Below are 55,755 nucleotides of genomic sequence, written 5' to 3'. Positions count from 1 at the left end.
GACTTGCTGCGTGCGGCTATCGACGCGGTTGTTGCGCTGCAGGATCTTGCCCGACAGCGAAAAGTCCGGGGCGACCACGCGGCCGTCCTTCTTCACGGTGGCCTGATTGACCATCTTCGAGCCCTTCAACGCGCGCGATTTTGCGGTCATTGCGTCTTCGGGACCGTTCAGGCCGACTGCCGTCGTGATGACGAAGCGGCCAGAGTTGAGCAGGCTCACGCGAATCTTCTTGGTCAACTGGTCGGTGTCGATGCGTTGCGCCGTGTCGTTGGTGAGATTGGACATCGCGATCACGAAACGTCCGCCCTGGGCAGCCTTCGGGTGCACCATCAATGGCGAGTTCAGCATGTCGTTGACCATCTTGTTGGCCGCCGATTCGAAGTCCTTGTAGTCCAGCCCCATCACCGCGACGTTATCGGTCTTCTGGTTGACGTATTGGGTCGTGGGTGCGCAGCCCGCCAGCGTTGCCGCCAGCAAGGCGGCCGTAAGAGAAAGCTTTACGCTCATGGTGTTCCTAGTAGATCGTTATTTGGAGGCCAGAATGTCGACGCGAGGCGGAATAGCGGCATTCAGGGCTCGCACATACACGACTACCGGTCTTTTTTCCTGGGGTAGATCGACCACGATGTCTTCATGGCCGGGGACGCCCAGCGTCAGCTGGTTCGACTGGGGATAAGGCACGTTCATCAGCTGGAAGTTGTGCGGCAGCGTCGACCACGAACGCAGGTCGGCTTGCGTCGAAATAGCCTGCGCTATCCCGGCCAACGTCCCCAGTAGCGGGCTGGAGTCGTTCAGCTGCTTCTGCAGCACGGTCTTGGCCGTGGCGCGCGCGATTTCCTTGATCAGGATGGCGTTGAAACGGGTCTTGAATTCGCCGCGGATGATGGTGTCCATGTCCGCCAGGACTTGCGTTTGTTGACGTCCAGCGCTCAGGTAAGGGTAGGCGGGCGTGCCTTCGCGCATGACCGGAAGGGCAATGCCGGTGTACTTGATGTTGCCGCTCACCAGGAACAGGGGCAGGTCGATCCGCAATTGCTCCTTGTGCGCAGCCGTGCCGTTCTCGAAGACGATCCAGACCGCGGGCTTGAGCTTGCCGCCCTTGGACTGGGCTGCCGCAGCGTCGATCTTGACCTGCGTATTCTTGGTCAGCGCATACGCGCGCTCCAGGCTGGTGCGTGCCTTATCTGCATCGGCCTGCCCTTCGCCGTTGATCAGAAAGTACAGGCCATGCAGGTAGAGTGCGGCCGGGTTGACGTAACCGGCGTAAGGCGTCCACTGGGACAAGTCGACGCCGGCCTTGAGCAGGGTCTCGTCCGTGCTGGACAGGCTGCGGTTGACCAGGTCGGAGTTTTCGCCCTCTTTCAGCTCATCGCGCTGCTTGCTGATTTCGGCCTCGAAATGTTCAGCTGCGCGACGCTGGCGGTCATCGCTGCGGTTCCATTCGACACGCGCGTTGGCATGGTCGCCCAACTGCCAGAAATTCAAAGCCTTGTAGGTATTGAGCATGACCGTGTCGTACACGGCCGGAGCGTAGGGCAGTACGTTGTCATTGGCCACGAGCGACAGGGCGTGATTGCCGACACTGGCCGCCACATTGCGCGTGTCGTCGTCCTTCATCAGCTCTTCGGCGCCGTCCAGCATTTGCGTGGACCGCTCGGGCAGGCCGCTTTGCCGCAAGAGGGTTCCGGCTTCCAGGGCCCAAGGCAGATCCGTCGGAGCGGCGCCTTCGGGACCTGCCGCCAGCACCGCGTTACTGGTGGCCGCAGGCAGATTGCCGCCAGCCAGATCTCGTGAAAAGTCCTTTCGTGCTTGAGGGTTGGCGCAACCCGCCAACACCACGGCCAAGCCTGCAACAGCAGCCCACTTCATTGCTTCTCCACAAGTGTGATTAAATATTATTAATTGTGAAATTGTTATTCATTTATTCACATTTAATCACAATGTAAACATATTAGCAATTTTGTGACTATTTTTGTTTTATTTTGTCTTATTTTTGGGCGTCATTATCAATAGTCGTCGTAGTTCCAACGCCGACGGCGGTTTAGCCGGTAGTGCGATCGATGAAGGCAAGCAAGGAGAGTCCGCTCCCAGGCGATCAAGGCGATGCGGGAGCGGATTATCTAGAGATTCGGAAGGCCGCGGTTTCCGGGAGACCGAAGGACGCGGTGCCTTATGTATTTGCCGTCAGGCAGTCCGGCCTCAATCCGTTTTCCAACCCCACTTCTTGAAGATCGCCCGGCCTTCGGGCGCGGTCAGGAAGTCGACAAAGGCCTGCGCCTGGGCATTGCCCTTGCCTTTTTTGGTGACGACGGCGCCCGCGTCGCGATAGATGCGGTATGGCTCTTCCACCTCGACCACGCCGGCCAGTTCCGGGTTCGACACTTGCCAGATGTTCCAGATCAGCCAGGCGTCTATGGTCTTGTCCTCGGTCCATTGGGTACGCGCCTGGGCGCTGTTGCCGGCTTCGGGCAGCACCAGGTTGGCGCGGAAGGCACGCACGGTCTCGATGTCGCCCAACCGGCCCGCCACGTCTTCCCATAGTCCGGTCTGTCCCGCACCGGACACAGCCATGACCTTGACGCCCGGTTTGAGCAGATCCTTGAAGCCCTTGATGGCCTTGGGATTGCCCGGGCGCACCAGGATGGCCGAGGGCCTCAGGTACAGCGTGCGGGCCTCGCGCAATTCGAACACGCCCGGCAGCGCCGTTGCGAAGCCGCTCATCATGTTCTCGGCGCCGCTGTAGATCACGTCGGCGTCCTGCTTGGCCTTGTCGGCCCAGGCGGGCGTCGGGCCCGCGGTGACGGCAACGTCGATGCCGTGCAGCTTGCCGAACGCCGCAGCCGCTTCCTTCATCGCTGGTGCGGGCCCGCCCGGTCCGTACACGTTCAGGCCGGGAGCGGCCCAGGCACTGCCGGCCGCGGTGCAAGCCAGGGCAATGCCGCAGGCAAGGGATCTGATCGACTTCATATCAATACTTCCGTTCTGCGCCGTGAGGCCGGTTGCGATAACCGGCGTGATCGGCTGGTTGATCCATAGCGCGCCGCGAGGTTTCCAATGCGGCTCGCCACCCGGTAGACGCGCAACAGAAGGGGAATATTCCGGCGAGGACGTTGCAGAGGGTAGAACTCTGTTTCCAGTCTGTTAAAAAGTCCCGTGCAAAATTGCAGCCTTGCCGCCGCCTCGCGATGGACGACGACACAGTCTTCAGGCATCGAGACAATGCGAGGCGCATCCTCACGAGAAACTTCACATGAAATCTGGAATCACCGCAGGCCGCTTGTTGTGCGTGGCGGGGCTGTTCGCGCTTGCCGCGCCCGCATACGCGATCGATTGCGCGAAAGCCGCAAGCGCCGTGGAAAAGCTGATCTGCTCGGACCGTAAGACCGTGTCGGCGGATGCCGAGCTGAACCGCGCTTACGCCGCCCTACTGAAGCAGGCGCCTGATGGCGATATCCGCGCCATGCTGGCGCACAACCAGAAGCGCTGGATCGCGGCGCGCGACGAGGCGCTCGCGAACCTGATCCAGGATCCGGGCGCGGTTCCAGAGGGCAAGACGGCTGCCGCAGTCGCCCGCGAGCTGATCCGTGACCGCGCGGCCGAACTCCAGGCCACGCGCAAGGGCGCTGCGCTGCCGGACCTCATCAGCCGCGCGGTCAGCCAGCAGCAGTTCCAGGCGCAATTCACCGGCGGCGCTTACGCCGGCTACTCGACTTCATGCGACTTCTTGCCGGGCGAACACGCCTACTATGGCTGCTTCGCGACGCGGCATTACCAGAACAAGGACCGCATCTGCTCCGTCGACGAGTACTGGGCCACGGGCAGCGTCTATACCAAGCGCTATGTCGCCAACGTGGTGGATGGCAAGCCCCAGTTGGCGGCGTCGTGCTCGTTCAGCAGCTCGGACGAGGCATGCTCCGATACCATGGGCGAGACCAAATGGAACATGAAGCCGCAACAGCCGGACTTTTCCTATCCCGCCAAGCCGCTGCCCAAGATCGATGGAGAGATCATGGGCGACGACGATTACGAATGGGCCCGGGCGTGCCTGACCGGCGCGGCCTATCCGCAAGCCAATTAAGCGCGGAGTGCCTCGCAAGGGCGGCAGGCCGGATGCCGGCGAGATTTCATGATGATTTCCGCACTTTGCCGGCAGGAAGGGGTGGTGTTCGCAATACTTGCAGTATTTTGCGGGTAATGTGTCGAATGGTAATGTCTGGGTGAGGGCCGCGGACACCCGCCTGCGGGCCGCAGCCGCGCCTGTTGCAGGAGAGGAAATCCGGTCGTGCGCGCGTCGTTTATCGCGTTTTTCAGGCCGGATCTACCGCAAGATTTTGAAACCGACTGGACGGCGCCGAGTCCAAAACGTCCATTCTGCGAACGTAGAATCCCGCTTTTCATCAGTGCCATCCGGCTGACAGGAACGAATCATGAAGAAAACCATCCTCCTTGCGTCCGTATGCGCCGCGCTGCTGCAAGCTTGCGCTCCGACCTCCTCTCCCCGTGAAGGATCGTCCTCCATGCCCACTACCGCCACTACGCCCGCCAGTCCCGACGTGAATCTGCCCGCCTATTACTGGCGCCTGGCTTCCGCCACCGACGCGGCTGGCAAGCCCATTGCCGCGCTCCAGGCCGGCGTCGAACACCAGTTGCGCCTGTCGTTCTCGCAGGACGCCCTGAACATCCGCGGCGGCTGCAATGCGCAGTTTGGCGGCTACACCTACAAGAACGGCGTGCTGCAGGTGGCCAACCTTGCGTCGACGATGAAGGCCTGCGACCAAAGCCTGATGCGTCTGGACGCCGAAATCGGCCAGCGCATGAAGGGCGAATTGCGCGCCACGTTCAGTGGACACGCCTCCGAACCCGGGCTGGAACTGGTCGCGCAGGACGGCAGCGTCCTGAAGTTTGTCGGTGAACCCACGCCCGAGACCCTGTACGGCAGCGCTGGCGAAATCATGTTCCTGGAAGTGGCCGCGAAGAAGACCGAGTGCAGCCATCCGCTGATTCCCAACTATCAATGCCTGATGGTGCGCGAACGCCGCTACAACGAAGCCGGCGTGCAGCAGCCGACCAAGGACAAGTGGCATCCGCTGTATCAGTCCATCGAAGGCTTCCAGCACCAGGACGGCGTGCGCACCGTGCTGCGCGTGAAGCGCTACGACTGGAAGAACCCGCCGGCGGACGCGCCCAAGCAGGTGTATGTGCTGGACATGGTGGTGGAGCAGGACGCGTCGAAGAAGTAAGACGCCAGCTCCACCTGGATAGCCCGATTGCGCCCGGCCCCTGGAGACAGCGGCCGGGCGCAGTCATTTCACCCGGCGCGGGCACAATATTGTAAATTATAGTTATTCTCATTTATAACCGTGCGTCTTCATGGCCGCCTCCGACCCCTCTCCGCGGCATCCCCTGCACACGCTGTACCAGGAACATCAAGGCTGGCTGCAGGGCTGGCTGCGTAAAAAGTTGGGATGCGCCTGCGACGCCGCCGACCTGGTGCACGACACCTACCTGCGTGTGCTGGCCCGTCGTGAACCTGGCGACATCCGCGAGCCGCGCTCCTATCTGGCGACCATCGCGCACGGCCTCATGGTCAACCACCTGCGGCGCAGGGATCTCGAACGCGCCTATCTGGAAACGCTGGCGCACCTGCCCGAAGCGCAGTCGCCGTCGCCCGAGTCGCGCGCCATGGCGCTTGAAGCCTTGTGCGAGATCGATGCCATGCTGGACGGCTTGCCCGTCGCGGTGCGGCGCGCATTCCTGCTTTGCCAGCTTGAAGGCCTGACACACGCGGACATCGCCAAGACCTTGGGGGTGTCGGTCGGCTCGGTGCGGCTGTACATCGCCCGCGCCCTGCGGCAATGCCTGGAATTCGCGCCATGAGCGCCGGCGAAGCAGGGCGCATCGACCCGCAAGCGCTGGACGGCGCGGTGGAATGGTTTCTGCGGCTGACCTCGGGCGCCGTCAGCCAGGCGGACCGGGAGGCATGGCAGGCCTGGCGCCAGGCCGATCCCGAACACGAGCGCGCCTGGCAGCGCACCGAAGCCTTGACGCGCCGTTTCGAGGCGCTGCCCAAGGGCATGCTGCCGGTGCTGGGGCGGCCGCGCTCATCCGCCCGCCGGGCCGCGCTGGGCAAGCTGCTGGTGCTGATCGGCGCCGGCGGGGCTATCGGTTACGCCCAGGTCGATGAGGCCTGGCGCGGCTGGGTGGCGCAGTACCGCACGCCGGTCGGCGCGCGGCGCGAGGTGCTGTTGGCGGACCATAGCCGCGTAGTGCTCAATGCCGCCACGGCCATGGACGTGCTGTTCGATGCGCAGCAGCGGCTGATTGCCTTGCACGGCGGCGAAATCCTGATCGAAACGTCTCCAGACCCGCAGCAGGTTGCGCGGCCCTTCATCGTGCGTACCCGCGAAGGCAGCATCACCGCGCTGGGCACGCGCTTCGTGGTCAGGCGCGACGACGGCGTATCGGCGGTGCAGGTGTTGGAAGGGGCCGTGCGCGTGGCGTTGCCGGGGGCGCCCGCGGATGCGGCGCGCATCGTGTCGGCGGGCATGGGCTTACGCTTCACCAGCGGGCATATCGACGGCGCCGAAGCGCTGGTTGGCGATCCTTCAGCCTGGCAGCGCGGCATGCTGCAGGTCGACAGCATGCCCTTGAGTGAATTCCTGCGCGAATTGCAACGCTACCGCAAGGGCTGGATCGATTGCGCGCCCGAAGTGGCGCATCTGCCCATTTCCGGCGCTTTCCCGCTGGCCGAACCCGACCGGGTGCTGGCCACGGTGGCGGACACCCTGCAGCTCGGCCTGCGCTATCGCACCCGTTACTGGGTGTCGCTGGTGCCGCGCGGCGAGACTATTTTGTAACGGCGACTAGCACTTTCTGCGTCTTATCTGGCTACGAGGATAAGACCAATATCTGGAGTGCATGTCATGCCCCGTCAGCTTCCCCCGTTGCGCGCAAGCGTTTCCCTTCCTGCACTGCTCGCGGCCGGCGCGTTCGCGCTGCCGTTGGCCGGGGTAATGTCGCCTGCTCATGCGCAGGCGCCTGCCGGGCAGATCAGCGTGGCCATCGAGCCCGGACCGCTCAGCGCGGCGCTTTCGGCCTACGCCGCCCAGGCCGGCGTCCTGCTGTCGTTCGATCCCGCCCTGACGCGCGACCTGCAATCGCCCGGACTGCGCGGCAGCTATGGCTTCGAGGACGGGCTGCGCCAGTTGCTGGCCGGCAGCGGCCTGGAGCCGGCGCGCCGCGCCGACGGCGGCTATACCCTGCGCAAACTGCCGCAGAGCGAGATCACGGCCTTGCCCGCCGTGACCGTCACCGGCGCGGGCGACGAAGGTCCCTCCGAAGGCACGGGCTCCTACACGGTGCCGGCGACCAGCGCCGCCACCCGCATGCCGCTGTCGCTGCGCGAAACCCCGCAATCCATCAGCGTCGTCACGCGCCAGCAGATGGACGACCAGAACCTGAACACGCTGGACGAGGTGCTGCGCCAGACGCCCGGCATCGCCGTCGACCGGCTGGATGAGCGCGTGCAGTTCACTTCGCGCGGCTTCGCGTTGAACACCATGCTCGATGGCGTACCCACGCTGTCGTTCAAAACGCCGTCCGCCGAAGCGGGCATGATCAACACCGCCATCTATGACCGGGTGGAAGTCGTGCGCGGCGCGGCGGGCCTGCTCAACGGCGTGGGCGAGCCTGGCGGTTCGGTGAATCTGGTGCGCAAGCGCCCCACATCGGAATTCGCGGGGCATGTCACCGCCGGCGTCGGCCGCTGGAACAGCTACAACGCGGAAGTGGACCTGGGCGGCCCGCTGAACAGCGCCGGCACGCTGCGCGCCAGGGTAGTTGCCGCCCGCACTGCGGGCGACAGCTTCATCGACTACAAGAAGCGGTCCGACGATGTCTTCTATGGCATTCTGGAAGCCGACATCCTGCCGGGCACCACGGTCAGCCTGGGCTACGAGCACCAGAAGACCGCCATCGACGGCGCCAACTTCGGCCAGGCGCCGCTGTTCTACAGCGACGGCACGCGTACCAATCTTCCCCGATCCTTCAATCCCGTGACGCCCTGGAGTCAATGGGACATGTACACGGACCGGATATTCGCCACGCTGGACCATCGCTTCAGCAGCGGCTGGCACATCAAGATGGATGCCAGCCGCTTGAAGAATGAAAGAAGAGCGGCCTGGGGCTATCTGCTGGCGTACCGGCCCATAGATCCGTCGGGTGCCTCCACCATCGAACTGCGCGACAACCCGGCAGACTCGACCAACAAATCCTTCGACATCTACGCCGAAGGGCCATTCCAGGCGTTTGGCAGGGAACACCGCGCCGTGTTGGGGATGAGCTACAACCGCTACACCAGCGAACTCAATCTGAATTCGGCAAACCCTGCCGGCTGGGACCGCCGCCCCGTGAATTTCTACGAGCTGCGCGACGTCCCCAAGCCGTCCATGCCCTACACCTTCTTCAACACTTTCCTGGATGCGAAGGAAACCGCCATCTATGGTTCGGCGCGGCTGAAGGTTGCGGACCCGGTGTCGGTGATACTCGGCGCCCGGACTACGTGGTACGAAGAAAATTCATCGTCCTACAACGGCCCCGCCAATCTCTGGACCACCAACCCGACCGCCAAGGAAAACGGCGTCTTCACGCCCTATGCCGGCGTGGTCGTGGACGTAAGCAAGGACTTCTCCGCCTACGCCAGCTATACCCGGATCTTCATTCCCACCACATCGCGGGACGCCAGCAATGTGGTGCTGCCGCCGCAGACCGGGCAGAACTATGAAATCGGCCTGAAGGGCGAACACCTGGACGGCAAACTGAACTCCAGCTTCGCGATCTTCCGCACCCAGGAGGAAAACGTCGCGGTCGAGGACCCGTCGAGCCCACCGCTGCCGGACGGGAGCACGCCCTACCGCGCGGTCAAGGGCGCGCGCAGCAAGGGTTTCGAGCTGACCTTGGCCGGCGAAGTGGCGCCCGGCTTGCAGCTGATGGGCGGCTATACCTACTTTGCCAAGCGCGACGCCGAAGGCGGCTTGCTGCTGCCCAGCACGCCCCAGCGGCTGTTCCGCCTTGCTGCCAGCTACCGGCTGCCGGGCGAGTGGAACAAGCTTACGGTCGGCGGCAACGTCAGCTACCAGAGCAGCATCTACTACGACGAGGCCAGCGGCCTGGGACGCGCCACCCAGGGCGGCGTCACCTTGTTTGGCCTGATGGCGCGCTATGACTTCAATAAGCATGTTTCCGCTTCCGTCAACGTGGAAAACCTGACCGACAAGTACTACTACAGTGGCTTGGGGGGCTACAACGGCTACAACTACGGGACGCCCCGCAACGTCTGGATGAAGGTGAGCTACAAGTTCTGAACGGGGCTGCGGGGGCGGTGAGAGTCAGGCGTCGGGGGAGCGTCCCGTGCCAGCAGGGGACGTTTGATGTTTGTCATGTTGCAGCGAACGGCGCGGATGAGACAATCCTGACTGATGGTCTTTCCCACACGCAGCCATGAACACCTACCCCTTGCTGCTCATTCTGCACCGGCTCGCCGCCTTCCTGTTTGTCGGCACCGTCACCTTCGAGGTGCTGTTCCTGGAGCCCGTGCACAAGCGCCTGTCGCCTGACGTGCGCCGTGCGCTGGGCAGCCAGTTGGCGCCGCGCGTGCGTGCCGTGCTGCCTTGGTCGGTGGTGGTGCTGTATCTGGCCGGCCTGGGCCTGGCCTGGCAGTATCGCAGCGCGCTGGCCGATCCGTTCGCCTCGTCCTTCGGCCTCTTGCTGTCGCTGAAGATCGCGCTGGCCTTGAGCGTGCTGGTCCATGTCGCCACCGCCCTGACGCTGGCGCGGCGCCAGCGCCTTACCGGGGCCTTGAGCCGGCGCATGCATGTCAGCGTGTTCTGCCACATGGTGCTGATCGTGGTGCTGGCCAAGGCCATGTTCTATGTGACCTGGTGAGCGCGGTTCGCGCTGGCGACGAGCTGTACGCCCGATAAGGGCAGCCGACGCAGCCTATGCCGGCAATACCAGCGGCTCGCGCGTTCCGTAGCCTTCTTCCCCATACGCCAGCCCGGGCAGCGGCGAACGGCCCTGGCCGCTGGCTGCCCACAGTTCCGCCACCCACTGCATCGCCGTGTCGACGATGACGTCCTGCACGTTGAAGCCAGCTTCGTCCGACGCGAACAGGGGCACCTCGGGTTCGATGCCGTCTTCCGTATGGCGGACGTCGAACAGGTAGCGGTGACCTTCGATGGCCTTGTTGAGCACGAACAGGTCCGGACCTTCCAGACTGGCAACCACGGAAAACGTGCCTTCGCCGTCCTGGTCTGGGAACACCACGAAGTGGATCTCGCGCGCTTTGGGCGGCAGGGCGGCGATCAGCGCCGCCAGCGTGGCGTTGGCCGCGGCGCCGTGGGCGCGCAGGATGCGCAGCAGTTCGATCTGGTATTCGGATTGGGTCATGGAAATTTCCGTTCAGGGCCGGCCGTGCGCCGGCGCGTCCGCCATTGGATCCGCGGCGGCGAGTCCCGTGAATTATCTGCCATTTTCCATGACGGTCACCGCGCCAGCCGCATGCACTCCATGAAGTACGCCGCATGCTCCGATGCCAGCGCGGCATCGCGCCACACCATGCCTGTGATCCCCCGGCTGCGCATCGGCAGCGGCAGTACCTTGATCATGTGCTGCTTCGCGAAATGCCGTGCCAGCCGCTCCGAGATCGGCAGCACCAGGTCCGATCCCTCCAGCAGCGCCACATTGACCAGTACCGACGACGATTCCACCTGATGCCAGGGCGTGGGCTGGCCGGCCAGCGCCAGTTCGTAATCGATGCGGATCCGCATGGGCGTCGAGTCGCCGGGCGCGATCCAGGGATACTCCTGCACATCCTGCCAAGTCACTTTGCGCCTTTTCGCCAGCGGGTGCGCTGTACCCACGGCCAGGCAGATGGGCTCGCCGTACAGCTCTTCGTAGTGCAGGTTGCGCGGCAGCGAGTGCTGCTCCAGACGCCCCACCAGTACATCGAAGGTGCCTTCCTGCATCAAGGGCAGCAGGTAGTCCAGCGTGTTCTCTGTCAGGCGCAGCAGCACACGGGGATAGCGTTCGCGGAAGCGCTGGATGCTGGGCGGCAGCAGCACCGGCGCGATGTTGGGCGTGACGCCGACCGCCAGCGTGCCGGTGGCGCCGCGGGCCAATTGCGCCATGGTGTCCTGGGCGCGTCCCAGCTTGCCCAGGATCTCGCGCGCGTGAGTGCGCAATTCCAGGCCGTAGTGCGTGGGCTCGATGCCGCGTGCGTGACGGTCGAACAGCGTCAGGCCGATGTCTTCTTCCAGGTCCTTGAGCCACTTCGACAACGCGGGCTGCGTGATGTTGAGTTCCGCGGCGACCTGGCTCAGGTTGCGGGTTTCGCACAGGCGCACCAGGATGGCCAGGTGGCGCAGGCGGATGCGGTGGGTCCAGTCCATGCGTGCGTCCTTTAGACATAAATTCACGGTTATGGCTCGGTAATATTAATTCATTATCAATTTATGCCTCCCCTGCACATAATGGCCTGACAACAGAGCCAAGCCGGCGCAAAGCCGGCGGCGAGGAGACACGATGCAGCCGAATTTCCTGCTATTCATCACGGATCAGCAGCGCGCGGACCATCTGGGCAGCTATGGCAATGCCATGCTGCGCACGCCGGAACTGGACGCGCTGGCGGGGCAGGGCTGGTCAGCGGACCGCTTCTATGTGGCGTCGCCCATCTGCATGCCCAACCGCGCCACCCTGATGACCGGCCGCATGCCCTCGGTGCATGGCGTGCGCCACAACGGCATTCCGCTGTCGCAGCGCGCCACCACCTTCGTTGACCGCCTGCGCGGCGCGGGCTATGCCACCGCGCTGATCGGCAAGTCGCATTTGCAGAACATGACCGGCAAGCCCGCCATCTGGCCGCCGGCGGGTGATGGCGCTCGCGGCGAGGCCTGGACCGCCGAGCCCGGCAACTACGACCAGGAATGGGGGCCGCTATGGCGCACGGATCCCAGGCATGACCTTGACATGCCGTTCTATGGCTTCGAGCGCGTGGCGCTGGCGGTGGACCACGGTGACCAGGTTTGGGGCCACTACGAGCGCTGGCTGGCGCGGGAACACCCCGAAGCGCGGTGTCTGTGGGGCCCTGAACACGCCTTGCCCGCACCTGGCTTTGTGCTGACGCAACATCACCAGGCCTGGCGCACCCGCGTGCCTGAGGAATGCTCCACCACCGCGTACGTCGGCGACCAGACCATCGCGCAGCTGCGCGAGCATGCCGCCAGCGGCAAGCCTTTCTTCATTCAGTGCTCATTTCCCGACCCGCACCATCCCTACACGCCTCACGGCAAATACTGGGACATGTACCAGCCTGACGACGTGATCCTGCCGGAATCTTTCCATGCCAGCGCCGCGCCGGGCCATCATCCGCCGCCGCACGTGGCCTGGATGCACCAGCAGCGCGACCAGGGCAAGGCCGTCAAGCACACGCCTGCGATCTTTGCCTGCACCGAGCGCGAGGCGCGCGAGGCGATTGCGCTGAACTACGGTTCCATCAGCCATATCGACGCCACGATAGGCCGCGTTATGCAGGCGCTGCACGAGAACGGGCTGGACGACAACACCGTCGTCATCTTCACCAGCGACCATGGCGATTACTTCGGCGACCACCAATTGCTGCTCAAGGGGCCGATCCACTATCAGAGCCTGATACGCACGCCGTTCATCTGGCGCGATCCGCAGGCAGCTCCGGTCTCGCCGCGCAGCCAGGCGCTGTGCTCCACGGCCGACATCGCTGCCACCGTGCTGGCGCGCGCCGGCCTGCCGGCCTACAACGGCATGCAGGGCGCGTCCCTGCTGCCCCTCATGTCTGGCGAGGCCGACACCGTGCGCGATGCGGTGCTGATCGAGGAAGAGGGCCAGCGCACCATGTTCGGCTTTCCCGGCCGCACCCGCATGCGTACCTTGCAGACCGCGCGCCACCGTCTCAGCGTCTATGCCGATGCGGCCTGGGGCGAACTCTATGACCTGAGCGAAGATCCCCACGAGCTGCGCAATCTGTGGGACGACCCCGCCGCCAATGCGCTGCGCGCCGAATTGCTGATGGAGCTGTCGCGCAGCATGATCCGCCACGCCGAGACCAGTCCGCATCCCAGCGCCATTGCCTGATGCCCCGCAACGGTGCCGGCCTCGGGGTCGGCGCCACCCAGGAGAAAGCATGATCAAGTCCTTGCTGTTCTGTACGGCGCTGCTCGCGGCCGGAACCTCGGTTGCCATGGCGTCCGATTACCCCGCGCGTCCCGTCCGACTCATCGTCAACTTCCCGGCCGCCGGTCCGCTGGACCTCGAAGCCCGCGCCATCGCCCAGCACGCGGGCAAGATCCTGGGCCAGACCATCGTCGTTGAAAACCGCTCCGGCGCTTCCGGCAATATCGGCGCGCAGTCCGTGGCCCAGGCAGCGCCAGACGGCTACACGCTGCTGATGACGCTGGACACGCTGATGACCGTCAATCCCTACATCTTCAAGGGCCTGGACAAGGACGTCACCCAACGGCTGGAACCGCTGAGCCTGGCCGGCTCCTTCGGCCTGGCCCTGGCGGTCCGCCCCGAGCTCGGCATCAACACGCTGGACGAATTCCTGCGCTACGCCAAAGCCAATCGCATCACCTATGCCTCCGCCGGCTATGGCAGTCCCGGCAACCTCGCCTTCGAAAAGCTCAGGCTCGCAGCTGGCATGGAAGTCGCGCACGTGCCGTATCGCGGCAACGCTCCGGCTGTGAATGCCTTGCTGGGCGACCAGATACAGGCCGCCTTTCTCGCCACGCCTGGGGTCCTGCCGCATGTGCGGGCCGGCAAGCTGAAAGCGCTGGCGGTATCGGGTAAGGAACGGGACGCCGACCTGCCTGAAGTCCCCACCGCGGCGCAATCGGGTGTGGCCGGGCTGAAGAACTATGACGTGTCGTTTGCATTCCTGGTGATGGCGCCCAAGGGGACGTCCAAGGAAATCGCGCGGGTCTGGGAAGATACGCTGGCCAAGGTCTATGTCATGCCGGAGTTCCAGCAGAGCATGGCCGTGCTGGGCATGCGCGGACCGTTCGCGGGCAAGGCGCAGGCCGAGGCTTGGGTGGACAGAGAGGCGAAAGGTTGGAAGGAGGTGATCGAGAAGGCGGGGATACGCGGGGAATAGCGCTGTAACACACCTGTCGGCAGGCTCTGCTAGACTGCCTTTACTCTTTGGGGAGTAGCCTCCCCGCGGCCAGTTCCGCGGGGGCTTGCGTCAACATTCTTGGCTACTCCGGCCATGGCGCAAGCGGCATTCACGCTTGGCGAGACCACGGATTTTTCGCGCGACGCTGGGCGGCGCGGAGGATCCGTGCCGTTTCCGCCCAGTTGGATCTTTCCTCAAATGAATGCCATCGCCATCATCGTTCTCGCGTTCGCCATGTCCACGGACGCCTTCGCCGCGGCCATCAGCAAAGGCGCCGCGCTGCATAAACCCCGATTTCCGGAAGCCCTGCGCACAGGGCTGATCTTCGGTGTGATCGAAGCCATCACGCCAGTGATAGGCTGGGCGCTGGGCTCCGTTGCGGCCAGGTATGTGGTTGCCTGGGACCATTGGATCGCCTTCGCGATGCTCTGTATCCTGGGCTTGCTGATGATACGCAACGGCCTCAAGCAAGAGGACGAAGATGCCGAACCCGTCACCCGCCATTCTTTCTGGCTGCTTGCCGCAACCGGCTTCGCCACCAGCATCGACGCCATGGCCGTGGGCGTGGGGCTGGCATTCGTCGACGTGAACATCGTGGTCGCAGCCATTGCCATCGGACTGGCCACTACCCTGATGGTGACGATAGGCGTCATGCTGGGACGCGTGCTGGGCAGCGTCGCGGGCAAGCGGGCCGAGATCCTGGGCGGGATGGCGCTGATGGGGATAGGGGCGGCGATTCTTTATGAACATTTGAGCGCCGCAGCCGCCTGAAGAAAAGGGAGCCCGGAAGAGTGCGGCGCGGCGGCGCCGCCTCTGCGATTCCGGTCAGGCGGCGTCTTCCGGGCCGTCCGCTCGGCAGAACGTGATCTGAAAACTGCCCGGTAGTTCGAACGCCACATGGTGCCGCACCTGCGGCTCTATCAGCACTTGCTGCCCGGCCGTCAGCACCGCTACGGCGTGCGGCGGATCATCCAGCGTATAGCGCAGCACGCCGGCGTGCACCTTCAACAAGCCCCAGGTGCCGGCCTTGGTCGTGTGCGCGGCGCGCAAGCCAGCCGGCAGGTTGTCGGGCGTGAACACCGGACTGTCGCGGTAGGGCCGCACGCCTTCAGGCAGCGAGTCGGGCAGGCTCGGCAGATCTTGGCGCTGCTGCCACACGCTCCACAGCTTGGCCGCGATGCGTTTGGCCATGGCGTCGGCCTGGGCTTGCAAGGCCGGCCGGCCGAGCCCGGCGGTGACTCCATGGAACAGGGCCAGCCAGCGCTGGAACAGAGGCCATGAAAGATCCGGGATGCGCGCATGCGCGGGAATAGGCGCGCCCTTGAAGCGGCGCGTGCCCAGCAGCAGCGCCGACCAGAAATCGCACAACAGGTCCAGGTGGTGGTCCCAGTCCGCCACGCGGGAATTGAATATCGGACCCAGCGTTTGGTCCTGGCGCACTTGCGCATAGAAGCGGTGCACCAGTTGCCGGATGTCTGCTTCGGTGATCGGGAGCGCAGCCGGAACTGGCGCAAGGGGAGGAACGGATTCGGACATGGGAGCGGGGGAGAGGATCTGCCCGCATTGTCCGACGCGCACCGCCGCGCCGCCGATGACGAAAGTCATTGGCGCCGCGGCTGGAGTCATCACAGGCCACTGCGCGGCGCCGGCCCAGCCCGGCCAACCGTTAGAACGGCCGCTTCGCCGTCGTCGCCAGCCTGGCCAGAGGCGCCGAGTCATGCACTGCCCATTGGCGGCGCTTGCCGCTGATGTAGCCCTGCGTCTGCCAGTCGTTGAGCAGGCGGCTCAAGGTTTCGGCGCGGATGCCCAGGTGAGCGGCAAGCTGGCGTTGGTTCAGCGGCAGCGTCAGCGCGGCGCCCTGGCGCTCATGCAGGCCCATGAGGTAGTTGGCCAGCCGCTCGGGCGCCGAGCTGGAAGTCATCCAGTCGACCTTGTTCACCTGGTCGTACAGGCTCTTGCTGAGCGCGGCCAGCAGCTTGAGCGCCAGATCCGGCCAGCGGCGGCAAGCATCGTGCAACTGTCGCCGGCCCAGGCGCCAACCCAGCAGGGCGCTGCGGGCGCGAGCCTGCATGGGGTAGCGGCCGTGAGGCATGAACATGGCCGCTTCCGCCATCAACTGGCCCGGCTCGAAGACCCGGAATACGCGTTCGTCGCCGTTGTAGCTGTAGCGCATGACCTCGGCCTGGCCGCTTTCTATCAGCACGTAGCTGGAGGCTTCGTCGCCTTCGCCAAACAGGATCTGCCCTGCCTCGGCCCGCAGCGGACTGGCGCCGCGCAGCAGGTCGGCCGCGACTTCCTGGTCCATGCCTGGGGGCAGGCCGTGCAGCAGCGGATGTCTTGCCAGCAATGCCACTACGGCCGCGCCGGCCAGATTGATATTTGTCATTCTGGGTCTTTCAGTGTGAATGGGAGAATCTTAAACGATAACAATTCTTATTTGAAATTCAATGAACGACTTGCACATGCGCCGCCGCTTCTGCGCGGCTGCCCTGGGAACTGCGCTTTTGCCCGGGGCGGGAACCCTGCGTGCGGCATTGCCGGATCGCCGCACCGTCCTGACGCTGGCAGGCCCCGGCGCCGTGGTCAGCTATCCCCTGATGCACATGGCGGCCACCGGCGCGCTGGCGGATCACGCCGGGCAGCTACGTTTCCGCCTGTGGCAGACGCCGGATCAACTGCGCACGCTGCTGGTGAACGGCGAGCTGGACTTCAGCGCCGCTCCCAGCACGCTGCCGGCCTTGCTGCACAACCGCGGCATGCCTGTGCGCCTGTTGAATATCTCCGTATGGGGCATTCTGTGGCTGGTCAGCCGCGATCCGGCGGTGCAGACCTTCGACGATCTGGCCGGCCGCGAACTGGTGGCGCCTTTTCAGCGCGATCTGCCGGCCGTACTGCTGGATACTCTGCTGGAAGCGCATGCCGCGCGCGGCCTGGCGCCGGTCGCCTTGCGCCGTACCCGCGACGGACAGGACGCCATCGCGCTGATGCTCAATGGCCAGGCAGGGCAGGCGCTGCTGGTCGAGCCCATGGCCTCGCTGCTGTTGTGGCGGGCTGAACAGACCGCAGGGGCGCCGGCGCTGCATCGCGGCCAAAGCCTGGAACAGGCTTGGAGCGCTGCCTTTCCCGCGCAGCCCACGCTGCCGCAGGCCGGCGTCATGGCGGCAGCCCGCGTGGCGGGCGATGCGGCTTTGTGCCGCGCCGTGGACCAGGCCTACGCGGCCTCCGCGCGCTGGTGCGTCGAGCATCCCGCCGACTGCGCCGCGCTGGTGCGCGAGCATCTGCCGCATCTGCCCCTGGCGGCCATCGAGACCGCCATCCGCGGCACGCGCCTGCAGAGCCGCAGCGCCCGCGACGCGCGCCCCGAACTGGAGGCACTGTACCGCCTGCTGGCCGGCCGTTTTCCGCAAGCCATCGGGGGCGGCCTGCCACCCGTTGGCTTCTACGGACCATGAGGGTCCGATGAACACCTATTCCAAAGGTCCTGCCGTCGGGGCATCTGCGCGGACCTCGCGCGCCTGGAGCGCGGCCGGCGTGTTGCTGCTTTTGCTGGCCTGGCATGTGGCTGCGCGCCAGCTCGGTCCGCTGCTCATGGCCACGCCGTGGGAAGCGCTGCGCGCTGTCGTTCCGCTGGTGCGCAGCCCACAGTTCTTCGCCAACGCAGGCGTCAGCCTGATGCGCATCGGCATAGGGGTGCTGGCGGGTGCGTCCATCGGCTTCGCGCTGGGCGTGCTGGCCGGACATAGCGCGCGCTTGCGCGGTTTGATCGAACCGCTGCGCTGGCTGCTGATGGCCATGCCGCCGGTGGTGGTCGTCGTGCTTGCCATGCTGTGGTTCGGCCTGGGGTCGCCGATGGTGATCTTCATTACGACGCTGATGATGGCGCCCGGCATGTACGTCAATACGGTCAAGGGCATGCTGCACGTGGACCGCAAGCTGATCGAGATGACCCACGTCTACCGCTACGGCCCCTGGCTGCGCTTGCGCCATCTGTATCTGCCGGCCCTCAGCGCGCCGCTGCTGGCGGCTCTGCTGATCGCTGCCTGCGGCGGCGTGCGGCTGGTGGTGATGGCCGAAGTGCTGGGCGCGGAGAATGGCGTGGGCTATGCGCTGGCCAACGCCCGCAGCACCTTCGACACCGCCGAACTGTTCGCCTGGGTCCTGCTAATCCTGGGCCTGGTGGCCTTGCTGGAATTCGCCTTCCTGCAACCCTTGCAGCGCCGGTTGGGCCGCTGGATGGAGCCTAGCCATGCTTGAGATGCAATCGCTGTCGCTGCGCTACGGCGCGCAGACCGTGCTGCAGGACGTGAACCTGTGCCTGCGCCCCGGCGAACGGTTGGGGCTGATCGGCCCCAGCGGCGCCGGCAAGAGCAGCCTGCTGCGCCTGGCGGCCGGCCTGGTCCGGCCCAGCGGCGGAACCTTGCGCAATGGCTTTCGCCATCCCCTGCTGATGTTCCAGGAACCGCGCCTGTTGCCGTGGCGGCACGCGCTGGACAACGTCGCCTTGCCGCTGCGCGGGGCCGGACACGCGCCGCGCCAGGCTCGCGCCCTGGCCGCGCAATGGCTGGCTCGAGTGGGGCTGGACGCCGCCATGCAGTCCTGGCCAGGCGAGCTGTCCGGCGGCATGGCGCAGCGCGTCGCGTTGGCCCGCGCCCTGGCGCTGACCCCAGACCTGCTGATGCTGGACGAGCCCTTCAGCGCGCTGGACCCGGCGTTGCGCCGCCAGCTCGCCGCTTGCTGCGGCGAGGAACTGGCCCGCAGCGGCGCGGCCTTGCTGTGCATCAGCCACGACCCAGGGGAACTGCTGGGACTGGTCGACCGTTGCGTCATGGTGCATCGGGGGAACGTCACGCCCATCGCTTTGGAGAGTCCGCTGGAGTCTTCCGGCAATGGCGCGCCGGGCGGCATTCCCAACACCGACGCGGAACGCTTGCGCGAGCTGCTGCTGGCGGCGGGCGGGCAGCCCTGAAGCATGCGTCCAACCCGATTTCCTGTTTTTCGATAGCGGACTCTCCATGAATACCTATCCCTTTCTGCTCGTCTTGCACCTGTGCGCCGCCTTCGTCTTCGTGGGCACCGTGACCTTCGAGGTGCTGTTTCTGGAACCGGTGCAAAAGCGCCTGCCTGCCGACGTGCGCCGCGCGCTGGGCGGCCAGCTTGGCCCGCGCGTGCGCGCCGTGGTGCCCTGGGCGGTAGCCGTGCTGTACCTGGCTGGCCTGGGCATGGCCTGGCAGTACCGCGGCGCGCTTGCCAGCCCCGGTAGTTCGTCCTTCGGCCTGCTGTTGTCGATCAAGATCGCGCTCGCCGCCAGCGTGCTGGTCCATGTGGTCACGGCCATGACGCTGGCGCGGCGCCAGCGTCTGCACAGCGCGCTGCGCAGGCGCGTGCACATCAGCGTCTTCTGTCACATGGCCGGCATCGTCTTGCTGGCCAAAGCCATGTTCCATCTGTCCTGGTAACCCAGCCCATTCAGCTCTACGCGGAAGCATTCCCATGACGTCCCCCGTCCTGCGCCAACTGGCGTCCAGCCTCACTCTCAGCGCCCTCGGCCTGTCCACCGCCCTTGCCCAGGAAGCCGGCCAGCTCCGCGTGGCCCCGGCCAGCCAAGTCGTCCCCTCGCTGGCGCCTGTGGTCGTATCGGGTCAATCCCTGACGCGCGCCCTCGACCCCGGTCCGCAGCAGGCCGAGGCCGAACTGCAGACCGTGCCCGGCGGCACCAATCTGGCCCAGCCGCAGCAGGAGGTACGCCTGATTACCCTGCGCGACGCGCTGGACTATCAGCCCGGCGTCATCGTGCAGGAATTCTTCGGCGGGCTGGATCAGCCGCGCCTGAACATCCGCGGTTCGGGCATCCAGAGCAATCCCTTGAGTCGCGGCATCCTGTTGATGCAGGATAGCCTGCCGCTCAACGATGCCGACGGCTCCTTCATCATCAGCCTGCTGGAACCGCGAAACGCCGGCCTGGTCACGGTGCGGCGCGGCGCCAACGCGCTGTCGCCGGGCGCGACCACGCTGGGCGGGGAGGTCGATTTCCAGTCTCTCACCGGCACCCAGAGCGACGTCATCCGCCTGGGAACCGGCAGCTTCGGCACCCGCAATCTCACGCTATCCAAGGGCTTTGAAGGCGAGCGCATGGATGGCCGCTTCAGTTTCGGCTATGACAAGTCCGACGGCTACCGCCACCATTCTTCGTCCGAGCGCTCAAGCTTCCAAGGCAACCTGGGCTTTCGCCGCGGCACCTTTGAAAACCGCACCTACCTGTCCTACACGGACCTCAAGTTCGATATTCCCCAACCCGTGCCCAAGGCCCGCATGCTTCAGGATCCGCGCAGCGTGCTGGGCGACGGCACTACGCCGCTGGACCTGGCCAACAATGTGTACAAGCGCGATCCGCACCGCGACACCAGCCAGTTCCGCATCGCTAACCGCAGCTATTGGGGCACGGACGCGCTCAACCAGACCGCGGGCATTTATTGGCAGCGCACCAACGATGACTTCACCAATCCCCAGGTCGCCAACGTCACGGACGGCGATACCTACGGCCTGGTTTGGCAATTGGCCGGCAAGGCCGGCAGCGTGGATTACCGCGTCGCGCTCGATTGGCAGCGCAGCGACATGGACCGCGACTTCTACGCCATACGACCCGCCGACGGCCGCCGTCTGCAACGCTTCGGCGCCTATGACCTCAAGGCCGAGAACCGCAGCGCGCTGGTCGGCCTGGATTGGCATGTGAACGAACAGTTGAGCCTGATCGGCGACCTCAAGTACACCCAGGCCGTGCGCGACGCGCGCGAACGCAACAGCGGCAAGACCCTGGATCAGGACTGGAACTACGCTACGCCGCGCCTGGGCATCATCTGGCAGCCTGCCGCCGCCCAGCGCTGGTACGCCAACATCAGCCGCAGCAACGAAGCTCCCACCTTCTGGGAAATCGTCAATGGCGAAGTGCCCGCGCCCATGAACCCGGCCACCGCGGTCACGTCCATGAGCAAGCTCGACCTGCAGCGCGCGCTGACCTATGAAATCGGCGGAGACGGCACGGTCCTCGTCGCTGGCCGCGACCTGAACTGGACCGTGTCCCTGTACCGCAGCAACGTCGAAGACGAACTCATGTCCGTCACCAACGCCAACGGCACGCCGGCAGGCACTTACAACTACGCCGGCCGCACCCGCCATCAGGGCATCGAAGCCGGCATCAACGGCAGTTTGCCTGCGCCGGGCGACGGCCTGTTCGATTACCGCATCGCCTACACCTTCAGCGACTTCCGCTTCCGCAGTGGCGAGTACCAGGGCAACCGCATCGCCGGCGTGCCGCGTCACCTGCTCAGCGCGGAGGTGATGTACCGTCTGGGCGGCTGGCGCTTTGGTCCCAATCTGCGCTGGCTGATGAGCGATACCGAAACCAACCACGCCAACGCGCCGGGCACGCAGCAGAACGCCTATGCGCTGCTGGGTTTCAAGGTCGCCTACGAGCACAACGCGCACTGGAGCGGTTACGTGCAGGCCGACAATCTGACGGACAAGACCTATGCCAGCAGCTACGCCATCCGCAATACGGCGACGCCCGCGATGCCGATCTTCCTGCCCGGCAACGGCAGGTCGTTCAGCGCAGGCGTGGCGTATCGCTTCTGAGCGGAGAGCTACCCGCGCGCGCACCCGATCAGCGCCGAGCGCTGGTCGTCGAAGTTGCGGCACTCGGATTTGAGCCAGTCGGAAAAGATCCGGGTGCGCCGCTCTTCAGGCCGGCGCGACAGCAGCACATAGCGCGCCGGCGCGGGCGCGTGCTTGCCGAACACGTCGACCAGCCGTCCGCTGCGGATCTCGTCGTAGACCATCGCGCTGCGCCCGATTGCTACGCCCTGATGATTCAGCGCGGCGCCGATGGCCAGGCTGGCCAGGTTGAACTGAGGGCCCTCCAGGTGGCGGATCCATCCGGGCCGGTGCGCCTGCATCCAGGTGCGCCACTCGATGAACTCCGCAGCCCCGACCCAAGGCGAGGCGTCGTGCAGGAACTCGACGCCATCGATGGACTTGCCGGCGCGAAACGCCGGGTGCGCGGCCAGGTACTCGGGCGTCGCGACCACCAGCAGATACTCGTCCAGCAAGGCATCCGCCTGCACATGGCTGTAGTGCGCCGGGTCATAGCGGATGGCGATGTCTATGTCTTCTTCCTCCATCAGCTTGCGGTCCAGCGGCTGGAACTCCGCCTTCAGCCGCACCGACACATCCGGCTGCAAGCGATGAAATTCCGTCAGGCGCGGCATCAACCATTGCAGCGCGAAGGACGGCAGGCAATTGACCTGCAGCGCGGACGCCGGCAGGCCCAGCCGCTCGATTTCCTGCTGGATATCGGCAAGCGCGCGGCTGACCGTCGCGAATAGCGTTTCGCCCTTGGACGTGAACTTCAGTCCGCGCTGCTGGCGCACGAACAGCAGGTAGCCCAGGCGGTCTTCCAACTGACGGATTTGCTGGCTCACCGCGCTTTGCGTGAGATTCATGGCCGCCGCCGCCCGGGTGAAGCTGAGATGGCGGCCGGCCATGTCAAAGCAGCGCAGGGCGCCCAGCAGGGTGGAGTCGAAATGGACAGACATAAGTCAAGCTAATGGCTGAATTAGAAATGATCGCTATTCTTGCACGCCTGCGGAATCTACGATTTGCGCCGAACCATCAACTCGCAAGCCCATGATGACCGCCGATTTCAATCCCCAGCTATTAGAAAATCTTCAATCAAGAACGCCTTTGCTATGGCTCAACCCCGCAAGGGGCGGGCCGTTGCCCGCATCGGCGCCATCGCTGGACCTGATCGACGAGGCGGAAAGCCGCCTGGCGCGTTGCGCGCCGCTGCTGGCCGCGCTGTTTCCCGAGCTTGGCGCCTCGGGCGGGCATATCGAGTCCCGGCTGATGTTCGCCAAGCCGCTGCAACAGGCGCTGGGCGGCGCCGCCGCGTCGGGCAGCTGGTATCTCAAGCGTGATGACGAGCTGCCTGTCGCCGGATCGATCAAGGCGCGTGGCGGCTTTCACGAGGTATTGGCCATAGCCGAATCCATTGCGCTGGAGCATGGCTTGCTCAAGGATGCGGCGACGGACCGGCGCGTCCTGGCGACGCCGCAGGCCCGCGCGGTGTTCAGCCAGTATGCCGTGACCGTGGGCAGCACCGGCAACCTGGGCATGAGCATCGGCGTCATGGCGGCCGCGCTGGGATTCGATGCCGTGGTCCACATGTCCGCCGATGCGAAGGAGTGGAAGAAGGAGCGGCTGCGCAAGCGTGGCGTGCGCGTGGTGGAACACGCTGGCGACTACGCCGAGGCGGTCGCGGCAGGGCGGACGCAGGCATTGGCCGCGCCGCGCAGCCATTTCGTCGACGACGAACAATCCGAACTGCTGTTCTTCGGCTATGCCGCCGCGGCTCGCGGGTTGGCCAGGCAATTGGCCGAAGCGGGCCGCGTGGTCGACGCCAGGCATCCGCTGTTCGTGTACATCCCCTGCGGCGTGGGCGGCGCGCCCGGCGGCATCAGCCATGGCCTGAAGGCGCTATTCGGGTCTCACGTGCATTGCTTCTTTGCCGAACCCGTCGCGTCGCCTTGCTTTCTGGTGCAGCTTGCGTCGGAAGCGAACGGCCCCGTGTCGGTGTACGACATCGGCCTGGACAACCGCACCGAAGCCGACGGCCTGGCTGTGGGCCAGGCATCGGAATTGGTGGCTTCGCTGATGCGGCCCCAGCTCGGCGGCGTCTTCACCGTGTCGGATGACGAGCTCTACCTGAACCTGCTTGCGCTCAAGGACACCCTGGGCGTCGAGGTCGAACCGTCGGCCGCCGCCGCGGTTTCAGGACCAGGCTGGCTCGACGGCTCCGCCGCCGGACGCGCCTATGCCCAAGGCATCGAGATGTCTGGAGCCACGCACGTGATCTGGGCTACCGGCGGATCGCTGGTGCCGCCTGAAGCGCTGCGCGGCTTCCAGAACCACGCGAGGCTGCTGAGCCAGCGTCGCGCGGCCTAAGCCGCAGCACACAAAAAACCAAATACCGAGGAGAAAACCTGTGAGCGGAAGTGCAACCATCCACGCCGGCCGCGCCGCGCGCCCGGACCAGCAAGCCTTTGAAGACGCGACCTACAGAAAGGTCGCGCTGCGGTTCATACCTTTTCTGATGCTCTGCTACGTGGTCGCGTACCTGGACCGCATCAACATTGGCATCGCCAAGCTGAACATGCTGGCCGATCTGCAGTTCAGCGAGGCCGCCTATGGCCTGGGCGCGGGATTGTTCTTCATTGGCTACATGCTGTTCGAAGTGCCCAGCAACCTGATCATGCACCGCGTGGGCGCGCGCCTCTGGATCGCGCGGATCATGATCTCCTGGGGCATCCTGTCCGGCATCATGGCCTTCGTCACCGCGCCCTGGCAGTTCTACACGGTGCGCTTTCTGCTGGGCGTGGCCGAGGCCGGTTTCTACCCCGGCGTGATCCTCTACCTGACCTACTGGTTTCCCAATCGCCGCCGCGCCAAGATGACGGCCATTTTCCAGGCCGGCATTCCGGTGGCCGGCCTCATCGGCAACCCGCTGTCGGGCTGGATCATGGAGCGATTCCATCTGGTCGGCGGGCATCCGGGCTGGCAATGGCTGTTCGTGCTGGAAGCCTTGCCCACCATTCCGCTGGCCATCGGGGTGCTGCTGATCCTGACCAACCGCGTCCAGGATGCCGCGTGGCTCACGCCGGAACAGCGCAAGCTGATCGAACACGACATCGCCGCCGACAACGCGGGCCGCGAGCACATGCCGCTGTTGCAGGCGCTGCGCGACGCGCGCATCTGGAAAATCGTTGCCATGACCTTTCCGGCAATGATGGCGCTGTACACCCTGGGCTTCTATCTGCCCACCTTGATCAAGGACGCCGGCGCCGAAGGCGGCCTGCGCATCGGCCTGCTGAGCGCGATTCCCTATCTGGTCGCCATGGTGGCCATGATCCTGGTCGGGCGCAGCTCGGACCTGCGCCGCGAACGCCGCTGGCACCTGGTCTTCATCCTGGTGCTGGGCGCGGCGGGACTGGTCGCCAGCGTATCCGCGGGCACCAACCTGACGCTGGCCGTCATCTCGCTTTCCGTGGCCGCCGCCGGGATCATCAGCTTCTCGCCGATCATGTGGACACTGCCCACCGCCTTCCTGGGCGGCGCCACCGCGGCCGCCTCGATCGGCATCATCAACAGCCTGGCCAATCTGGGCGGTTTCGTCAGTCCCTACCTGATAGGCTGGATCCGCGATATCTACCACAGCACCGCGCCCGCCATCTACATCATCGCCGGCTCGCTCCTGGTCAGCGCCCTGATCGCGCTGAGCTTCGATCCCAAGAAAGTCAATCGCTGAAGGCAAGGCACACACACCATGGCACGCACTCAAGCCACTGCGCCGCGACTCGCCGTCGCCGGCCTGATCCATGAAACCAACACCTATGCCGCCGAGTTCGCCGGCCAGACGCCATTGCGCGCGTTCGAGCAATACGGCAAGGACGAGATACTGCAAGCCTTCGACAGATCGAATCACCAGGTCGGCGGCTTCATCGAAGGCGCCAGGCAGACCGGGGCCGAACTGGTCTACACCTACGTCGGCCAGGCCACGCCCTCGGGCACGATCGAGGCCCAGGCCTATGCCGAGATGAAGCGCCGGATCCTGGACGGCATCCACGCCGTCTTGCCGGTGGACGGCGTGCTGCTGGCGCTGCACGGCGCCGGCGTTGCCGACGGCATCGAGGATATCGAGGGCGATCTTTGCCTGGCGGTCCGCCGACTGGTCGGCGCCGATGTGCCCATCGCCGCCGTCTACGACCTGCATGGCAATATGACCGAGGCCATGCGGCAGGCGTGCGACCTGACCTTGCCCTGCAAGCTATATCCGCATACCGACTTTCACGACCGGGCGGTCGAAGCGGTGGCGTTGTTGCTCGATATCGTCGGCGGGCGCCTGAAGCCGTTAACCGTCATGCGTCGCTTGCCCATGCTGCCCTACATCGTCACGACGCAGGAAGGCTTTATTCCAGCCGAGGTCAACGCCGTGTGCGCCAGGCTGGCCGCGCTACCGGGCGTCATCGACTGTTCTTGGTTCCACGGCTTTCCCCTTGCGGATATCGCCGCGCCATGTCCGGCCGTGGTCTGCACCACGGCGGGCGACCAGGAGCTGGCCGAGCGCTGCGCGGACGAAGTCGCGCAATGGATCTGGGAACACCGGGAGGCGTTCCGGCCATCGTTTCCAAGCCCGGAGCAGGGCGTCGCCATGGCGCTGGCCGCCGGACGCGGTCCCGTCGTCGTCAACGAATACGCGGACAACCCAGGCGGCGGCACGCCTGGCGACGGCACCTATCTGTTGCGCGCCATCCTGGACGCCAAACCCGCGCCCGGCACCTGCTGCTTCGCGTCCATCAACGATGCGTCCGTGGTCGAGCAAGCCCGCCAGGCCGGCGTCGGCGCGACCATCAGCGTGTCACTGGGTGCCAAGCAGGGCCGCTTCCAAGGACAGCCGCTGCGCGTGCATGCCTATGTAAAGGCCATCACCGACGGCCGCTTCGTCAATCGCGCGGGCTCGATGTTCGAAGGCGTGAAGTTTGACCTGGGCGCCATGTGCCGCCTGGTCATCCAGGGCGTGGACGTGATCGTCGCCTCGCGTGCCGAACAGATCTACGACGAAGAGCCATTCTTTTTGCATGGTGTCGACGTGACTGCGTACAAGCTGATCGCCATCAAGGGCGCCAACCATTTCCGCGCGGGCTATCGCCGGCTTGCGACGCAGATCATTTCTGTGGATAGCGTGGGCCTGAGCACTGCCGACATCACCTCGTTCCCGCGGGAGCGGTTGGTAGGCGAATACTGGCCGCTGGCGGACATTGCCGACTACGCGCCGTATTCCAGCGCGTAGCGGCTCTGCACGCAGCCAAAATTACCTGCCGAAGTACTTCTTGAACCATGGCTGCTCTTCGTATGGCGATTGCTGGCCGCTGCTTATCCGGCAAAGCTTCGAGGGGTTGGCATCGCCGGCCCTGCTCTTGCCAACCAGCGTCCAGCTCTTCGATTCGGGATTGTTGAAGACCTCCATCTCCCATTGGGCATTTGTCGCTGTGAGACCCGTCGGCACTTGCTTTGCGATATTGACGAGCGCGCTCTTGACGCGAAAGCCATAGTCGCACACCGGTTCCTTGTAGAAGCCGATCTCATCGCGTTCGCGTTCCCATTCAGCGGCAAGGGCGGAATTTCCCGCGGCAAGAGTGCTGAGCGCCATGGCGAACGGGGCGAATCTGCAGCGTGGTATCGGCATCGCTATGCACTCCTGGCGTTGCAATCGTCGTGTGATTCTTGCCACCGGGCGCGCCGGTGGTCAAGAATCCTTAGGGATGAATCCAAAGGATTGAGCTGTTGGCTTTGCCTGACCGCCAAGGGAGAGCGCGGGCTTGCGCGTGTGGCGCCGGCATGCATACGATGGTTCAGGCCGGCGGGGGGCTCGCGGCACGGTAGTAGTGCCCTCTCTTTGCCGCCCGACTGATATCCGGACGTCCGCCCATGAATACCTGCTGCCGACTCATCACGTCCCTTATGGCCGCGGCGCTCGCCGTGCCAGCTTTCGGCGCTTCTCCCGGCAAGCCCGACCTGGACGAGTACGGACTGGAGAGGGAGCCTCTCTGCAGCTACGCCTTGCCTGAATCGCTGAAGGCGCTACAAAAGGAATTGCCGTCGGGCGAATACGTGCAGACGGCGGGTTGGAAGGCCGAGATATATGTCAATCGGGACAGGCGAACCTGGACGCTGGTTGGAACACGGCTGGGACCGGATGAGGACCCAGACGAGATGTGCCCTCTCGCGCGTGGCGTGGGGGACTACAGGACGCAGAAGTGGTATCAGGCGTACTTCGCGCAGCGCAAGTAGGGCGGTCCAGCCGTGTTTGATCCGAGGCTGGGCAAGCGCACCAGCCTCCGTCCCATTCAGTCGGAAACCAGATACGCCTGTCCGCCCGGCTTCAGATAAGGCGCCAAGGCCTTGAACGGCAGGCTGGCGTGCGTGCCCAGGCAAGCGCCCGCCGAGTGTCCGACTCCGGACACGGACAGGCTCAGCGCACCGGGCGCCTGGACTCCCAGCGCCAGATAGTCGGGCCAGAGGTCCGCGCAGTCTTCCAGATTGGGATGGTCCTCGGACTGTGGGGCCTCCGTTCCCGCCTTGACGGCCTGTTGCACCAGCCCGAGCAGGGCAGCACTCTTTTCCCCGCCAAAGCTGCGCTTGCCCGGCACATAGGCGTCGAACACGCGATTCCAGTCCAGGTACTCGCCGCGCAGCAGATCGAAGGTATAGGGCTCGAAATGGTTGTAGGGATGCGCTCCGCCGCAGTCCAGGCTGCCCGACTCGGTCACCGTCATCAGCGCGCCGGACAGCCAGGTGACGTTCACCGCTTCCTCATCGAAGCCGCCCAGCGTGCCAGCGCCGGGATTGCCGCTGGTGTAGGCCGACGCCATGCAGTCCAGCGCGCCCAGGCTTTTCTGCCAATGGCGCTGTTCCAGCAGATAGTTGGTGCGTTGCAGGACCTGCGCGTCGGGATGGAGCGTCAGCCGGGGATACGTGAACTTGGTGCGCGGGTCGCGCCACATGCGATAGGCCACCACGCCGTGGCCGATCTCCTTGCCAACGGGCTGGGCGTGTCCCGCCAGCTTCAGCGTTTCGTATGGCGCGCGAACGGTATTGATGCCTGCCTGGACGTCGACATCGCCGAGATTGACCTGACTGGCACGGGCCTGCTTGCGGTCCTTTTCCAGTTGCGCCGTGTCGTATTGGGCGACCTGCTTCAGGTCGAAGCGGCGTTGCTTGCCGGTGTGGACGTCGGTCCAGAGACCGCGGTAGCCGTCGGCGTCGCGCGTGCCTTGCCAGCTTGCGGTTTGATCCGCTGGCTTGGAAGCCGACGTGCCTCCCTGGCGGGGCTTGGGCTCGAAGAGTGCCTCGCTCGTGCCTTGCAGAGGGATGTCCACGCCGCGTTTTGCGTAGAAGTAGCGGCCGGTCAATTCGCCATTGGCCGCCGCGTCGGTGTCCAGCTCCAGCACGATGTCGCCAGCGCCTTGCAGTGTTCCGGCGTAGACGGTGCGGGGCGTGGCGGCGGCCTGGGTGGCCGAAAGGGACAGGACGGCAAGCGCAAGCACGGCGCGGCAGTTACGGTGCATACGAAACGGTGAGCGAAGCATCGAGGGGCCTGGGAACCAAGGGAGGGAGTCGGCTGAATATACCGGAACTGTCAGCTCAGCAGTGCAGCCGCCTCGCCGTCCGCAAGCATCTGTTCAAACAGGTCACCAAGACTGCTGGCCACCTCGCTGACCGCCTCGAACTCCGGTTCGACTCCATGTACGATCCGGCCCGAGATCCGGTCGATCGCGAGAAACTCGTAATCGTCGCCCACGCTCATGAAGATTGGCACATGGCGCGCCCAGAAAGCGTCGATCTCTTGCCGGTCGGCATCGCCGAGGGCGGCCTCCAGGCTCATCTGGCGAAAGGCGTCTTGCCCGAAGGCGCTGTCGGTGGTTCCGGCATAGTCGGCCGCGCTCAGGAACCAGCGCGTGTCGTCCGCGCTGCTCAGCTGTGTGTACAAAGACAGGAACAGCGCGTGTTCAGTGCTGCCAGCCGGCGCAGCCATGGGAGCGGAGACAGACTCGGAAGGCAATACGGTCCAGCCGCGCGCGGCAAGGAAGTCCAGGAAACGTCTGTGCAGGATGCTCATCAGGCCCGCCATGGCTATCGCGTCGCCGCGATGTTGGCGCGCCGCAAGCGCGCATTCAGGGTTTGCGCCAACTCGCCCAAGCCCACATCGCCGCAGCCGACCAGCGTCAGCTCCTGCAAGCGGGTCAGCCCGTCCAGCACGCCGATGTCCGCAATCCGCTTGCAGTACTGAATATCCAGCCGCTCCAAGCCTGCAAGTGCGGCAATCGGACCTATCGTCTCCAGCGCACCCTGGTTCTTCAACCGCAAGGAGCGCAATCCGGCGAGTTGCTCGATACCGGACAGGGTCTTCAATCCGCGACCCGCCAGCAGCCCTAACGCTAAAAGCGGCAGCCCCGCGATGCGATCGAACACCGACGAATCGAACGGCACGTTCCACAGATTCAGCTCCTGGAGCGGCAGGCTCAAGACGCGGTCCAGCAGCGCGCCGCGCCGGTCTGGGGCCATGGACAGCGACATCAACGCCGGGAAGTCTTCCGGATCGAACCGCAGTGTGGCGCCCACCGTCAGCGCTTCCAGCCTGGGCAGCGGGCCAGCCTGCCAGGTATACGTGCCGGGTTCGGGATGGATGGAAAGATGGCGCAGGCTGTCTGGGAGCATGTCTGCCCGCAATCCGGTAAGAACGCTGCCTGGGACGGCGCCGGGACCGACGGACAGATGGACCAGCGACGGCAGCCGGGCGATGAGTTCGGGCAACTCGTGCAGCGGGTCGCCATGAGGCGCCCATAGATGCGCGTCTTCGATCTTGGCCAGGGTGGCTTCGTCCGGCGGGGCGTCGTAAAACACAATGCGTTCATCCACGCCTGCGAATTGCGAGCGCTGGCGGCTGTGCATGAAGCGCCAGGTCTGGGCGCGGGCGGGGAGAGGGACGGAAAACGGGACGAAGGACATGTGGCTTGCCGACAGGCCGTTGGGAGGTCAGCTTGCTGCGCTCAACATGTCGATTCGACGCTGATGGCGCGATCCGTCAAAGGGAGTGTCCAGGAAAGCGCTGACACATTCGCGCGCGACCTCGATTCCTATGATTCTGCTTCCAAGCGCCAATACGTTCGCGTCGTTGTGTTGGCGGCTCAAGCGAGCCATGGTGGCGTTTGTGCACAAGGCGGCTCTTGCGGCAGGGAAACGATTGACGGCAATCGAAATGCCTATGCCCGAGCCGCAAATCACGACGCCTTTTTGGACTCGGCCGTCCGTGATGGCTTGTCCCATTGCAAAACCAAAAGCGGGGTAGTCAACCGAGTCTGCGCTGTGGGTTCCGAGGTCTAGCCACTCTACATTCTCGAAGGCCTTCTTCAGTATTTCCTTGAGTTCGAATCCGGCGTGGTCGGAGGCAATGGCGATTTGCATGCTATTTCACTTATGCGGAATGGTCGGCGCGAGGCTTGGGACGGATCGGAGAAATGGCGTCGCAGTGAAAACTGTCGAGCGGAATTGTAGTTTGCCAACAAGCTGCACAGCATAGTTGTCCCGGAGTAGCCTCTTCGTAACTTGATAGATGAAAATTAAGTGGTTACATTGTGGGTGGAGAATCTCATGACTACCACTACGCTCAAGCCCGACTTCCGCCTGCTCGGCGATGACGTGGCGCTGGATCTGATCAACACCATCGAGCAATCCGACGATGGCCCTCGCGACCGGCTGCAATCGGACGACGATGTGCGAGCGTGGCTGGACGCCGCAGGCCTTGCGCCGGCCCAGCGCAAGGCGCCCAAGGGCCTGCTCGATTCCGCGCGAACATTGCGCGAGACCGTGCGCGCTTTGGTCGCCCAACGAAAGGCAGGGTTGCCGCTCAAGCTAAGTGCGCTCAACCAGGCGCTCGCGGCCGGCGGCAGTCATCTCGAGCTTACCGTTGTGGCGGGCGCACCGAGCCTGGCACGCCGCTATGACGCGGCCACCCCCGAACAATGGCTGCTTCCCGCGGCGGAGGCCGCCGCGGACTTGCTCGCGCACGGGGACTTCGAGCTGGTGCGCAAATGCGAAAGCCCGCTCTGTTCCCTCTGGTTCTACGATCGCACGCGATCCCACCGGCGCAGGTGGTGCAGCATGTCGCTTTGCGGCAATCGCCACAAGGTGGCGGCCTTTCGCCAAAGGGAAGCCCAGGACGCGGCTTCGTGAGCGCTTGCTTGCTCACCCATCCGGCCGCTTGGCCGGATTTTTTTTGCTTGGGCTTTTCCTGGGATATCTTTCATCTATTTTAGTAACCGGCAAATATTAATTTGACAGGTTACTTAAAACGAGAAAGAATGGCCCGTACTGCCTGTAGGAATTCGGCCATTGATTCAGCCCTTGATCCCGGAGATCATCATGTCCAACACCCCTGAAAGCCAGATCCAAACGCGTCGCGTGCAAGCCGATGGCCTGAATTTTTTCTATCGTGCAGCAGGCGATCCCAATGCGCCCGTGCTGCTGCTTCTGCATGGGTTCCCCAGTTCCTCTCATCAATTCCGCAACCTGATCCCGCTTCTGGCCACGCGCTTTCACGTGATTGCCCCGGATCTGCCCGGCTTTGGCTTCACGGAAGTTCCCGAGGAGCGCCGGTACCGGTACACGTTCGACGACCTGGCCGTATCGCTCGGCGCTTTCGTCGATGCGCTGGGCCTGAAGCGCTATGCGATGTTCGTCTTCGACTATGGCGCGCCCGTCGGGCTGCGCCTGGCGCTTGCCCACCCAGAGCGGGTGACCGGCCTGGTCTCACAGAATGGCAACGCTTATCTCGAAGGCCTGGGCGATGCCTGGGCGCCAGTCCGTGCCTACTGGGCGGAGCCGACCGCGGCCAACCGGCAGGTCATCGCGGATGCCGTGCTGAACTTCGAGGGGACCAAATGGCAATACGTGCATGGCGTCGCCAATCCGGACGACGTGGCGCCGGAAAGCTACACGCTCGATGCCGCCCTGCTTGAGCGGCCGGGCAACAAGGACATCCAGCTCGATCTATTTCTGGACTATGCCAATAACCTGAAGCGGTATCCGGATTTCCAGGCCTTCTTCCGCGCGGCGAAAATCCCGACGCTGGCCATCTGGGGCCGCAACGATCCATTCTTCATTCCGCCTGGGGCCGAGGCGTACAAGCGGGACAATCCGGACGCGCAGGTTGAGTTGCTGGATACCGGGCACTTTGCGCTTGAGACGCATGCGGCGTATATCGGGCACCGGATCATCGAGGTGCTGGCGCCTTGATGGGTTTCGATAGGGGCGCGTCGAGTGCGGCCTTGTCATTCGGCGCATCCCTTGGCTCCCACCACATAAACCACCGCAGCCGGAGTCATATCAGCATCGTCTAGAGTCGCTGACGGGTTCAGGCTAAAGTGGCTGGTTCATGTGGATCAAGGGTGGATTGAGTATGTCCGACGAAAGCACGCTTCTTGATGACAACGCGGTGTACAGGACCTTACTGGAATCGACCAAGGCGATTCCCTGGAAGATCGATTGGGCCACGAAGAAGTTCGCCTATATCGGTCCGCAGATCGAGGCGTTGCTGGGCTGGACGGTTGACAGCTGGGTGAGCGTGGAGGACTGGGCCATGCGCATGCACCCGGACGACCGCGATTCCGTGGTGAATTTTTGCGTCAGCCAATCCCAGGCCGGCGTCGACCATGAGGCAGACTACCGGGCCTTGACCAAGGACAATGGCTATGTGTGGATCCGCGACGTCGTGCACGTCATGCGCGATGACAGAGGCGAAGTTCAAGCGCTGATTGGCTTCATGTTCGACATCACCGAACGCAAGAAGACCGAGGAAAAGCTGCTGACCTTGCAAAAGGAGTTGGAGGCGCTGTCCTTCAAGGACGGCTTGACGAATATTGCCAACCGGCGTCGCTTCGACAGTGGTTTCGAACTGGAATGGGCGCGCGCGGACAGCGAACGAAAACCCCTGTCCGTATTGTTGCTCGACGTTGACTTTTTCAAGCAGTACAACGATTTGTATGGCCACACCCAGGGCGACCAGTGCCTGGTGGATATCGCGCAGACCTTGAACCTTGCGCTGGACGGCCCGCGCGATCTGGTTGCGCGATACGGCGGGGAAGAGTTTGTCGTGCTGCTGCCCGAAGCCGATGCCGAAGTTGCGCGGAAGGTTGCTGACCGTTGCCAGCGGTTGCTCCAGAAGAAGGCTATCGTGCACGCGCTGTCACCGCATGGCAGGCGCGTTACCGTCAGCATCGGAGCAGGCACGGTGGTGCCAGACGGGAAGACAGACCGTGCTGGTTTCGTCAAGGCCGTAGATCAGCAACTGTACGCGGCCAAGAACAACGGGCGAAACCGCATTGAGCACGTGGAGCTATGACCCGTCCGTGTGTAGGAAATAGGTGCCCGGCTACAATTTGCCTGCCCAGATGCTGCGAAATTGTAGTCTGACACCGTTATCCTGCCGAGGAATCAGCCCGTTCATGCATATCGAAGAACGTATCCAAATCGCAGTGCCTCCCATGGTCATCGACCATATTTGGAGCGAAGTCGACCGATGGCACCTTTGGGACCCGGACACCAAGCAAGCCCAATTGAACGGGCCATTCGTAGTTGGAACAAGGGGCCGGATAGTTCCCCGCAAGGGCATGGGCGTGCCCATGGTTGTCACAGAGCGATCCGAGGGCCGATCGTTCACTGTAGAGGGCTACATCCCTCTGTTCCGCATGCACTTTGAGCACACCGTTTCGCCGGTGGATGGCGGCTCGGAAGTCGCTCACCGCGTATGGTTCTCTGGCGCCCTTGCTGTTATTTTCGGGCCACGTGTTGCCAAGCAGATTCGGGAGGGGCTTCCTCAAACCATGCAATCACTTAAAGCATACGCTGAGCAACGCCAAGCGCCTCGTCACTAACCATGGGTCAGTCAGGGATATGGCGTCAGCTTCACACTTATCCGCCAGCCCTACGCGTACCGCTTTGCACCCGCCACGCAAACCACCGCCGCCAGCGTCACGATCAACATCGTCCAGCTGACATTCTCATGCAGTAGCAGCGCCGCCAAGCCCAGGCCCATGAACGGTTGGAACAGTTGCAGCTGTCCCACGGCTGCAATTCCGCCCTGCGCCAGTCCGCGATACCAGAATACGAATCCGACAAGCATGCTGAACAGCGACACATAGGCGAAGCCTATCCACGCGGGCGTGCTGACGTGTTCGAACGAAGCGGGCATGGTCAGCAGCGCGATGGGCAGCATGACGGGCAGGGACAGCGCCAGCGCCCAGCTGATGACCTGCCAGCCGCCCAGCTTGCGGGATAGCTTGGCGCCTTCGGCGTAGCCCAGGCCGCAGACGATGATGGCGGCGAGCATGAGCAGATCGCCCGTGGGCGAGGCCTCCAGGCCGCCCCAGGCGGCATAGCCTGCAACACAGGCGGCGCCGACGATGGAGAACATCCAGAACGGCGGGCGCGGGCGTTCGCCGCCGCGTATCACCGCGAAGATGGCGGTGCTGAGCGGCAGCAGGCCCAGGAAGACGATGGAATGAGCCGAGGTGACGTGCTGCAGAGCCAGGGCCGTCAGCAGGGGGAAGCCGACGACCACGCCCAATGCGGTCAGCGCCAGGGAGGGGGTGTCGGACAGAGAGGGCCGGGGTTGGCGCAGCAGCATCAGGAGCGCCAGACCAAGCAGACCGGCGATGGCGGCCCGCGCGCAAGTCAGGAAGATGGGATCCAGGTCCGCCACGGCGACCCGGGTGGCGGGCAGGGAGCCCGCGAAGATCACTACACCGATAAAACCGTTTACCCAGCCGCTGGTGGCCTTGTCCATCTGAAGCTCCTTGATACCGGGCGTCAGTACAGCATGGCGACTGCGACGAGTCCACGCACAATCCAGTACAATTTTTAGAAACTGTTATGTATTGAAAGCCAGTACGGTGGAGAATTTCATGGCGCGCGACGGTACTCTCATCAAGCAGGTCATGGGCGAGATCCAGGGGCGGATTGCGGCGCGCACGGCTTTGCCTGGCGCGCGCCTGCCCTCAGTGAGAGTGCAGGCCAAGGCGCTGGATGTGTCGGTGTCCACGGTGGTGGAAGCCTACGAGCGGCTGGCGGCCGAGGGTGTGTTGCTGTCGCGTCCCGGATCGGGGTTCTATGTGGCCGGGCCCGTGGCGCCGTTGGCGCTGACCGAGATGGGGCCGAAGCTGGACCGGGAAGTCGATCCGCTCTGGGTATCGCGCCAGTCGCTGGCGGCCGATGCGGACAGCCTGCGGCCGGGCTGCGGGTGGCTGCCGGTCAGCTGGATGTACGAGGAAGGGCTGCGGCGCGCCATGCGCGGCATGGCGCGGGCCGAAGCCGCGGAACTGACCGAGTATGGGACGCCCTTGGGCCACGCGCCCTTGAGGCAACTGCTGGCGCGGCGGATGGCGGGCATGGGGATAGAGGCCGGGCCGGAGCAGATCATGCTGACCGATTCCGGAACCCAGTCGATCGACCTGATCCTGCGCTTTCTGCTGGAACCGGGAGACACGGTGCTGGTGGACGATCCTTGCTATTTCAATTTCCATGCGCTGTTGAAGGCGCATCGCGTCAAGGCGGTGGGGGTGCCCTATACGCCGAACGGTCCGGACGTCCGGGCGTTTGAAGTGGCGCTGCGCGAGCATTCCCCGCGTCTCTACATCACGAACTCGGGCATTCATAATCCGACGGGGGCAACCTTGTCGCCCTTGGTTGCGCATCGTCTGTTGAAGCTGGCGGACGATTCCGAGCTGGTAATCGTCGAGGACGACATCTTCGCGGATTTCGAGCACACGCCCGCGCCACGCCTGGCGGCGTTCGACGGGCTGTCCAGGGTCATACACATCGGCAGCTTTTCGAAGACGGTGTCGGCGTCGGTGCGCTGCGGATACATCGCGCTGCGGTCCGACTGGGTGGAAAGCCTGACCGACCTGAAAGTCGCCACGACCTTTGGCAGCAGCCGGCTGGCGGCCGACATCATCTTCAGGACGCTGACGGGCAGCGGCTACCGCAAGCACATGGAGGCGACCCGGCTGCGTCTGGCGCAGCAGATGGAGCAGACCGCCGCCAAGCTGCGGAAGCTGGGCATCATGCCCTGGCTGATGCCTAGGGCGGGCATGTTTCTGTGGTGCCGCCTGCCCGAGGGCAAGGATGCGGCGACCGTCGCCCGCCGGTGCCTGAAGGACGGCGTGGTGGTGGCGCCGGGGAACGCGTTCAGCCAGTCGCTGGCTGCCGGGGATTTCCTGCGGTTCAATGTTGCGCAGTCCACGGACGAGCGGATTTTTACGGTGCTGGCCAAGGCGCTGAACGCGGCTTGACGCCTGGGTGACGCCGGTAGCAGGGGTGTCTCCAGCGCATCTAAAAAATATTTTCCTGCCCCCTGATACCTTTTGCTTTCTCAACTGGCATAGCAACTATCCACCCCAGTTCGAGAGGCTATTTGCATGCGTTCCCCCTCCATCAGGCGCCGCCGCGCGATTTCCATGGCTGTGCTGGCCGGCACCTTGACCGCGGGCGCGGTCCACGGGCAGGGCGCTCCCGCAGCCGCCGCTGTACAGGCGCGCCAGGTTTATGACATTCCGCCCGGTCCGCTGGGCAAGACCATTGCAAGCTTCGCGCTGGCGTCGGGGATTTCGCTGGCGTTCGAGCCGTCCTGGACGGACGGCCTGCAAAGCCCGGGCGTGTCGGGCGAGTTGAGCCGGGCCGAGGCGGCGCGGCGCCTGCTGGCAGGCAGCGGCCTGGAGATGGTGGTGCGGGCCGATGGCAGCTACACGCTGCGCAAGGCGGTGTCGGACGCGGCGACGCTGCCGGCGATCACGGTGACGGGCGCGGCGGGTTACTCGGGCGCGAATCCGTATCTGGTCGGCAATGCGACTTCCGCGACCAAGACGGCGACGCCCTTGATGGAGACGACGCAGTCGATTTCCGTGGTGACGCAGGAGCGCATGGCGGTGCAGGGCGTGCAGACGGTGAGCGACGCGCTGAGCTACACGGCGGGCGTCTATGCCAACGTGGCGGGGGACAACCCCACCGACAATACGCTGATGATGCGCGGCTTCCAGCAGATTTCGACCAACGCCTATACGGACGGCTTGCGCAACAGCAATACCGGGTATTTCGCGCCGGAGCCTTATGGCATGGATCGTATCGAGGTGCTGAAGGGACCCTCGTCGGTGATGTACGGGCAGGGCTCGCCGGGCGGCATCATCAATTTCGTGTCGAAGCGCCCCTTGTTCGAATCGCATCGGGAAGTCGGACTGTCCACGGGCAGCCATGACCGGGTCCAGGGTTCGATGGACATCGGCGACGTGATCGATGAGCCGGGCACGCTGGCTTACCGGCTGGTCGCCCTGGGTCGCAACGCCGAGAGCAGTATCGACGGCGTGCCGGACGACCGCATATATGTGGCGCCCAGCCTGACCTGGGCGCCCAGCGCGCGCACCTCGGTGACGCTGCTGGCTTCTTACCAGCGCAACCGCAACCTGTTCACCAGCAACCTGCCTTATTCGTTGCTGGACGGCTCCAACCCCAATGGCCGGGTGCCGCGGCATCGCTCGCTGAACCAGCCGGGCTTCGACAAGGAGCAGGGCGAACTCACCAATATCGGCTATGAGCTCAGCCACGCGTTTTCCGATACGTGGACCTTCCAGCAGAATTTCCGCTATGGTCATTTCAAGGGCTACGAGGATCAGCTGTTCCGCAACAGCGGCGTGATCAATGGCACGGACATTGCGCGCTACTACCAGCTGCGCGACTACGACAGCGACACGTACTCGGTGGACAACCGGCTGGTGGGAAAGTTTGCGACGGGCGCGCTGGACCATACCTTGCTGATCGGGCTGGATTATCAGTACAGCAAGCGCACCGCGGATACGCAGACGGGCAATGCGCCGCCGATCAATATCTATCACCCGGTGCGGGTCAGCATCGACACCTCGCGCTACACCTCGCGCTACACCTCGCTGCTCAGCACGGACGAGAGCAGCCGCCAGTTGGGCGTATACCTGCAGGACCAGGTTAAGCTGGACCAGTGGGTGGCCACGCTGGCCGGCCGCTATGACTGGGTCAACCAGCGCACCACCAATGTGCTGCGGGACGTGCGCACCGATACGGCGGCGGAGGACTTCACGGGCCGCGCCGGCTTGGGCTATGCCTTCGAGAGCGGCTTCTTTCCCTATGTGAGCTACAGCGAGTCGTTCTCGCCGCTGACGGGCACGGACATCAACGGCGCCCAGTTCAAGCCCGAGAAGGCCAAGCAGTACGAGGTGGGCGTGAAGTACCAGGCGCCGGGCTCGGACAGCTATGTGACGCTGGCGGCGTTCGATCTGCGGCGCCAGAATGTGCTGACGACCAATCCGCAGAACACCTCGTTCAGCGTGCAGGAAGGGGAGGTGACGTCGCGCGGCATCGAACTGGAGGGCGTGCTGCGTCCGGTGCGCGGGCTGAACGTGATCGCCTCCTACACCTACAACGACGTGGAAGTGACCAAGGACAATCCCAATTTCGCGGGCCTGAGCAACAAGGGCAAGGCCCCGGTGCGCGTGCCCAGGCATCTGTTGTCCTTGTGGACCGACTACACCTTGTCCAGCGGTGCGCTCGAAGGCCTGACGTTGGGGGCAGGGGTGCGCTATACGGGTTCCAGCTATGGCGACGCGCAGAACACCTTCAAGGTGCCGGCCTACACGCTGGTGGACGCCATGGTGGGCTACGACTTCGGCCGCGCCTATCCGTCCTTGAGGGGCTTGAGCGCGTCGGTCAATGTGAGGAACCTGACGGACAAGTACTACGTGGCGGGCTGCTTCCTGAACAATGCCTGCTTGCTGGGTGCAGGGCGCAGCGTGATTGCCAACGTGTCGTACAAGTGGTGAAGCGCCAAGCGGCGGGACGCGTTCTGCGTCCCGTCGGTCTCAGGCCGGACCTACCGTGATCCAGTAGCCGCCCAGCCGCGAGGCGATTGCCACCGGATAGGTGGCGGCCAGCATGGCCAGTGAACGGTCGGTGTCTGCTAGCGGGAAGGTGCCAGACACGCGCAAGGCGGCGACGGCTGGATCGCACCGCGTCACGCCCTTGCGGTAGCGCGCCAGTTCGGCCACCAGCAGGCCCAGCGGCATGCCGTCGGCCAGGAGCATGCCGTGCGTCCAGGCGATCGCGCCCGGCTCCAGCTGGGCTGCGGCGTCGATGCCGCGCGCCGAGAAGGCGGTCTGCTGGCCGGCGTTCAGAACCAGCGTGTCGTGTCCGGTGGCGATGCGTACCGCGCCTTCCTGCACCGCAAGACGCGTCCCGCCCTGCTGCAGCTGCACCGTGAACCGGGTGCCCAGCGCCCGCAGTCTGCCATCGCGCGTGTGGACCTCGAAGGGGCGTGGATCGGCGGCTGTCTCGATGTAGATATCCCCGGCGCGCAGCAGGACGATGCGCTGGTTGGCGTCATAGCGCACGTCGACCGCGGAGGCGGTGTCCAGCGTCAGGCGCGTGCCGTCATCGAGGCGGATCTCGCGGCGTTCGCCGGTGGCGCTGCGATAGTCGGCGGTCCAGCCCTCGGCTTCCGACCAACGCCAGGCGCCCCAGGCGGCGGGCGCCACCGCCAGCAGGGCGGCCAGCTTGGCCAGGGCCGCGCGGCGGGAGCCGGGACGGTCCAGCGCCGGCATGGCCAGCGCGGGGGGCAGGTCGCCTAGCGTGCCCAGCAGCCGCTCGGCGCGCAGCCAGGCTTGTTCATGCGCGGCACTGCGTGCACGCCAGTCCAGCCAGGCGCGGCGGTCGTCGGCCGATACGGCGCCGGCGTGCATGACGACCAGCCATTCGGCGGCCTGATCGAGGATGGAGTCGTCCACGGCGCTCATCGGCGATTCACTCCATGCACGCCAGGCATAGGCGGAAGGCGCGCGCCATATAGCGCTTCACGGTGATGAGCGATACCCCGATCCTGTCGGCGATCGCTTCGTACGTCAGTCCTTCTATCTGCGACAGCAGGAAAGCGCGCCGCACCGGCGTCGGCAAGGCGTCCAGCATGGCGTCGATTTCGTACAGGGTCTGCAGGACGATCAACTGGCGTTCCGGCGAGGGCGCTTGGTCCTCGGGCAGTTGCGCCAATGCCTCCAGATAGGCCTGCTCCAGCGCGCGGCGCTGATACCAGTTGACCAGGATGCCGCGGGCCACCGTGGTCAGATAGGCGCGAGGTTCATGCAGCACCGCGGGCAGGCGCGAATCGAGGATGCGCGCGAAGGTGTCATGCGCCAGGTTTGCGGCGTCGCCCACATTGCCCAGCCGGCGGCGCAGCCAATGCTGCAACCACGCGTGATGGTCGCGGTACAGCGTGCCGACTTGCTGGCGCGGATCGCAGTTGTCAGCCTCCATGGGCTTCTCCCCTGGGCTGACGGTAGCAGCCTAAATGCAAATAAGATTGTTTCGCATTTTATGGCAAGGGCGAAGCGCAGGCAATCCGGCGGCGCGTGTGGCCGCCAGATTGCAGGCACTGACGACTACAGGTAGGCGAGCGTGACGATGTAGCCCTGGGCATCTTTCTGCCCGGGCCGCGACGCCTTGAGGGACACGGGCTGCACGTCGACCTGCACGCGGCTGGCGCTTACGCGGTCGCGGGCAGGCTTGCCGGCGGCGCGGGCGCGTTCGGCATCGCATTCCAGGCGGACCGCTACTTTTCGGGATTGAACCTGCGGCATGCACGAAGCCGCCTCGACGATGGCTCCCTGGAAGTGGATGGTTCCATCCGCGGCGTGGGCAGCGGGGAGGATGCTGGAGGCGGACAGCAAAAGCAGGGAAAGGCGATATTGGAGCTTGGACATGACAGCAACTCCTTGCGACTGGGAACGGAGGGGATAGCTATGTCTGTCTTCACTTCATTTACGGCATCCGACGGCGAAAATTAACCGCAAGCCGTCGGTGGCCGTGTTCGAGTGCGCGAGCCGATGCCGGCTTGCAGCCGTGACGCAGGCGCGTCAGTCCACTCGGCGAAATGCCGGGGTGGCCGAAACTCGGCGTATGGACTACTACCTGGTGCGGGGGAAGGACCGGCTCGCTACGCGAACGGAGGGGAGGAGTATCGGCGGCATCGTGGGCTCCTTTGAGCGCGCGTTGGAAGGCGCGGAGGCGGTCAGGGACCAGGAACGGATTGTCGGCCAAGAGGTAATACGGTAATGCGTGATTTCATTGTGGCAGGTCGTTGAGAAAAATCAATACCTAGCGGCTGATGTTTATGCGGGGTCCATCGCGGCGCGTGCGCAGGCCGTAGGTCTGGGCCAGCATGCCGACGGCCAGTGGCAGGTCGTTGATGGGGAAGGCGCCAGAGACCCGCAGGGGGCGCAGAGACGTATCGCATTCGATGCGCTCGCCGCCGTAGCGCATCAGTTCTTCCGCCCATTGCCGCACGGGCATGTCGTCCGCCACCAGCAGCCCCTTGCGCCAGGCCAGGGCGTTGGCGTTCGCTGCTTCGATTGCGCCCAGACTGTCGCGGTCGAACCGGACCTGATGGCCGGATTCGATGATGTTGGCGCCGGGTCTGGCGCCGGCGCCGTCCAGGTGAATCTGCACGGCGCCTTGGTACACAGTCAGGAGCGTGTAGTCCGTGAACTGGCGCACGGTGAAGCGCGTTCCCAGCGCCAGCATCAGGCCATGATCGCTCTGCACCAGGAAGGGGCGCGGCGGACGCTGTGCGTCTGTCGCGGTGGCGATATGGATTTCACCCCGGCGCAGGCGTAGCAGCCGTTGCCGCTCGTCGTAGCGTATGTCCAGCGCGGTGTCGGTGTTCAGTGCGATCTGCGCGCCGTCCTCCAGCTTGATGTCCAGGCGTTCGCCCACCGCCGTGACGTAGTCGGCCGCCAACCATTCGCGCCAGGCTTGATGCCGCCACGCCAGCCAGCCCATGGGCGCCGCCGCCAGCAGGACGACCAGGCTGCGCAGCATGGCGCGCCTGCCCGCGTGCGCGCGGCGCTGCAGCGTGGGTTTCGCCAGGACGGGCGGCAGGGCGCCCATGCGGGCAAGGAGCCGTTCGGCGCGCTTCCAGGCGCGCTGATGATCGCTGCTGCTGCCGCGCCAGCGTTCGAATTCGGCCTGCTGGGCGGGCGCGAGCGGCGCGTCCTGCATCAGCAGCAGCCAAGTGGCGGCTTCCTCGAGGATGTGCGGAGCGAGGGCGGCATCATTCATCGGGGATCAGGCTCAGGCACGCCAGATAGGCTTTGTGGATGTAGCCCTTGACGGTGGGTACGGCCACCTTCAGCGCCCGCGCGATCTCCTGCTGCTTCATGCCATCCAGCGTCGCCATCAGGAAAGCCTGTTTGATGCGGGGCTTGAGCGTGTCGAGCATGGCGTCGATCTCGTGCAGGGTTTCCAGGATGATGCCCTGCTGTTCGGGCGAGGGGTGTTGCGGCTCGGGCAGCGCGGCCAACGCGTCCAGCCACGCGCGCTCCAGCGTCTGGCGGCGCATCCAGCTGAACAACACGCCCTTGGCCACGGTGGTGAGGTAGGCGCGCGGCTGCTGGATGGACTCGCGCCGCGCGTCGCTGCGGCTGGCCAGGATGCGGACGAAGGTGTCGTGAGCAAGGTCGTCCGCCATGCCCGCGCCCCAGGAGTGCAGCCGGTAGGCCAGCCAGTTGCGAAGCCAGGCGTGGTTCTCGATGTATAGGGCGGCGATGCTGTCGCGCTGTGGGGCGGCGAACGATGGACTTGGGGTGGTCATCACGGGGACGGGCGATTCAGGCAGCGCCAGGAAGGGACCTGACCGAATGCAGTATTGGCAATTGAATAAAAACAATTATCATTCAGGTTTTGGCGCTTCGCAATATTCAGGGGGCGATGTGAAGTCAGCAATCAACAGCGCAAGCCCTGTTTCCATGGCTGGATCAGACAATTTCGATGGCGGCGATCCGCGCGGTCGGCTACGCGCGAAAAATAATTCCGCAAAAAACATATCCCTTTTCCGATCTCGTGCGGCAAGGGGTCTGAGAACTCGCGCCAGGCGCGGGACCCAGACCCCACGAGTTAGGAAAAGCATGCATCGAGTACGCCGTTCTTCCCCCGGACCTCAATCCCCATGGCGCTTGCGCCCGGCTGCGTTTGCGCTGCGTTGCGCACTGATCGGCCTGCCTGCTGCTACCGTCGCCGCTCCCGTGCAGAAAGCGCAGGCAGCCGCTCCCGCCGCGCCGGCAAGCGCCGCCGCGAGGTTGGACGATCCCACGCCGCGCAATTACGACATTGCCGCTGGATCGCTGGGCGCGGCGCTGGGCAGTTTCGCCAGCCAGTCGGGACTGCTCTTGTCGTTCGACCCGGCGTTGACGCGCGGCTTGACGGCGCCTGCCTTGGCGGGGCGCTACACGGTGCGCAGCGCCTTGCAATCGCTGCTGGCGGGCACGCAGTTGCGGCTAGTGCCGCGGCAGGACGGCAGCTACGCGCTGGCGCCTGCGCAGGGGGCGTCCGCTGGCGCATTCGCCTTGCCTTCCGTGCTGATCACCGCCGACGCGCTGCCCGAGAAAGAGGTCTACCTCGCGCCGCGCTCTTCCGTGTACCTGTCGAGCGAAGACATCGACCGCTTCGGGCGCGTCTCGGCGGGCGACCTTTTGAAAGGCGTGCCCGGCGTGCAGGTGGGAGACAGCCGCAACGGCGGCGGGCTGGACGTGAACATCCGGGGCATCCAGGGGCAAAGCCGCGTGGCGGTGCGGGTGGACGGTTCGGAACAGGCGCTGGACGTGTACCGGGGCTATGCGGGTACGCAGCAACGCAGCTACATCGATGCAGACCTCATCAGCAGCGTCACGATCAACAAGGGCCCCTCGATCACGTCCGGCGCCATAGGCGGTTCGGTGGAGATGCGGACCATCGGGATCCAGGACATCCTGGTGGATGGCAATACGTTCGGCGTGCGCCTGACGGGCGACGCGTGGAACAACGGCGTCGCGCCCGCCTATCGCGATCCGAACGCCCGCAAGGGGAGCCTGGTGTCCCTGCCGCACGATAGCCGCGGCAGTCTGTTCGGGTCGCGGGCGGAGTCCGGCAGCATCGCGTTGGGGTACACGAATGACAAGCTGGATCTGGTTGCCGCCTATGCGCGCCGCAACCAGGGCAATTACTTCAGCGGCAAGAGAGGGCAGGACCGCTATCGCGTCTACGACAAGTATGGCCGCGAGCAGAAAAGTGTCGCCACCGTGTACAACGCGGGGGAAGAAGTACTGAATTCCTCGGCCGACACCGAGTCGATCCTGCTGAAGGCGACGATACGCCCGGCCGACGGCCATACGCTGAAGCTGGGCTATCGCAGCTTCGACGGACGCATGGGCGAGATCATGCCGTCCGACATTTTTCGCACGGGGACCGCGGGCATCTATCAGTACCCCTTGAGCGATACCAAGATCGACACCTACACGGCGCGCTACGACTTCCAACCGGTGGGTAATCCGCTGGTCGACCTGACGGCTAACCTGTGGATGACAGATGCCAAGACCAGCCAGCTGACCTCGGTGCTTGCGCCGGCTTCGCAGGCGTACCGTCCGGACCGCAATTGGACCCGGCTGGCCGACCGCCGCATAGGCGGCGACCTGGGCAATACCTCGCGGTTCCAGACCGGCGTGGGCGACTTCAAGCTGGCTTTGGGCGGATCATTCCAGATCGAAGACATCCGTCCGCAGAAAGGCGTGGTCACCACGCAGCACGATATCAACTCCAACCGTATGCTGCGCGATGCCTCCAGGCAGGAGTTCAGCTTCAGCGGGCAGTTGGACTACAAGCCGACCGACAAGCTGACCCTGTGGGGCGGCGGCCGCTACAGCCACTACACCAACAAGGACAATGGCGTTTACGCGAGCGCGCGGCGCGAGGAGCGTGAGCTGCGCTACGTGTCCGTGTCCAAGCCGGGAGGCTGGGGCAACATGATGTGGTTCCCGGACCAGAACGGGCGGTACACCGACGCCACGGATCCCCGGCTCAATAACGGGATCGTGTTCGGCAACACCAACAATCCCTATGAAGGCGTGCGGTTCGACGAATTCGGCGCGACCGCGACCCGAGTACACCCGTCGAAAATCTCGCAGGTGGTCACGGGCTTCGGCTATTCCGGCAAGCAGCGCAGTAGCGGCGGCGGCTTCGCGCCATCGGCGGGCTTCAATTTCGAGCTGGTGCCGGATACCTTCGTCTATGCTTCCTACACGCAGGGCCTGCGCCTGCCGTCCTTGTTCGAGACCAGCCGGGGCGTCCTGCAGACCGAGCCCGGCCAGGCGCTGAAGCCCGAACGCTCGAACAGCTGGGAGGTAGGCGCCAGCACACTGCGCGGCAATGTGCTGGCGGAGGGCGATTCCGCGGCCCTCAAGCTGGCGTACTTCAACAACAACATCAAGAACTACATCACCCGCTACTACGATCCCACGCCGGGCATGGATGGCTTGATGCGGTTCAGCAACGCCGACAGCTACAAGACCAGCGGCCTGGAGCTGCAATCGCACTACGACGCGGGGCGGGTGTTCGCGGATCTGTCGGCCACCTACTACCTGAAGACCGAGACTTGCGATGCGGCGTTCGCCGCGCGCTTGCGGGCGGGTGCCAACGAATACCAGAAAACCGAAAGCACGCCGAACTGCACGCCCGGCAGCTTCATGGGTTCCTATACGAACACGCAGAACCCGCCGAGACTGGCGGTGAACCTGACGACCGGCCTGCGCTTTTTCAATGAAACGCTGACCGTGGGCGGCCGCATGACCTACACCTCGGGCCCCACGGCCAAGGCCGATCAACCCTGGCAGACGGGAGCAACCACGCCGCAACTGGTCTACCACCAGGTCACGCTGTTCGACCTGTTCCTGAACTACAAGCTGCGCGAGCACACCGTTGTGAATGTCTCGCTGCAGAACCTGACCGACCGCTACTACCTGGATCCGCTGGCCATGAGCTTCATGCCCGCGCCCGGCCGCACGCTGCGCGTGGGGCTGCAGACCAGGTTCTAACCCGAGGAGCCAGCCATGACACAAGCATCCCCCACCCTTGCCGACCGGGCCCGGCGCCTGAAGGCGCTCACGACGTCCACGCACGATACCTTGGACCGCCGCATCATGGACGCCGGCATATTCGACAGCCGCGAGCGGTATGCAGGTTTCTTGCGCGTGCAGTACCGGTTCATGCGCGATGTCGACGCGCTTTATGCGCGGGCCGACCTGGCGGCGTTGCTGCCCGATCTGAGCGAGCGGCGCCGCCTGGATCGGGTCGCACAGGACCTGGCGGACCTGGGCGCCGCCGCGCCGTCCGCGCCATCAGTCACCGGCGCCGCCACGCCCCTGCCGCATGCGCTGGGATGGTTGTACGTGTCCGAAGGCTCGACCTTGGGCGCGGCCGTTCTTTACAAGCTGGCCGGTAGCCGGCTGGGTCTGGACCGGGATTTTGGCGCGCGCCATCTGGACGGACACGCCGAAGGCGTGGCCCGGCATTGGCGCGGGTTCGCGGCGGCCCTGGACGCGGTGCCGCTGACGCCGGAACAGGAGCAGCTCGTCGTAACGGGCGCCCAGGCTGCATTCGGGACAGTGCGTGGCTATGTCGAGCAGGAATTCGCGTGAGCCGCGCCTGGGCGGGTTGCGGTGCGCGCCCGCAGCGCGTCAGCCGTAGCGGGCCGGTGCGCGCCGCGTGGATGCTGCTGGGATTCCTGATGGTGGCGCTGGGCGTGATCGGCGCCCTGTTGCCCGTCATGCCGACGACCATCTTCCTGATTCTGGCGGCGGCATGCTTTGCGCGGTCCTCGCCGCGGCTGGAACGCTGGCTGCTGACGCATCCGCGCTTCGGCGCCACGCTCAGGCTATGGCGTGAACAAGGCGCGATCAGCCGCAAGGGCAAGCGCTACGCGGTGGCCGGCATGGCGCTGGGCTACGCGGGCTTTGCCTGGGGCGCCCATCCCGCCTGGTGGCTGGCCTTGGGCGTGGGGCTGGGCATGCTGGCGTGCGCCGGCTGGGTGCTGTCGCGTCCGGAGCCGCTTCAGTAAACTCCGGGCTGCCGCAAGGCGATCGCCGCTACTTTCATGCCTGCCCATCTCCATGCCCGCTTCCGACACGACATTCTCCGCTGCGCTTTGCACTCCGGTCACCGCCGCCGATGATCTGGACCCTCTGGAGCAGTTTTTCCAGCGCCCCGAAGTCAGCGCCTTTCTTGCCCAGGCCCGCAGGCCGGGGCAGGCTACCGCCAGCCTGCGGACCTGCGCCGGTCTATTGCCCGCGCTGCACCCCGGCCGCGCCGCCGCCGTGGCCTTGATGTGCGGTTCGCTGGTGGAAGACGGCGCCGACCCGGCGATTCTCTTTCCCGTCCTGCAAGGCCTGTTGCGGCAGTGGTTGCAAACGCTGAGCCCATATTGCGCACAGGAGGTCGAGGATGACGACGATGAGGTGGAGGAGGCCGACCGCAGGGCCTGGCTGAACGCCCGGTCAAGAATGGCCGATGTGCCGGCGGACCGGCGCTGGGTAGTGGAAGCCGTGCATCAGGCGGCGGACCTGCTGGTGCTGCCGATGATGACCATGGCGCTGCGCGACCGGGGCAATCACGCCGGCTTGGTGTCCGACACGGACCTGATGGCGCTGTTGCATCCCATGGCCACCAGCAACGACAGCCTGCCGTTCGAGAACCTGCACTATCTATGGCTGGCCTCGCAGCTGGGCTACGAGGACGAGCTGGTGGTGGTGCTGCCGGCTTCCATGACGGGCTTTGTCGCGCGGGCGCATGCCGTCAACAACAACTTCCACGCGTTCACGCTGCTGCAGATCATCATCGGCGAGCACGCGCAGGCGCTGGGCGTGCAGCGCGAGATCGCGGCGCGCGAGCCGGACCAGGACGGCGATACCGCGGATTTCCAATGGCTGCAGGCCGATGCCTACGCCAATGGTGAACTGGTCGACGCCATGCGCTTTGCCTGGGGTGAGGCGTCGCTGCGCCACAACGCATCGCGCCACGGCAAGCGGGTGCTGATCGCGCTGGAGACAGATGAAGGCATGAAGCGCAACTGGTCGGGCTTCAACGGCGCCATGCATGAGGCGCAGCAGCCGTCCGTGACGTTCACGCGCTATCTCACGCGTGCCGAGGTCGCGTCATACCTGGCCTGACGGCGCGACTGCCGCATCAAACCCCAAGATAGGCGCGGCGCAGCCCTTCATCGGCCAGGAGTTCGGCGCCAGGCCCCGACATGACGATCTCGCCATGCTCCAGCACATAGCCGCGCGCGGCCATGCTGAGCGAACGGTGCACGTCCTGTTCCACCAGCAGAATGGTGATGCCGCGCGCGTTGATCAGCGGCAGCTTGTCGAAGATGTCCTTGACCATGATGGGCGCCAGTCCGATGGACGGCTCGTCCAGCAGCAGGAGCTTGGGCGAAGTCATCAGCGCGCGGCCGATGGCCAGCATCTGCTGTTCGCCGCCACTGAATGAGCGCGCGAGCTGCCGGCGCCGTTCGCGCAGGCGCGGGAACAGTTGATAGACCCAATCCAGATTGTCGCGGCTGCGGCGCTTGTCGCGCAGTACGTCCGCGCCGACCAGAAGGTTGTCCTCGACGTCCATGTGGCCGAACAGGCGGCGGCCTTCCATGACCTGGGCCATGCCCAGGCGCGCCACCATATGCGCGGGCAGGCCGCTGATGCGCTCGCCCAGGAAACGGACTTCGCCGGCCAGCGCGGGCAGGGATCCCATGACGGTGCGGATCAGCGTGCTCTTGCCGGCGCCATTGGCGCCGACCAGGCTGACGATTTCGCCTTCGCCCACGTTCAGGTCCACGCCGCGCAGCACTTGCACATCGCCGTAGCCGGCGTCCAGTTGACGGATTTCCAGCATCAGGCGGCCTCCCCCAGATAGGCGCGCACCACCAGCGGATCGTTGGCGACCGCTAGCGGCAGGCCGTCGGCGATCTTGCGCCCCTGCTGGATGACAACGATCCGATCGGAGAGCTGCATGATGGCCTTCATATTGTGTTCGATCACCAAGACGCTGATACCGTCGCCGCGCAGCGACAGGATCAGCGCCACCATTTCCGCCGTCTCCACCGGCGTCAGGCCCGCCATCACTTCGTCCAGCAGCAGCAGGCGGGGCTGGGTGGCCAGGGCCTTGGCAACTTCGAGCCGCTTGCGGCCCGACAGGGTGAGCGTGCGGGCGACCTGATGCTCGCGTCCGGTCAGGCCGACGCGGGCCAGCACCGCTTGCGCGATTTCCTCGGCCTGGGCCGGGGCGCGGTGACGCAGGAAGGCGCCGATCATGGCGTTCTCCAGCACGGTCATATCGCCGAAGGGCTTGACGATCTGGAAAGTGCGCGCGAGCCCGGCGGCGCAGATGCGTGCGGGATCCTGGCCGTTGATGCGGGCGCCGTTGAAGCGGATCTCGCCGCTGCTGGGCGGTACGAAGCCGGAGGCCATGGCAAACAGGGTGGTCTTGCCGGCGCCATTGGGGCCGATCAGACCGACGATTTCGTCGGCGCCGACCGTGAAGCTGACCTCGTCCGAGGCGCGCACGCCGCCGAAGTTGCGACTGACACTGTGGAATTCGAGCAGGTTCATGGCGTGCCTCCCATGGCGGGGCCGGCGGCCTTCACTGGCGGATCGGCACGGCGCCGCGGCGCACGGACGCGGGCCAGTATCGCCATCAGGCCGCGCGGCTCCAGTCGGATGACGATCATCAGCAGGAGGCCGTACAACATCATGTCGGCCCCCACCATGCCACCGGTCAGGGAGCGCGCCAGTTCTTCGCCGGGCAAGAGCAACAGGGCTCCCAGAACCGGACCCCATAGCGTTCCGCGTCCGCCGATGATGCAGACCACGGCGATGATGACGCTGAGGTTGGCGCCGAAGACCTTGTCCGGGCTGATGTAGAGCACGAACTGGGCATAGAAGGTGCCGCCCAGCGCGGTCATGGCCGCGCTCAGCATGGCGGCCGTGAGCTTGTAGCGCCGCACCGGCACGCCCAGCGCCATCGCCGCGTCCTGGTCATTGCGCACCGCCGTCAGGCAGTAGCCGAAGCGGCTGCGCAGCACGTGGCGGTTGACCAGCAGCGCGGCGACGGTGAACGCCAGCGCCACCAGGTAATAGAAGGCCTTGCCGGTGTGCTGGAAGTACAGCGGCGCGTCGCGCAGCAGCGTGACTTCCATGCCGCGCGGTCCGCCCAGCAGGGTGTCGGCGTTCTCCACCAGGGTCTTGAGCACCATGCAGGAGGCAATCGTGGCCAGCGCGAAGTAGGCGCCGCGCAGTTGCAGGCAAGACAGCCCCACGATCAGCGCGGCGCCCATGGCCACGACGGCGCCCGCCCACATGCCCAGCCAGGGACTGATGCCCAGGTTCACGAACAGCCAGGTCGAGGTGTAGGCGCCTAGCCCGAAGTAGGCGGCGTGGCCGAGCGAAAGCTGGCCGGCGATACCGCCCAGGATGTTCCACGATAGCGCCAGGTAGGCATACAGCAGCGTCATGGCCCCCACCGACAGCAGGTATTGGTTGCCGCTGGCCAGCGGCAGCAGCGCGAGCACGCCCAGGGCGGCGATAGCGGCGGCCGAAGTCATTTTTTTCTTGGCCATCATTCGTTCTCCACGCCGAACAGCCCGCTGGGCCGGAAATACATGGTGGCGAGAAACAGCAGGAAGATGAGCGCCTCGGCATAGGTGATGGGGATCAGCTGGCTGCCGACCGATTCCAGCACCCCGACCAGGATGCCGCCCCAGAACGCGCCCGCCACCGAGCCTATGCCGCCTAGCACCACGATGACGAAGGCGCGCAGGCCGAAGATGTCGCCAACGAAGGGGTTGACCGGATAGAGCGGCAGCAGTAACGCGCCGGCCGCGCCCAGCACCAGGAGGCCGATGGCGAACGACAGCCGGTAGACGCGGGTGCTGTCTATGCCCAGCACGCTGGCGGCCTCGCGGTCCTGGCCGGTGGCGCGGATGGCGCGGCCGGTGCGGGTGTGGCGCAGGAACAGGACCAACGCGGCGGTGATCAGGCAGGCGAAGAACAGGCCGGCGATCTGCGGATAGGTGAAGATCAGATCGCCAGGCATCCACACCTCGTTGGCCCAAGGCGCATCGATGGTGCGGCTGTCGGGTCCGGCCAGCGCCAGGAAGGCGTTGTCCAGGAATATCCACAGGCCGGTGGTGAAGATCAGCACGCCGATCGGCTCGCGCGAGCTTTCCTTGCGGTAGATGCCGTCGATCAGCCAGCGCTGGCAGGCATAACCGACCGCGAACAGCGCCAGGGCCGTCAGCGGCATGGCGGCCAGCGGGTGCAGGCCGAAGTGGCTGGTCAGCGCGAAGCAGACGTACATGGACATCATCAGGAAGGCGCCATGGGCGAAGTTGATGATCTTCATGACGCCGAACTGCAGGCTCAGGCCCAGCGCGATCAGGCCGTAGACGGCGCCGCTGGCGATACCGCCCAGCAGCGCCTGGAGTAGGGTAGTGGTCAAGGAAGAGCTCCTAGCGATAACGGGGCGCCGCCGCGCCGAGGCAAGCGGAGGGCAGCGGCGCCGGGTCGGTCAGGGCTGGGCGGCGGGCCAGACCATCTTGTAGGACTTGGAAGCCAGGTTCTCCGGCCACACGGTCCGGTACTGGCCGTCGGGCGTGATCTGTTGCATGACGTAGCGCTTCTCGGGGTTCTGGCCCTTGGCGTCGATCACGATGTCATAGCCCACCAGCTTGTTCAGGTCGGTGCCTTGCAGCCTGGTCTGGGCCAGGGCGTCGCGGATGGCTTCGGGATCGGCGCGGCCGGCGCGTTCCAGCGCATCCTTGATGACCCAGACCGCGGCGTAGGCGCTGACCGAGAGCTCGTTGGGATCGACCTTGTAGGCGGCGACAAAGTCATCCCAGAATTTCTTGGCGAACGGGGTGGTGATGGACGACTCGTAGCCAGCCCAGCCGTTGGTGGTGTAGACATTACCCGCGATGTCCTTGCCGACCAGCGGGATGAAGGTGCTGTCGATCTGGCCGGCCGCGCTGCCCACGTAGGTCGAGCCGACCCGCATTTGCGCCAGCAGCTTGTGCAGTTGCACGGCATCGGCGCCGTAGGAGGTCACGGTGACGACGTCGGGCTTCTTGCCCTTGATCTTGAGCACCAGCGGACGCAGGTCCGGCGAGTTGGGCGGATAGCCCTCGTCCAGCACCAAGTCGATGCCAGCCGCCTTGAACTTGGCGCGCAGCGTATTGGCCATGTCCTGGCCCCAGTCGGTGTTCTCGTAGACCATGGCCACCGTCTTGGCGGGTTTGCCGGTGGTCTTGCCGGCATAGTCGATGAAGTCCGCCATGCTCTCGGCATTGCCCGAGGCGGGAATCTGCGTGGGGCGGAACACATACTTGAAGCCGCGCTCGGTGATGTCGGCCTTGGCGGCCAGGTCCACCACCCATGGCACGCGGTTCTTCTCCGCGACGGCGGTGGCGGGGAAGGTCACTCCGCTCTGGAAGGCGCCCAGCAACACCGGCGTTTTCTCGCGCGTGATGAGGCGTTCGACTTCGGTCATGGCGACCTTGGCGTCGCCGCGGGTGTCCACTTCGACCAGTTGCAGTTGCGCGCCGCCCAGCGCCTGGATGCCGCCCGCGTCATTGATGTGCTTGACGGCCAGATGCGTGGCGCGCGACATATCCTTGCCGATCGAGGCGGTGGCGCTGCCCGAGAGCGGAATCAGGTAGCCGATCTTGACGGGATCGGCGGCCATGGCCGCGCCGTGGACCAGCAGGGTGGCGCCGGCTACGGCGAAGAGGCGCCGCAGGGCGGCGGGGCGATAGGGAAAGTTGGTGCTCATGAGGATTTGTCTCCAGTATTTTTGTGATTTGTGTGTGCCGCGTCGCAATCAGCCAGGCGAACCGCCGATTGCGGCATGCGTCGCACGCACCAGGCGGTGCGCGCGTTCATCGAGCAGCACCGTGCGGCCCATGCGGTTCATGGTGTAGGCAAATGAAAGCCGGCGCTGCGGCCAGGCGAAAGCCAGCGATCCGCCAGCGCCCGTATGGCCATAGGCCTGGTCGCCGAAGCAGGCGCTGTCCAGGCCTAGCGCGCGGTTGTCCATCTGGCGCATGAAGCCGCAGGCATAGCGCGAGGGCACGCGCAGGCAGGCGTCGTCATCGGTCCGCGCTGACAGGGCGGTGGCCGTGACCAGGGTGTCCTCGCGCAGCAGGCGCACACCGTCGCGCGCGCCGCCCAGCGCCAGCGTGCCGTACAAGCGCGCCAGGCTGCGCGCGTTGCCAATACCGCCTGCGGCGCACAGCCCGGCGGCGTGGCCGGCGCGGCTGTTGAAGCCGGACGGACGCCAGCCGCCAGTGTTCCTGGCGTACAGCGCGGTAGGACTGTCGGGCTCGTCCTTCAGCGACTGCTCGAAGGGGCTGAACGGCGCTTGCGGTGCGGGCGGCGGCACGATCGGCGCGACCCGCGCTTCCTCGGCTTCCGGCAAGCCTATCCAGAAGTCCAGGTCCAGCGGCTGCGCGATGTGGCGGCGGAAGAACTCGCCGGGCATGCAGCCGCCCAGCCTGCGTACCAGTTCGCCGACCAGCCAGCCGTAGGTCAGGCCGTGGTAAGCCACGCGTTCGCCCGGGGTCCAGAAGGGCGCGGCGGCGGCCAGCCGGCCGGTCATGCCCTCCCAGTCGAAAGCGGCATCCGCGGGCAAGGGCTCGCGCAGCGCAGGCAGGCCCGCGGTGTGGTTGAGCAGCATGCGCGGGGTGGTGTCGCCCTTGCCGGCCGCGGCATATTCGGGCCAGTAACGGGAAACCGGCGCGTCCAGGTCCAGTTCGCCTGCTTCGGCCAGCATATGGGCGCACAACGCTGTGGCCGGCTTGGTGTTGGAGAACACGATACAGACCGTGTCGCGTTGCCAAGGTCGATTGCGCTCCGGGTCCGTCCATCCGGCCCACAGATCGACCACCGGATAACCGTCGACCTCGATGGCGACGGAGGCGCCCAGTTCGCCGTCATCCTGAAAGTTGCGCGCGAAGGCCTCGCGCACTGGCTCGAACGCGGGATCGCAATAGCCGTGGATGGCCGGAGCCACGCCGTCTGGCGCCTGGGGCAAGGTGGCGGTGGCCATGGTCAGCGCGTGAACGGCGCGCGCGCGCCGTAGCCCAGCAGGTAGCGCGCCTCGTTGGACAGGGTGGCGGCGACGCCTGCTGGCAGCGTGCTGGTGAAATCCGCGAAGCCGCGCAGCCAGGACACGTTGTAGTTGCAGAGTATGGCGCGGCGCTCGCGGCCGGTATGGTTCGGGCCGGAGCGGTGCCAGGTATTGGACAGCCAGATCGCGACCGAGCCGGCGGGCGCCGTCAGCGTGACTTCGCCGTCCAGCGGGCCGCTGCCCCAGGGTGGCGACTTGCGCAGCTTGTGGCTGCGCGGCATGACGCGGGTGGCGCCGTTGTCGGCGGTGAAGTCGTCCAGCATCCAGACGTTCTGCAGGGTCAGCGGGAATTCCGGCAGCGGCTCGGCGATCTGGCCCAGCGGCGCGTCCACGTGCCAGGCGCCGCCGCCCGTGCCGGGGCCGATGCTGGTGGCCTGGAAATCGTGCAGGTTGCAGTCCTGGCCCATCACGCTGCGCACCATGGGCAGTACCACCGGGTGTTCGATCAGCGGAATCATGTCGGGCGCCTTGTTCAACAGGTTCCAGACGCGTTGCGACTTGTCGTCGTCGAACAGGGTGGGCAAGTGCAGGAAGTTCTTCGACACTTTGTTGATGGGAACCGGCCAGCGCGTGTTTTCGTTGTCGCGGCGGTACTGGTGCACGCGCGCCACCATGCGCCGGGCTTCCAGGTCGCTCACCGTGTAGTGGCGCTTATAGTAGGCCAGGATGTCGTCGTCGTCTTCGTGCCGTTCATCGTCCAGCGGGAATGGATCGGCGCGTTCGGCGGCCATCAGGCTGGCTACGCGTTCGCGCGCCTGTTCCAGCTGTCCGGCGTCCAGCACGTTTTCAATGACGGCATAGCCTTCTTCGGCGAGCTGGTGTTGCAGCGCCTGCAGATC

The 55,755-nt window shown here is 65.2% G+C and carries 54 protein-coding genes and 1 riboswitch (2 of these 55 cut by a window edge); of the genes, 28 read left to right on the top strand and 26 right to left on the bottom strand.

The features are described 5' to 3' along the window. From lpoB to AC6LKD_RS08030, 3 genes are all read right to left on the bottom strand, one after another. Positions 1–507: the 5' portion of a penicillin-binding protein activator LpoB gene (gene lpoB, locus AC6LKD_RS08040; RefSeq protein WP_013392004.1), read on the bottom strand. The gene continues 108 nt to the left of window position 1, outside the view; only the first 507 of its 615 coding nucleotides appear in the window; its start codon is at positions 505–507; the stop codon falls past the left edge of the window. Between the two features lie 18 nt (positions 508–525). Beyond that, positions 526–1,869, bottom strand: coding sequence for a COG3014 family protein (locus tag AC6LKD_RS08035; RefSeq protein WP_492274932.1), 1,344 nt, complete (start codon positions 1,867–1,869; stop codon positions 526–528). A gap of 330 nt (positions 1,870–2,199) precedes the next feature. Beyond that, entirely contained in the window at positions 2,200–2,967 is a 768-nt protein-coding gene (locus tag AC6LKD_RS08030; RefSeq protein ID WP_013392006.1) for an extracellular solute-binding protein, read from the bottom strand. 283 nt (positions 2,968–3,250) lie between these two features. On the opposite strand from AC6LKD_RS08030, the gene AC6LKD_RS08025 reads away from it, so the two are divergent. The 6 genes from AC6LKD_RS08025 (at position 3,251) to AC6LKD_RS08000 (ending at position 9,942) form a co-directional block, all read left to right on the top strand. Continuing rightward, positions 3,251–4,078, top strand: coding sequence for a lysozyme inhibitor LprI family protein (locus AC6LKD_RS08025; RefSeq protein ID WP_498115785.1), 828 nt, complete (start codon positions 3,251–3,253; stop codon positions 4,076–4,078). Between the two features lie 439 nt (positions 4,079–4,517). Then, a complete protein-coding gene (locus AC6LKD_RS08020; protein WP_492274962.1) occupies positions 4,518–5,240 on the top strand; it encodes a DUF4377 domain-containing protein in 723 nt (240 codons plus the stop codon). Between the two features lie 130 nt (positions 5,241–5,370). Beyond that, entirely contained in the window at positions 5,371–5,877 is a 507-nt protein-coding gene (locus AC6LKD_RS08015; RefSeq protein ID WP_492274929.1) for a sigma-70 family RNA polymerase sigma factor, read from the top strand. Next, a complete protein-coding gene (locus tag AC6LKD_RS08010) occupies positions 5,874–6,857 on the top strand; it encodes a FecR domain-containing protein (protein WP_498115783.1) in 984 nt (327 codons plus the stop codon). Before AC6LKD_RS08015 ends, AC6LKD_RS08010 begins: the two co-directional genes overlap by 4 nt. A gap of 66 nt (positions 6,858–6,923) precedes the next feature. Then, positions 6,924–9,362 (top strand): TonB-dependent siderophore receptor, encoded by a 2,439-nt coding sequence (locus tag AC6LKD_RS08005; protein WP_498115781.1) that lies wholly within the window; start codon positions 6,924–6,926, stop codon positions 9,360–9,362. 136 nt (positions 9,363–9,498) lie between these two features. Continuing rightward, positions 9,499–9,942: a CopD family copper resistance protein gene (locus tag AC6LKD_RS08000; RefSeq protein ID WP_498115779.1), complete on the top strand. Its 444-nt coding sequence runs from the start codon at positions 9,499–9,501 to the stop codon at positions 9,940–9,942. A 54-nt stretch (positions 9,943–9,996) separates the two neighbouring features. Here AC6LKD_RS08000 and AC6LKD_RS07995 read toward each other — a convergent pair whose 3' ends face one another. Continuing rightward, positions 9,997–10,446 carry a DUF6389 family protein gene (locus AC6LKD_RS07995; protein WP_013392013.1) on the bottom strand — a complete coding sequence of 150 codons (450 nt, stop codon included), beginning with the start codon at positions 10,444–10,446 and terminating at the stop codon, positions 9,997–9,999. Positions 10,447–10,541: 95 nt separating this feature from the next. After that, positions 10,542–11,447 carry a LysR family transcriptional regulator gene (locus tag AC6LKD_RS07990; RefSeq protein ID WP_498115777.1) on the bottom strand — a complete coding sequence of 302 codons (906 nt, stop codon included), beginning with the start codon at positions 11,445–11,447 and terminating at the stop codon, positions 10,542–10,544. 133 nt (positions 11,448–11,580) lie between these two features. On the opposite strand from AC6LKD_RS07990, the gene AC6LKD_RS07985 reads away from it, so the two are divergent. The 3 genes from AC6LKD_RS07985 to mntP all read left to right on the top strand — a co-directional run bounded on the left by AC6LKD_RS07985 (position 11,581) and on the right by mntP (position 14,974). Then, positions 11,581–13,164 carry a sulfatase family protein gene (locus tag AC6LKD_RS07985; RefSeq protein WP_498115775.1) on the top strand — a complete coding sequence of 528 codons (1,584 nt, stop codon included), beginning with the start codon at positions 11,581–11,583 and terminating at the stop codon, positions 13,162–13,164. 49 nt (positions 13,165–13,213) lie between these two features. Beyond that, positions 13,214–14,182 (top strand): Bug family tripartite tricarboxylate transporter substrate binding protein, encoded by a 969-nt coding sequence (locus AC6LKD_RS07980; RefSeq protein ID WP_498115773.1) that lies wholly within the window; start codon positions 13,214–13,216, stop codon positions 14,180–14,182. A gap of 37 nt (positions 14,183–14,219) precedes the next feature. Beyond that, positions 14,220–14,395, top strand: a riboswitch (yybP-ykoY riboswitch). 6 nt (positions 14,396–14,401) lie between these two features. Next, positions 14,402–14,974 (top strand): manganese efflux pump MntP, encoded by a 573-nt coding sequence (gene mntP / locus AC6LKD_RS07975; RefSeq protein ID WP_041655105.1) that lies wholly within the window; start codon positions 14,402–14,404, stop codon positions 14,972–14,974. Positions 14,975–15,028: 54 nt separating this feature from the next. On the opposite strand, the gene AC6LKD_RS07970 is transcribed toward mntP, so the two are convergent. After that, on the bottom strand, positions 15,029–15,808 hold the full coding sequence (locus AC6LKD_RS07970) for a TehB-like domain-containing protein (RefSeq protein WP_498115771.1): 780 nt from the start codon (positions 15,806–15,808) through the stop codon (positions 15,029–15,031). 61 nt (positions 15,809–15,869) lie between these two features. Beyond that, on the bottom strand, positions 15,870–16,589 hold the full coding sequence (locus tag AC6LKD_RS07965) for a Crp/Fnr family transcriptional regulator (RefSeq protein WP_013392019.1): 720 nt from the start codon (positions 16,587–16,589) through the stop codon (positions 15,870–15,872). Positions 16,590–16,650: 61 nt separating this feature from the next. Here AC6LKD_RS07965 and AC6LKD_RS07960 point away from each other — a divergent pair, with 61 nt between their 5' ends. The 5 genes from AC6LKD_RS07960 to AC6LKD_RS07940 are packed head-to-tail and all read left to right on the top strand — an operon-like array spanning position 16,651 to position 21,832. Beyond that, positions 16,651–17,655: an ABC transporter substrate-binding protein gene (locus AC6LKD_RS07960; RefSeq protein WP_498115769.1), complete on the top strand. Its 1,005-nt coding sequence runs from the start codon at positions 16,651–16,653 to the stop codon at positions 17,653–17,655. A gap of 7 nt (positions 17,656–17,662) precedes the next feature. Continuing rightward, positions 17,663–18,457 (top strand): ABC transporter permease, encoded by a 795-nt coding sequence (locus AC6LKD_RS07955; protein WP_498115767.1) that lies wholly within the window; start codon positions 17,663–17,665, stop codon positions 18,455–18,457. After that, positions 18,450–19,169, top strand: coding sequence for an ABC transporter ATP-binding protein (locus AC6LKD_RS07950; protein ID WP_498115765.1), 720 nt, complete (start codon positions 18,450–18,452; stop codon positions 19,167–19,169). The genes AC6LKD_RS07955 and AC6LKD_RS07950 overlap by 8 nt, the downstream gene beginning before the upstream one ends. 46 nt (positions 19,170–19,215) lie before the next feature. After that, a complete protein-coding gene (locus AC6LKD_RS07945) occupies positions 19,216–19,659 on the top strand; it encodes a CopD family copper resistance protein (protein WP_498115763.1) in 444 nt (147 codons plus the stop codon). Positions 19,660–19,693: 34 nt separating this feature from the next. Next, complete coding sequence (locus AC6LKD_RS07940; protein ID WP_498115762.1) at positions 19,694–21,832, top strand: TonB-dependent receptor family protein; 2,139 nt, start codon at positions 19,694–19,696, stop codon at positions 21,830–21,832. A gap of 8 nt (positions 21,833–21,840) precedes the next feature. Here AC6LKD_RS07940 and AC6LKD_RS07935 read toward each other — a convergent pair whose 3' ends face one another. Further along, positions 21,841–22,791, bottom strand: a complete 951-nt coding sequence (locus tag AC6LKD_RS07935; protein WP_498115760.1) for a LysR substrate-binding domain-containing protein — start codon at positions 22,789–22,791, stop codon at positions 21,841–21,843. 91 nt (positions 22,792–22,882) lie between these two features. Here AC6LKD_RS07935 and dsdA point away from each other — a divergent pair, with 91 nt between their 5' ends. From dsdA to AC6LKD_RS07920, 3 genes are read left to right on the top strand one after another with little or no spacing between them, the layout of a single operon-like run. Continuing rightward, positions 22,883–24,199 carry a D-serine ammonia-lyase gene (gene dsdA / locus AC6LKD_RS07930; protein WP_498115758.1) on the top strand — a complete coding sequence of 439 codons (1,317 nt, stop codon included), beginning with the start codon at positions 22,883–22,885 and terminating at the stop codon, positions 24,197–24,199. Between the two features lie 40 nt (positions 24,200–24,239). Then, positions 24,240–25,559: an MFS transporter gene (locus tag AC6LKD_RS07925; RefSeq protein ID WP_013392027.1), complete on the top strand. Its 1,320-nt coding sequence runs from the start codon at positions 24,240–24,242 to the stop codon at positions 25,557–25,559. Between the two features lie 18 nt (positions 25,560–25,577). Then, the gene (locus tag AC6LKD_RS07920) at positions 25,578–27,101 is read left to right on the top strand and encodes a M81 family metallopeptidase (RefSeq protein WP_498115757.1); all 1,524 of its coding nucleotides are present in this window, start codon (positions 25,578–25,580) and stop codon (positions 27,099–27,101) included. A 21-nt stretch (positions 27,102–27,122) separates the two neighbouring features. Here AC6LKD_RS07920 and AC6LKD_RS07915 read toward each other — a convergent pair whose 3' ends face one another. Continuing rightward, positions 27,123–27,497 carry a hypothetical protein gene (locus AC6LKD_RS07915; RefSeq protein ID WP_498115756.1) on the bottom strand — a complete coding sequence of 125 codons (375 nt, stop codon included), beginning with the start codon at positions 27,495–27,497 and terminating at the stop codon, positions 27,123–27,125. A gap of 242 nt (positions 27,498–27,739) precedes the next feature. Between AC6LKD_RS07915 and AC6LKD_RS07910 the strand changes: the two genes are divergently transcribed. Continuing rightward, positions 27,740–28,102: a hypothetical protein gene (locus AC6LKD_RS07910; protein WP_498115754.1), complete on the top strand. Its 363-nt coding sequence runs from the start codon at positions 27,740–27,742 to the stop codon at positions 28,100–28,102. A 56-nt stretch (positions 28,103–28,158) separates the two neighbouring features. Here AC6LKD_RS07910 and AC6LKD_RS07905 read toward each other — a convergent pair whose 3' ends face one another. The 4 genes from AC6LKD_RS07905 to rpiB all read right to left on the bottom strand — a co-directional run bounded on the left by AC6LKD_RS07905 (position 28,159) and on the right by rpiB (position 31,276). Next, positions 28,159–29,379 (bottom strand): hypothetical protein, encoded by a 1,221-nt coding sequence (locus AC6LKD_RS07905; protein WP_498115753.1) that lies wholly within the window; start codon positions 29,377–29,379, stop codon positions 28,159–28,161. A gap of 71 nt (positions 29,380–29,450) precedes the next feature. Beyond that, entirely contained in the window at positions 29,451–29,930 is a 480-nt protein-coding gene (locus AC6LKD_RS07900; protein ID WP_498115752.1) for a hypothetical protein, read from the bottom strand. A 14-nt stretch (positions 29,931–29,944) separates the two neighbouring features. Further along, the gene (locus tag AC6LKD_RS07895; RefSeq protein ID WP_498115750.1) at positions 29,945–30,820 is read right to left on the bottom strand and encodes a leucine-rich repeat domain-containing protein; all 876 of its coding nucleotides are present in this window, start codon (positions 30,818–30,820) and stop codon (positions 29,945–29,947) included. A gap of 27 nt (positions 30,821–30,847) precedes the next feature. Beyond that, the gene (rpiB, locus tag AC6LKD_RS07890; protein WP_013392034.1) at positions 30,848–31,276 is read right to left on the bottom strand and encodes a ribose 5-phosphate isomerase B; all 429 of its coding nucleotides are present in this window, start codon (positions 31,274–31,276) and stop codon (positions 30,848–30,850) included. Between the two features lie 186 nt (positions 31,277–31,462). Here rpiB and AC6LKD_RS07885 point away from each other — a divergent pair, with 186 nt between their 5' ends. From AC6LKD_RS07885 to AC6LKD_RS07870, 4 genes are all read left to right on the top strand, one after another. Next, complete coding sequence (locus tag AC6LKD_RS07885; protein WP_498115749.1) at positions 31,463–32,044, top strand: CGNR zinc finger domain-containing protein; 582 nt, start codon at positions 31,463–31,465, stop codon at positions 32,042–32,044. A gap of 189 nt (positions 32,045–32,233) precedes the next feature. After that, entirely contained in the window at positions 32,234–33,106 is an 873-nt protein-coding gene (locus tag AC6LKD_RS07880; RefSeq protein WP_498115748.1) for an alpha/beta fold hydrolase, read from the top strand. A 163-nt stretch (positions 33,107–33,269) separates the two neighbouring features. Next, positions 33,270–34,211, top strand: a complete 942-nt coding sequence (locus AC6LKD_RS07875; protein WP_498115747.1) for a diguanylate cyclase domain-containing protein — start codon at positions 33,270–33,272, stop codon at positions 34,209–34,211. A 103-nt stretch (positions 34,212–34,314) separates the two neighbouring features. Further along, positions 34,315–34,743 (top strand): SRPBCC family protein, encoded by a 429-nt coding sequence (locus AC6LKD_RS07870; RefSeq protein ID WP_013392038.1) that lies wholly within the window; start codon positions 34,315–34,317, stop codon positions 34,741–34,743. Between the two features lie 50 nt (positions 34,744–34,793). Here AC6LKD_RS07870 and AC6LKD_RS07865 read toward each other — a convergent pair whose 3' ends face one another. Beyond that, entirely contained in the window at positions 34,794–35,654 is an 861-nt protein-coding gene (locus tag AC6LKD_RS07865; protein WP_498115745.1) for a DMT family transporter, read from the bottom strand. Between the two features lie 118 nt (positions 35,655–35,772). Between AC6LKD_RS07865 and AC6LKD_RS07860 the strand changes: the two genes are divergently transcribed. Next, complete coding sequence (locus tag AC6LKD_RS07860) at positions 35,773–37,158, top strand: aminotransferase-like domain-containing protein (protein WP_498115744.1); 1,386 nt, start codon at positions 35,773–35,775, stop codon at positions 37,156–37,158. Between the two features lie 126 nt (positions 37,159–37,284). Next, on the top strand, positions 37,285–39,708 hold the full coding sequence (locus AC6LKD_RS07855; RefSeq protein WP_498115742.1) for a TonB-dependent siderophore receptor: 2,424 nt from the start codon (positions 37,285–37,287) through the stop codon (positions 39,706–39,708). A gap of 39 nt (positions 39,709–39,747) precedes the next feature. Here AC6LKD_RS07855 and AC6LKD_RS07850 read toward each other — a convergent pair whose 3' ends face one another. From AC6LKD_RS07850 to AC6LKD_RS07830, 5 genes are all read right to left on the bottom strand, one after another. Further along, a complete protein-coding gene (locus AC6LKD_RS07850) occupies positions 39,748–40,677 on the bottom strand; it encodes a FecR domain-containing protein (protein ID WP_498115741.1) in 930 nt (309 codons plus the stop codon). Between the two features lie 7 nt (positions 40,678–40,684). After that, positions 40,685–41,191, bottom strand: a complete 507-nt coding sequence (locus AC6LKD_RS07845; RefSeq protein WP_498115739.1) for a sigma-70 family RNA polymerase sigma factor — start codon at positions 41,189–41,191, stop codon at positions 40,685–40,687. A 125-nt stretch (positions 41,192–41,316) separates the two neighbouring features. Next, positions 41,317–41,637, bottom strand: a complete 321-nt coding sequence (locus AC6LKD_RS07840; RefSeq protein WP_498115737.1) for a hypothetical protein — start codon at positions 41,635–41,637, stop codon at positions 41,317–41,319. 394 nt (positions 41,638–42,031) lie between these two features. Further along, positions 42,032–42,994 (bottom strand): FecR domain-containing protein, encoded by a 963-nt coding sequence (locus AC6LKD_RS07835; protein WP_498115736.1) that lies wholly within the window; start codon positions 42,992–42,994, stop codon positions 42,032–42,034. Next, the gene (locus AC6LKD_RS07830; protein ID WP_498115734.1) at positions 42,987–43,526 is read right to left on the bottom strand and encodes a sigma-70 family RNA polymerase sigma factor; all 540 of its coding nucleotides are present in this window, start codon (positions 43,524–43,526) and stop codon (positions 42,987–42,989) included. Before AC6LKD_RS07830 ends, AC6LKD_RS07835 begins: the two co-directional genes overlap by 8 nt. A gap of 313 nt (positions 43,527–43,839) precedes the next feature. Between AC6LKD_RS07830 and AC6LKD_RS07825 the strand changes: the two genes are divergently transcribed. The 4 genes from AC6LKD_RS07825 to AC6LKD_RS07810 all read left to right on the top strand — a co-directional run bounded on the left by AC6LKD_RS07825 (position 43,840) and on the right by AC6LKD_RS07810 (position 48,906). After that, complete coding sequence (locus AC6LKD_RS07825) at positions 43,840–46,776, top strand: TonB-dependent receptor (protein WP_498115733.1); 2,937 nt, start codon at positions 43,840–43,842, stop codon at positions 46,774–46,776. Positions 46,777–46,791: 15 nt separating this feature from the next. Then, positions 46,792–47,379, top strand: coding sequence for a biliverdin-producing heme oxygenase (locus AC6LKD_RS07820; RefSeq protein WP_013392048.1), 588 nt, complete (start codon positions 46,792–46,794; stop codon positions 47,377–47,379). A gap of 71 nt (positions 47,380–47,450) precedes the next feature. Beyond that, a complete protein-coding gene (locus tag AC6LKD_RS07815) occupies positions 47,451–47,798 on the top strand; it encodes a YbaN family protein (RefSeq protein ID WP_013392049.1) in 348 nt (115 codons plus the stop codon). A 52-nt stretch (positions 47,799–47,850) separates the two neighbouring features. Next, positions 47,851–48,906 (top strand): hypothetical protein, encoded by a 1,056-nt coding sequence (locus AC6LKD_RS07810; RefSeq protein WP_498115731.1) that lies wholly within the window; start codon positions 47,851–47,853, stop codon positions 48,904–48,906. Between the two features lie 16 nt (positions 48,907–48,922). Here AC6LKD_RS07810 and AC6LKD_RS07805 read toward each other — a convergent pair whose 3' ends face one another. The 7 genes from AC6LKD_RS07805 to AC6LKD_RS07775 form a co-directional block, all read right to left on the bottom strand. Further along, a complete protein-coding gene (locus AC6LKD_RS07805; protein ID WP_498115730.1) occupies positions 48,923–49,627 on the bottom strand; it encodes an ABC transporter ATP-binding protein in 705 nt (234 codons plus the stop codon). Further along, positions 49,627–50,343 (bottom strand): ABC transporter ATP-binding protein, encoded by a 717-nt coding sequence (locus AC6LKD_RS07800; protein ID WP_498115728.1) that lies wholly within the window; start codon positions 50,341–50,343, stop codon positions 49,627–49,629. The genes AC6LKD_RS07805 and AC6LKD_RS07800 overlap by 1 nt, the downstream gene beginning before the upstream one ends. Then, on the bottom strand, positions 50,340–51,353 hold the full coding sequence (locus AC6LKD_RS07795; protein WP_492274894.1) for a branched-chain amino acid ABC transporter permease: 1,014 nt from the start codon (positions 51,351–51,353) through the stop codon (positions 50,340–50,342). Before AC6LKD_RS07795 ends, AC6LKD_RS07800 begins: the two co-directional genes overlap by 4 nt. Continuing rightward, positions 51,350–52,231 carry a branched-chain amino acid ABC transporter permease gene (locus AC6LKD_RS07790; protein ID WP_013392054.1) on the bottom strand — a complete coding sequence of 294 codons (882 nt, stop codon included), beginning with the start codon at positions 52,229–52,231 and terminating at the stop codon, positions 51,350–51,352. The genes AC6LKD_RS07795 and AC6LKD_RS07790 overlap by 4 nt, the downstream gene beginning before the upstream one ends. A gap of 69 nt (positions 52,232–52,300) precedes the next feature. Then, a complete protein-coding gene (locus AC6LKD_RS07785; RefSeq protein ID WP_498115726.1) occupies positions 52,301–53,560 on the bottom strand; it encodes an ABC transporter substrate-binding protein in 1,260 nt (419 codons plus the stop codon). A 48-nt stretch (positions 53,561–53,608) separates the two neighbouring features. Next, complete coding sequence (locus AC6LKD_RS07780) at positions 53,609–54,835, bottom strand: serine hydrolase domain-containing protein (RefSeq protein WP_498115724.1); 1,227 nt, start codon at positions 54,833–54,835, stop codon at positions 53,609–53,611. Between the two features lie 2 nt (positions 54,836–54,837). Beyond that, positions 54,838–55,755, bottom strand: partial view of a phytanoyl-CoA dioxygenase family protein gene (locus tag AC6LKD_RS07775; RefSeq protein WP_498115723.1) — the 3' portion only. It continues 12 nt past the right edge of the window; 918 of the gene's 930 nt are visible here — the last part of the coding sequence; its start codon lies beyond the right edge, outside the window; the stop codon is at positions 54,838–54,840.

It is taken from the genome of Achromobacter sp. D7-1, from assembly GCF_059760445.1.
This window is presented reverse-complemented; position numbering and strand designations above follow the sequence as displayed.

Coding starts and splice junctions, on each gene's coding strand:
- AC6LKD_RS08035 (WP_492274932.1), bottom strand. CDS start 1,869: ATGAAGTGGGCTGCTGTTGCAGGCTTGGCCGTGGTGTTGGCGGGTTGC.
- AC6LKD_RS08030 (WP_013392006.1), bottom strand. CDS start 2,967: ATGAAGTCGATCAGATCCCTTGCCTGCGGCATTGCCCTGGCTTGCACC.
- AC6LKD_RS08025 (WP_498115785.1), top strand. CDS start 3,251: ATGAAATCTGGAATCACCGCAGGCCGCTTGTTGTGCGTGGCGGGGCTG.
- AC6LKD_RS08020 (WP_492274962.1), top strand. CDS start 4,518: ATGCCCACTACCGCCACTACGCCCGCCAGTCCCGACGTGAATCTGCCC.
- AC6LKD_RS08015 (WP_492274929.1), top strand. CDS start 5,371: ATGGCCGCCTCCGACCCCTCTCCGCGGCATCCCCTGCACACGCTGTAC.
- AC6LKD_RS08010 (WP_498115783.1), top strand. CDS start 5,874: ATGAGCGCCGGCGAAGCAGGGCGCATCGACCCGCAAGCGCTGGACGGC.
- AC6LKD_RS08005 (WP_498115781.1), top strand. CDS start 6,924: ATGCCCCGTCAGCTTCCCCCGTTGCGCGCAAGCGTTTCCCTTCCTGCA.
- AC6LKD_RS08000 (WP_498115779.1), top strand. CDS start 9,499: ATGAACACCTACCCCTTGCTGCTCATTCTGCACCGGCTCGCCGCCTTC.
- AC6LKD_RS07995 (WP_013392013.1), bottom strand. CDS start 10,446: ATGACCCAATCCGAATACCAGATCGAACTGCTGCGCATCCTGCGCGCC.
- AC6LKD_RS07990 (WP_498115777.1), bottom strand. CDS start 11,447: ATGGACTGGACCCACCGCATCCGCCTGCGCCACCTGGCCATCCTGGTG.
- AC6LKD_RS07985 (WP_498115775.1), top strand. CDS start 11,581: ATGCAGCCGAATTTCCTGCTATTCATCACGGATCAGCAGCGCGCGGAC.
- AC6LKD_RS07980 (WP_498115773.1), top strand. CDS start 13,214: ATGATCAAGTCCTTGCTGTTCTGTACGGCGCTGCTCGCGGCCGGAACC.
- mntP (WP_041655105.1), top strand. CDS start 14,402: ATGAATGCCATCGCCATCATCGTTCTCGCGTTCGCCATGTCCACGGAC.
- AC6LKD_RS07970 (WP_498115771.1), bottom strand. CDS start 15,808: ATGACTTTCGTCATCGGCGGCGCGGCGGTGCGCGTCGGACAATGCGGG.
- AC6LKD_RS07965 (WP_013392019.1), bottom strand. CDS start 16,589: ATGACAAATATCAATCTGGCCGGCGCGGCCGTAGTGGCATTGCTGGCA.
- AC6LKD_RS07960 (WP_498115769.1), top strand. CDS start 16,651: ATGAACGACTTGCACATGCGCCGCCGCTTCTGCGCGGCTGCCCTGGGA.
- AC6LKD_RS07955 (WP_498115767.1), top strand. CDS start 17,663: ATGAACACCTATTCCAAAGGTCCTGCCGTCGGGGCATCTGCGCGGACC.
- AC6LKD_RS07950 (WP_498115765.1), top strand. CDS start 18,450: ATGCTTGAGATGCAATCGCTGTCGCTGCGCTACGGCGCGCAGACCGTG.
- AC6LKD_RS07945 (WP_498115763.1), top strand. CDS start 19,216: ATGAATACCTATCCCTTTCTGCTCGTCTTGCACCTGTGCGCCGCCTTC.
- AC6LKD_RS07940 (WP_498115762.1), top strand. CDS start 19,694: ATGACGTCCCCCGTCCTGCGCCAACTGGCGTCCAGCCTCACTCTCAGC.
- AC6LKD_RS07935 (WP_498115760.1), bottom strand. CDS start 22,791: ATGTCTGTCCATTTCGACTCCACCCTGCTGGGCGCCCTGCGCTGCTTT.
- dsdA (WP_498115758.1), top strand. CDS start 22,883: ATGATGACCGCCGATTTCAATCCCCAGCTATTAGAAAATCTTCAATCA.
- AC6LKD_RS07920 (WP_498115757.1), top strand. CDS start 25,578: ATGGCACGCACTCAAGCCACTGCGCCGCGACTCGCCGTCGCCGGCCTG.
- AC6LKD_RS07915 (WP_498115756.1), bottom strand. CDS start 27,497: ATGCCGATACCACGCTGCAGATTCGCCCCGTTCGCCATGGCGCTCAGC.
- AC6LKD_RS07910 (WP_498115754.1), top strand. CDS start 27,740: ATGAATACCTGCTGCCGACTCATCACGTCCCTTATGGCCGCGGCGCTC.
- AC6LKD_RS07905 (WP_498115753.1), bottom strand. CDS start 29,379: ATGCACCGTAACTGCCGCGCCGTGCTTGCGCTTGCCGTCCTGTCCCTT.
- AC6LKD_RS07900 (WP_498115752.1), bottom strand. CDS start 29,930: ATGAGCATCCTGCACAGACGTTTCCTGGACTTCCTTGCCGCGCGCGGC.
- AC6LKD_RS07895 (WP_498115750.1), bottom strand. CDS start 30,820: ATGTCCTTCGTCCCGTTTTCCGTCCCTCTCCCCGCCCGCGCCCAGACC.
- rpiB (WP_013392034.1), bottom strand. CDS start 31,276: ATGCAAATCGCCATTGCCTCCGACCACGCCGGATTCGAACTCAAGGAA.
- AC6LKD_RS07885 (WP_498115749.1), top strand. CDS start 31,463: ATGACTACCACTACGCTCAAGCCCGACTTCCGCCTGCTCGGCGATGAC.
- AC6LKD_RS07880 (WP_498115748.1), top strand. CDS start 32,234: ATGTCCAACACCCCTGAAAGCCAGATCCAAACGCGTCGCGTGCAAGCC.
- AC6LKD_RS07875 (WP_498115747.1), top strand. CDS start 33,270: ATGTCCGACGAAAGCACGCTTCTTGATGACAACGCGGTGTACAGGACC.
- AC6LKD_RS07870 (WP_013392038.1), top strand. CDS start 34,315: ATGCATATCGAAGAACGTATCCAAATCGCAGTGCCTCCCATGGTCATC.
- AC6LKD_RS07865 (WP_498115745.1), bottom strand. CDS start 35,654: ATGGACAAGGCCACCAGCGGCTGGGTAAACGGTTTTATCGGTGTAGTG.
- AC6LKD_RS07860 (WP_498115744.1), top strand. CDS start 35,773: ATGGCGCGCGACGGTACTCTCATCAAGCAGGTCATGGGCGAGATCCAG.
- AC6LKD_RS07855 (WP_498115742.1), top strand. CDS start 37,285: ATGCGTTCCCCCTCCATCAGGCGCCGCCGCGCGATTTCCATGGCTGTG.
- AC6LKD_RS07850 (WP_498115741.1), bottom strand. CDS start 40,677: ATGAGCGCCGTGGACGACTCCATCCTCGATCAGGCCGCCGAATGGCTG.
- AC6LKD_RS07845 (WP_498115739.1), bottom strand. CDS start 41,191: ATGGAGGCTGACAACTGCGATCCGCGCCAGCAAGTCGGCACGCTGTAC.
- AC6LKD_RS07840 (WP_498115737.1), bottom strand. CDS start 41,637: ATGTCCAAGCTCCAATATCGCCTTTCCCTGCTTTTGCTGTCCGCCTCC.
- AC6LKD_RS07835 (WP_498115736.1), bottom strand. CDS start 42,994: ATGAATGATGCCGCCCTCGCTCCGCACATCCTCGAGGAAGCCGCCACT.
- AC6LKD_RS07830 (WP_498115734.1), bottom strand. CDS start 43,526: ATGACCACCCCAAGTCCATCGTTCGCCGCCCCACAGCGCGACAGCATC.
- AC6LKD_RS07825 (WP_498115733.1), top strand. CDS start 43,840: ATGCATCGAGTACGCCGTTCTTCCCCCGGACCTCAATCCCCATGGCGC.
- AC6LKD_RS07820 (WP_013392048.1), top strand. CDS start 46,792: ATGACACAAGCATCCCCCACCCTTGCCGACCGGGCCCGGCGCCTGAAG.
- AC6LKD_RS07815 (WP_013392049.1), top strand. CDS start 47,451: ATGCTGCTGGGATTCCTGATGGTGGCGCTGGGCGTGATCGGCGCCCTG.
- AC6LKD_RS07810 (WP_498115731.1), top strand. CDS start 47,851: ATGCCCGCTTCCGACACGACATTCTCCGCTGCGCTTTGCACTCCGGTC.
- AC6LKD_RS07805 (WP_498115730.1), bottom strand. CDS start 49,627: ATGCTGGAAATCCGTCAACTGGACGCCGGCTACGGCGATGTGCAAGTG.
- AC6LKD_RS07800 (WP_498115728.1), bottom strand. CDS start 50,343: ATGAACCTGCTCGAATTCCACAGTGTCAGTCGCAACTTCGGCGGCGTG.
- AC6LKD_RS07795 (WP_492274894.1), bottom strand. CDS start 51,353: ATGATGGCCAAGAAAAAAATGACTTCGGCCGCCGCTATCGCCGCCCTG.
- AC6LKD_RS07785 (WP_498115726.1), bottom strand. CDS start 53,560: ATGAGCACCAACTTTCCCTATCGCCCCGCCGCCCTGCGGCGCCTCTTC.
- AC6LKD_RS07780 (WP_498115724.1), bottom strand. CDS start 54,835: ATGGCCACCGCCACCTTGCCCCAGGCGCCAGACGGCGTGGCTCCGGCC.